Below are 50,083 nucleotides of genomic sequence, written 5' to 3'. Positions count from 1 at the left end.
AGAAGCATATCGCTCTAATTTTTTAATAACTGAATTGTGGACAGATAAATGGTTTGCCATTAAACCGACGTCTACTGTTTTTAACATGAGATTCACTCCACTCCTTAACTTTTTTCACGTACATGTATTAAGATTTGTCTATTTAACCACTTCTATTCATTATAAATAAGTTGAGTACTCATCCCACCAGGCGTATGACCGTTATTTGATTGATGGAAGGTCTTTGTTCCATTAATTGGCCACTTACCAGGATTGTTAGCAATTAATTCGACATAACGATTGGAATCCAAACAAATTTAACTACGATGAAGTTTTTCAATTCAAGTTGAGGTAGGCTAAGCGGTGATTCACAATTAGACGAACAATACCTAAAATGCCCAGCAGCTAAATCCTTCCCAAGTACGGTAAGATGTCGTTTATCGAAAAATCATACAACAGTGGTTTTAATCATTTTATCTTGTTCAAAGATAAGTAAAAGTAACTAATTAATAGTTGGCTCATTTTTCTGCATAATAAAAGTAACAACATATAACTATTATGTATCCCTTTGACAATACTTTTTCTTTATTATTTAAATTATCCCTTTAGTAAAAAACAGGCTGTCGATAGTTTCGACAGCCTGAGATAGAAATAAGAGACTCTGTTTAACAAAATCACCTATGTCCTTATACCTTAATCTACTACAACATACTTTTCGTTCATTTGTTCTAAATAGTTTAGCTGGACCAGCTCGCGCAATTTACTTCTTGTCTTAAACAATGGAAGGCTCAATTTTTCTGAAACTTCCAAATCCGTTAATGGCTTTTCTTTTAACAGATCAATAATCATATTAATTTCGGTAGCTGTCAGTGACGTCTTTCCTTTACCACATGGCATAGAAAGATACCCCCCTATTACTCTTTAGTACTAGCCAATTCTTTCTTTGCAAAGTACCAGTCAACGACTTCTAGTTCTTTATCTGCAACTCTTTCTTCGGCAAGTTGTTGGGAAGCAGGTGGTGGAACAACCACTTTTTCTCCAGGAACCCATCCAGCAGGAGTAGATACCTTATGTACTTCCGTTGTTTGTAGGGCTTTTACCAAGCGTAGAATCTCATCCATATTACGGCCAGTTGTCAATGGATAATAAATGATTGCACGAATCACTTGCTTATCATCTATGACAAAAACTGCTCGATTCGTCTCAGTAGTACTCTCTCCTGGATGAATCATTCCGTATTTAATTGCTACGTCTTTGCTAAGATCTGCGATTACAGGGAATTCGATTTTCACATTTTGTTTTTCCTCGATATTACGAATCCAAGCGATATGTGCTGGTAAGCTATCCACACTCAAACCAAGTAATTCAGTATTTAATTCTCTTAACTGCGGATAAATGCCTTGGAAAGCAACAAATTCTGTTGTACAAACGGGCGTAAAGTCCGCTGGATGAGAAAATAAAATCAGCCAAGAACCTTTATAATCCTCTAATTTGATTGTACCTTGTGTTGTAGTTGCTTCAAACTGTGGCGCCGAGTCCCCTATTCTTGGTAAACTGTAAACTTTTTCACTACTATTTTCCATGTCCATTCCTCCATCAATATAAATTTTTTATCTTGCTAATTATATTTTAAAGAAAGTTTTTGAAGAAATAGTGAAGATTCCAAAAAAACTTATATTATTGACATAGATTAGTAGGATTATCATTTTTGTCCACGGTCTTTATAGGAATTACTTCAGACTAGACTAACCCGAATATTTGAATCATAGAAAAAATCTGTTTTCTAAAACATTTTTGTTATTGCACAGTTTATATATAATGCGCACTAATTTGTTAGGGTTGATTTGCGCTCCGGTCAGTCCCTTATCAGTGATTGGGTGCCGGCCTCATCGACACATTTTGTTAATCTAAATTCAAATCTGTCGATAATCAGGGTCACTATCGACACATTTTGTTAATTTGACCTCAAATCTGTCGATAATTGAGGGCCTCATCAACACATTTTGTTAATTTGACCTCAAATGTGTCGATAATTAGGGTCACTATCGACACATTTTATTAATCCGAATTCAAATGTGTCGATAACCAGGTCCACCATCGACACATTTTATTAATCTGAACTCAAATCTGTCGATAATTGGGTGCTTCATCGACAGATTTTATAAATTTGAACTCAAATCTGTCGATGATTTGGTGCCTCATCGACAGATTTTATTAATTTGAACTCAAATCTGTCGATAATCAGGTCAATCATCAACACTTTTACCAAATCCGAACTCAAAAGTGTCAATAGTGGCACCCATTAGCTCGATGAGGCTCATCAGCCACCCACGGAAAGCAAGTGTATTTCCGGAGCGGTTGATTAACACTGGATTTTTTGTCAAAGGTTAGTGCGCATTACCCATCTACTACGACGTTAAAAGCAATAAACTTTACAAAAGCAAGCTGATAAAAAAATAACCTAAACATCGCTAAATCATTTATTAATCTCGAGTTGACCTTCACTTATTCATTAAACCGAACTTCACCAGGGACAACAATCCGGTAAGGTATTTCCACCAATTCACCGCTCGCTAACGTTACACGAACAGTCATATTAATTGTTCCTGCCGCATGCAGTAAATTTCCGGTCAGTTTATATAAGCCTTCCTCGACTTCAAATGCGTCCACTTCGATTTGCCAATCTGGAGGCATATCCAATTGAACAGTCACGTCTTCAATTGGAACATCTTTTGCAAATTCGAGTGAAATTGTATTTAAGCCCATTTGTATTGGGGCAATGTCGACGATCAATCCCAAATCTTCTTGGTCGGTCGTTTCCGGATAGACACCTCGTTCGGCAGCACTTGGATTTGCAGCAACGAGACTTGCCGCGAAAAAGAGAATACAAATCCCGTAGATAACCTCTGTTCGAATTTTTCGAATAAATGTATTAGCAGCTGCAGCACTAATCCGAATGACTGCTTTACGTTGGAAATAGCCTAGTAAGAGCAGGAAGAGAAAAAAGACAACTTTCATCAATAACATTCTACCCCATTCACTTTCGATTAAAGTAACAAACGTGAAAGATGGCAGAAAGGCAATTGACATCCAAACTCCTGAAATAATAATCGATATAACACTGACAAGTGCCCATTTAGAGAAATTGGGCCCTACCTGTTTGATCCATTCTAGCCCATCTTGGTCCTTTGGTTTAGCTAGTAAAGCAACTAGACCACCCATCCATATCCCAACAGCCAGGATATGAACCGCACTCACTGCCATCGTCAAGTAACCACCATATCGTGGATAGGACGCATGTCCAATCACAAAGGGCCAGAGCAGCAATGCTAGACCGATAAAGAGAAGTCGTAGTTTCCGAACAAACAGACCGAGGGTAATTAGAATAATTTGAACGATTGGAATCCACACGAACTTAACTAGGATGAAGTTTTTTAAATCCAGTTGAGGTAGGTCTAAGCGATGATCCACAATGAGTAAAACAATACCTAAAATGCCCAACGTATAAAACCATGGAATGATTTTCCGCGTTGTCCAAGCTTTATGGATAAAGGAATGAAACCATGATAAACCAAATAACACAGTAAGGCCAATAAACGATAACCAGTAGGCAAGTTGTTTAAGTCCAAAAGAAAAACTAAATGTGTTCGTATCGATTTTTGTCTTATAGCCGCCAACTGGCTCCATGCTAGTAAACTGATCAACCGCAAAATAAAACACGCCTACTCTATCTGCTTGATTGGCTCCTTCAGCTTTACTGACTGGTGCAGCATACCATGTAATTTGGTACGTACCAGAATTAAGTGGTTCTGATATTGGGATAAAAAGGTGATTGGGATCACTTTCATCCACTTCAGCTGTGCCTGTTGCAACGGGCTGATAATTTTCGTTAAATATACCAAACGCGGTAATTTCAGCAGGTTGATTAAACCATAAATCTATTTTGTTTGGTGAACCTTGAAAGATTTCGCCATCTGATACATTAGACTTAACTAATTCCAGTTCTTCTGGCAACGATTCTTGTTTTTCTTGTTCTGCTACAGTAAACGTAAATTGTTCTTCAATCACAAAGCCGTCCTGCGCGATGACATTCATTTTCACCTTATAATCCCCAGCAGCGAGATCATTCCTTAGTACCGTTGTAAGGTGACGTTTATCGTCAGGGTCTACTTTAGTCTGTCCCGTTTGAATAATTTTCTTATTCGAATCAATAATTTGGATAGATTCCTTATGGATAGCTACAGGGTCTTGAAACCATATTTCGACTTTATCGGGTGGAGTTTCTAAAACTGCATTCCCTTCTGGATATGTTTCTTTTAACGAGGAGTGTGCACTTACAACTGAGCTAAACAGGAAGAAACTACATAACAGGACCAAGAAGAATAGAATATCTACCCTTCTTATATAAATGTACATCAGTAAATCAGTCCTCTCTTAAGTGATGCCGTTACCAGAGAAAAAATTGATTAATGGCAAGTACAATCAGGACGAGTCCGTAAAAATAGTAAATAATTTGTTTGTGTCTATTTCTAAAGAGAAATTTATCTAAATTAAATCCATAGGCAAGAATACTAAAAATCAAAATCGGTACAAATTCGGCAGTTGCATACAGAAACGGCATTATCCACCCAATTATAGGTTCTTTTGGAATCCAGGGAACAAATGCTTGGATTAACTGTATCACTTTTGGGTCGACAAATATCGCCAAGACAAGGCTAATATATGTAATAAGAGAGATTCGAATGTTACGATCTGATATGAAAAGAAGTAGCACACCGATAAGCAGGTAAACAGGACTCGCCCAGCCAATCACATAGTTAAAGATTAGTACAACTTCGTTTTCATATCTCATGCTTAAAAAAACAAGAAAATAAGTTACCACCAGTTTTGCAAGAAGAAAAACAGCCGGAATTGTCCACCATTTTCGATTTGCTGTCATTTCTTTTGAAGTGAACACGATGCCACTAAGGTGATAACTTAATTGACTTGGATATGTACTTGCGATTAACCCTAACAGAACTGATCCAGTAAAAGGTGCACCGAATGGGCCGTTATACGTTGAGTTAAACCATTTCCAAAGCGGAATAGTTATCCAATTAAATAGATCAGTAAGTGAATTGTACAAATCAGTATTCATCATCACACCCACCTATTTTAGTGGTGTTTCTTTGAATTTATTAACTGTTTCCACCATAAACTCTTTTGTCATTGGCCCAATATGGTGATAACGAATGACCCCTTGTTCATCTATGAAAAAAGTCTCTGGTTGCCCCGTTACGCCGTAAGGTTTCGCCATCGAATCATTTGGATCAAGTAAATAGGTCGATGTTGAACGAAACTCTTCGATGAATTCTTCGACATTGACTTTAGGTTCTGCTCGCGACAGAATTAACAATTTTGCTTGGTCACCGTACGCTTCTTCAAAAGCTTGTAATTCCGGAGCCTCTTCCCGGCAAGGGGGACACCAAGAGGCAAAGAAATTTAAGACAACAAATTCCCCACTATAATCAGACAAGCTGACCATGTTTTCATCCATATCTTCCAATGTGAAATCAGGTGCTTGGTCGCCTACTTCAGCAGCTTTGGAATTTTTCCCGAGGCTAATGGCAGCCCATCCAAATCCTAATAATATGACAATAAGCGTACTAATTCGAATGATTTTTCGCGTCATTGTTGAATCTCCTCCTTACTTTGGGTAAAAAGAGGGTTAGTCTTTTAGTTCCTTTGCTACTTTTTTCTGAAGGTTGTACAAACGCCCCATATACGTCAAGATACCTATCCACAATGCCATTACCGCAATTACTAAATATGTCACTACGTCTCATCCCTTCCGACTTGATTGTTTTAACTCATACATTTTCTCTTTTTGGCCTTCTAATACATACCGATAGCCAAGCATTGTCACAAATAAAAATAAAAATGCGATAACACTAAAAAATAGCGTTTGGGCCATCTCTGGTGGCATATGTGCGCCTTGTTCATCAATTACTTTCGGGTGAATTGTTCTCCACCATTTAACGGAAAAGTAGACTAAAGGTACATCAAGAAACCCGATAATACCAAATACGGCTGCAAATTTACGAAGACGGTCTTGACCTTTGACCGATGCTCGAATTAACAAGTATGCAATATAGATAAACCAAAGAATTAAGGAAGTGACTAATCTAGGGTCATCCCATACCCACCAGGCATTCCATACCGGCCTTGCCCACAGCGAGCCTGAAAAAAGAACAAACGTTGTAAATAGCACACCAATTTCAGCAGACGCTAGTGCAAGATGGTCCCACTTTTTATTTTTTGTCGTTAAATACATGATTCCTGCCCCAAATACAATCCCAAATGCGGCAAACGAAACGAATGCACTCGGCACGTGAAAATACATAATCCGTTGCACATGCCCCATATATTTTTCTGTTGGCGCATAAAAAAACGCCATATATAATTGGATAAATATGAGGATTCCGGTAATCGCTGTTAATGCTAGTTGTAGCGGACTCATTAATTTATGTAGCATGTTTTACACCTCCAATAATAAATCGAACAAAAATAACGGAATAATGGTAAATAAAATGTTATAAGCAATTAATAATAATAGCCAAATCGATTGTCCCAATCCAATCGAAGGAAATAAAGCCATTTCCGTCAATTGGATACACGCCAGAAACAGCGGTACTGCGAGTGGAAAAATCATGATTGGCACAAGTAACTCTGTAATACTACTAGATTGCGCCAAGGTAGAGAAAAAGACACCAATCGCAACAAATCCCCAGCTTCCTAACAACAACGTTACAATCAACAAACCAATCGAGTTAGGAAAAGGTTGTTTTAGAAATAAAAAGAAAGTAGGTGCTGAGGTTGCAATCACAATCAAAACGAATAAATTATTACCTATCAGTTTCCCTAAGTAAAGAGAACCTTTGTCGATTGGTGAAATGAGTATCCCTGCAAATGCATCATTTTCCTTTTCAACGCTACCGTATTTACTGAAACCAAGCATGGCTGCTAATATAATTGGTAACCACAAAACCCCTGGAGCTAGCTCTTGCATCGCTTCTGTTTTAGCATCAAAGCTAATTTGTAACAGTACTTGAAACAATAATGCAAAAATAACCATCGACAATAGTAGTGATTTATTTCTAAACTCCACCCGTAAATCACGTGTTAAGATCAACAACGTATGTCTAATAAACTGCATGGTTATTCTCCTTTAAGACGGAATGGTACTGTTCAACAAAGGATGGAAATGCTTCTTGTGTACACCTTGATTCAGCAGTGATCTCACCATTATCGATAAGTAACGCTCGCTCACATAGGTGCATGGCATCATCAAGATTATGACTTACTAAAATATAGCCTGTCTTTTGCTCCTTTAATTGCAAAAGCAAGTTCTGGACAATGTCTCTTGACGAAACATCTAGTCCGTCAAACGGTTCGTCTAGAAGTAAATAAGACGGGTAATGGGTTAATGCTCGCGCGATGGATAAGCGCTGCCTCATCCCTTTTGAAAACGTCCCAACCTTCTCTGTCGCAACATCCGCTAGTCTGACTGCTTGTAACAAACTATCTAGTCGTTTCCTATCTGAACCTCCGTATAACTTTTGATAAAATTCCAGGTTCTCAATCGCTGTTAATGCATCATATAAAAAGGAATCCGGAAAGACAACGCCGAGATTTTTTTGCCATTGTTTTATTGTGTTATCCGGATAAATTAACTTGCCCGAACTAGGCTTCCATAGCGTTGCCAATACTTTTAGTAAGGATGATTTACCTGCTCCATTTGCACCAATAAGTGCGATTGTTTCGCCACGTTTCCACTCCATGTTAATGTCATGCAGGACTTGCTTGTCATCTCTCGATAAACTTATCTGGTCTAAACGCATGTTGATACCTCTATTCCAATTCCATCTGAATTCGGACCAGCTGTTCGCGTATTTTTTCTCTCGTTTTCTCATATGTTGAATCAGTCAAAAGCTTTGACCTGTAGTCTTTTTCTAATTGTACGATTTCCTCAAGTAGCATCGCCTTCTCATCTACCAACCATGTTCGTTTAACCTTTCGGTGGTTTCCTGTTGTACGTAACAAATCTCTTTTCAATCCAACTAACGCAGCACTAAATGCAACGATAATAAGGATAATCGTAACAGATGCCTTACCATAGCCAAATCCTTCTCCACCAATAACTTTTAGCCCATCTTCTGTATATTTCGCATCTGGGTCAATAGTTGGTGTTGCTTGCTCCTGTTCCTGACTAGATGGTTTCAGTTTTTGGAACATGAGCGGCCATTTTTCACCGGGGTGTAAATTCAGGCGAGTAAACCTACGGAATTCTCTACCGTTCATTTCAAAAAGGTCTGACTGGGTAACAAGGTTACTTGCATTAAAGGAAAGTATACCAGGTTGGATGACAACTTGAATTTGGTCGGTCACATATGCTTGCTCGATCTCCCATCTCGATTCACCATCAAACATCGGCATTTTATATGTTACTACCAACTGTTTTGTCTCTCCACTAGGAAGACCAGTTGTCTCAATTAGTCCTTTATCTGTCATTGTTGTATTGTCTTTGGAAAGACCATCACCAAGACTTAAATCAGCATAATTTTCCGGAAGAAATATCGACAATTGCTCTTCTGTTTCATCGCCTGTATTTTCAATACTCATGCTTTGCACAATTTGCACTGTTGTTTCATCAACAGGGAAGACAACCATGGTTTGGTCAACAATTCGTACAGACTCGTTTCCTTCAGCTAGCATGTTAATTGGAAAAGCGAGGAGGAGTAATGCAAATAAAGGGATTACTCCAATTTTTTTACCCATTGCTCGTCCCCCCCTTATTCACTAGTAGTCCGTTTTTATTCAAATAAGATTCAATCTCATGATCAACCTTTTTCTCTATTTTTTCCTGTTTTGTATCTGATGGGCGTATAAACGGCTTAGCTTTAGCAGTTAATTCTGCTTTGGTTTGGACATAGTCTTGTTCTGATAACTTTCCCATTTCAAAATCATATTCTAAATCTGCTAAGTGACTAAAAATTTGCTCTTTCTCTTGTCCGTCCTCTACTTTATCTGCAGTCTCATCATGTTCGAACTGTTTTGAGAAAAAGGGAGAAAGAATGCTTACTAGAACAACTATTGCCAATACAATTACGATAACAGCTTCCATTAAGGCCTCTTCCTTTCCTACATCCAATTTTTCAACTCTTCGTCAAGTTTCGCTTGTTCTTCCTTGGTAAGCGAAGACTGGCCGCTCTGTGCTACCGCGGTTTCTTTATTTCCTTTTAGTAACCTAGAAACAAAGAAACCTACTAGAAGGGCGCCTAAAACAATGGCGACAGCAGGTGTTACCCACGGAATGAGGTTGAACCCTTCTGTTGTCGGTGAAGCAAGAATTCTCTCTCCATACTTTTGAACGAGGGCATCAATTACTTCCTGTTTTGTCATGCCCTGCTCTAGTAGGCCACGTATCTCAGCCCGCGTTTCATAGGCTGTTGATAACGTACAATAATCGGCCGTCATTGAATCGGTACAACCAGGAGGATGTAATTCCTTCGCCACATTTAATACATCTCTTCTAGAAACAGAGACTTGTTCGCTTGCAAGTGTTATCCTTGGAGCTATTAAAGTAGTCATAAAGACGAGTAAACCTACATATAATTGTCTATACTTATTAACCATTACGTACCGTCTCCATCTTTAATCTTGGAATTTCTCTCTTTCTTCTCATTCTTTCAGGCCATAAAGAAAGTAACGAACCGAAGATGACAAGATAACCACCAAACCAGACCCAATTAATTAAAGGAAATACTTTGACTTGGATAATAGCTCGTCCCGTTTTCTCTTCAAAGCCATTTAACACAACATAAAGGTCCTCGGATATTGAATTGATGACAGACACTTCCGTTGTTGTTTGACTCCCATTTGTATAGTTAACTTTTTCTGGGCGAATTGCACCAATTACTTTCCCATTCTTCTCAACAGTAAATTCAGCAAAAGTTATTTGTTTTGTTTCAGTGTTTGAAGCTCCTAATCCGTTATATTCTAACGCATAGTCGCCAACGTTTATTGAATCACCAACATTTAAGCCTTGTTGTTCATCAAGGGAAAAGACACTTGCACCAGTAAGGCCAATCACAACAAACACAACTCCTAAGTGGGCAACATAGCCACCATATCTCCGTCTATTTTTGACAAATAACATGAAGAATGACCGAATTGCAGGTTCTTTCGTTGCCTTCATTCGCGCTTGAACAGCCTTAGAGAATTCTAATACGATGGTTAAGAAAACAAATAGCGCACTACTCATCGATAATATCGCTAACCAGTGGTCAACACCTAGTGCAGCTAATAGTAAAAATGCAATAACAGCAACCATTGTTGGGAGAATTAAGTTTTTTCTTAATTCTTTGAAACTCGAACGCTTCCATGCCAACATTGGCCCGATACCCATCATTAATATAAGCGCTAAGTAAATCGGAACATTGACACGATTAAAATAAGGTGCACCGACCATCACCTTTGTACCTGTAACAGCTTCCGACAATACTGGATAAACCGTCCCTAAGAATACTGTAAAGGCAGAGACAACTAATAATAGATTATTAATTAAGAAACTACTTTCCCTAGAAACAGCAGATTCAAAGCCACCTTCTGCTTTTAACAACGACCACCGAGATGATATCAATGCTAGTGATCCTACGATAATCACACCAATAAAACCAAAGAAAAATGCGCCAATTGGTCCGTTCGCAAACGCATGGACAGACCAAAGTAAGCCACTACGCGTTAGGAAGGTTCCAAAGATGGTGAATAAAAACGTTAGGGCAACAAGGGAAATGTTCCACTTCTTCATCATCCCTTTTCGTTCTTGGATAATCGCTGAGTGCAAAAAGGCCGTACCAGTTAGCCAAGGTAGAAAGGAAGCATTTTCAACTGGATCCCATGTCCAGTATCCACCCCAGCCTAGCTCGACATATGCCCACTGCGAACCATACAAAATGCCCATGCTCAAGAATAACCAAGAAACAAGGGTCCAGCGCCTTGTCACTTTAAGCCATGTTGCATCCACTTTTTTCAACATGATAGCAGCCATGCCGTAAGCGAATGGGACAGCAAAGCCGATATACCCTAAATAGAGAGTAACAGGATGGACTGCCATTCCAGGATTTTGTAATAACGGATTTAAGCCATTTCCTTCATTCATATCTTTTGGATTTGGGGCAAATGGCAACTCAATAGTATTTAGGACAAGGACAAAGAATAGGGCAATACCTAGTAAAAAAGTAGATACCCAAGGTAAATATATCTCACTGTCCTTGTGTTTGGACCAGGTGACAAGTGTGGTATAAATACTTAATATCCATAACCACAGCAATAATGAACCAGCATTTCCTCCCCAAAAAGACGTTACTTTATAAAATAACGGCATATCTGTGCTTGAATATTGGGCAACATACTCATAATCAAAATTACCTGTCACTAATAAATAAATTAATGATGCAGATGCAACCGTTGTTAAGGCTACTAACACAAGAACTGATTGTTTAGCGCTTTGGATAAGCCGTCTATTTTTTGTTTTTATTCCTATTAGGTTTGCAACAATCCCATAAATCACAATCGCAAAGGCAAATAATAATGCATAACGCCCTAACTCACCCATTATTAATTCCCCCCTTCGCTAGTTTCCTCTGTTGCAGGATCATCTTTTGGTGGCTCTTCTCCGTCTTCTTCCATCGCTTCATATTTGGAAGGACATTTCACTAGCACTTCCGTAGCAATGAACGTACCATCTTGCGTAAGTTCCCCTTCAACAATTGCTTCCCAACCATCATTCATAGAATCTGGTTTAACACCAGTGTACTCAATCGGAACACGGAAGGTAGGATCATCTTTTCCTCGAATTTCAAAGGTTAAAAGAATTTCATCTGAGTCAAACTCAACCGAGTCACCCACAATTTCCCCACTAATTTTGACTGGTTTTCCCATTGCCTGCTGCTCATTCCCCTTTAGTTCATCGACAGTCATATAGAAAGTCGCAGCACTAGAAATACTCGTGTAAACCAATGTACCAACAACTCCAAAGAAAAGAACAAATGCAACGATTACTTTAACTTTTTTACTCATGTTAATCCCAACCTCTATAGAAAAATCTTTATTCTAATCATTTTATCCTTAAAAAGTATAATCAACAAGTGTGTATATTTTGTGAAGAAACATATTTTATTAAAAGAAAAGCGAAAGCGCCTGGTTAGCCCTGACAGGCATAAGACAAACCCTGACGTGGCGGTCTTTGCCACAGAAGGGGTTGACTTATGACCCGAAGGGCTAGGCGCTGTAGCTAGACAATAAGAAAAGCGAAAGCGCCTGGTTAGCCCTGACAAGCTTAAGTAAACTATCTATACGCATAATAGTAGCGTTTTTTCTCCCTTAACAACTGTGTTTCACTGATGTTTGATTCTTGTTCAGCACATTATCTTCTATCCAAATAATCAAGAAACGACCAAGTGTAACAATTGCTAAACTGATAAACACTGCATTATGGACATTTAGATGGATCATAATTTGTGCTATAACAGCCGTACTAACACCAAATACCAGTTGACTCTTGATTGATTTTGGTGAAGTTTTAGGGTCTGTTATCATATTGAACATAAAAACAAACAATCCCCCCCACATAAAGGCACTAAAGTTAGCATTCCATTGTTCTGGCCAAATTAGATGTCTACTATACTGTATAGCAATAAAACTTAGAAAAAAAGAAAACACTAGTGTCTGTCGATGGACCTTAAATACTAAGTACAGACCACCAATCGACATTAAAGCTAGAATCCAAAGAAAATACCCCCATTGCAGTGGAGCAGTGGCAGTTGATGGTATTAACAACGTAACTGCGACAATTCCACTATTAGAAGGATTGAAGATATGATTTCCTCGGTAACGGACGAAATGCTTTAACCCTATTGCAACGAGGGCAGCAATAATAAAGGGAATGACCGTATCCCCTCTCAAAGCTAATGCTATACCAAGACCAGTAATAACAGCGCTATAAGGCGGCCAAACAAGCGTTCCTTTCTTCCAGTAAACTAACAGTAATTCGAGGATTGTACATAATAGTAACGTTAAACCAATTTGAATCCAAGTAACAGAAAAATCTAATAGAAACACACCCGCAAGTGTATATATCCCAAGAAGTATTATTTGCATAACTCGCGGATCACGTATTATTCCCATAACTTTTGTAACTCCTTGTCCACACTCTTGATCGGCACATTCATTTGTCTTGGGGATATTTCATACCACTGAACCTTCCCCTCTTTGTCAATAATGAACATCGCATGAGTATCAACCGGACCCATATCCATCCCACCTGGTACATCCGTTACTCCATACGGTTTTCCTATTTTTTGATTTTGATCGTATAAAATAGGAACTTCAATGTTATTATCTTGGGCAGTTTGCTTTGAGAAGGAAACTGGGTCTGTAGTAACAGCTAAAATGACTGTATCCTTTTCGGCATATTCAGCTTTTTTATTATTCAGCTCAACTAGCTGATCGACACAAGCCCGTCAGCCATTACCTTCATAAAAATAAAGGACAACGTTTTTACCTTTATAATCAGATAATGCTATATCTCCTTGTGTTGATTCAACTGTGAATTCAGGGGCCGGTTCGCCTATTTCCACGTCTAAAGAGTTGATATTAGCTGTTTGTTTATTTTGAAGGTATGTTAACAATCCTACAGCAAGCACTAGAACAAGAACCCATGATACCCAAATGACCTTGGAACTTCCTTTTCGCTTCTGACCAGAGGGTTTCTTATTATGTTTCATTCTAATTATCTCTCCTAAACTAGTTTCCTAAACCAAGCTATTCGCTTAAGTTTAGCATATTCTTAATCAATAACATTTTTTGGTAGTGGGTCTATTTTATTAACTGTCCCCTTTTCAAATCCCGCCCATTTAAAGAAGAGAATTCCGATAACTATCGCATAGGCTACTTCTTGGACAATTTTCATAATGACTCCACCTAATTGTTGGTCATAAAGTGGTGTTAACCAAGAATATAATAAGGGTGCATCGTTAATAGATGGGTAAAGCACATCCCCTGCGAAAATGATTAACGCACAGGCAGGTGTGATTAGCATGCCATTTGCGAACATATAACCAATTTTTTTCAAATAGGACATTTCATTAAAATAGTCTTCTGGCGCCAACACATGAACCCACATCAAAAATGCAGCAGAATTAATTACGATATGGAGTAGCTCAAGTTGCAGCTCATGAGCTAAGAAATATTCATATATTTGTGGGATGTGATAAAACGACCAAAGAGCATTAAACAACAATAAATTGACGAGTGGATTTTTTAAAATCCTGATAAACGGACGGTCTAATATCGCTTTGTCCAAAATGGTATAAAACTCTTTCGGCATCCCTAACAATATAAGTGCCGGCATGACAATATACATCACCGATTGTTGCATCATATGGGCACTTAAGATTAGATTATTAGCCAAAATGGCAAGTGGCCCAGCTAGAGAAAAATAGGTAACAAGTAACCCTAAAAGAAAGGAAATCACCTTTAGACTCCGAAAGCCTTCCGACGTTTTACGGACAAACATGAGATAGCCACAAAATACTATAACAAGGAGGATGAGTAACAGCGGGTTCCAAATCTCTACCCATGTATAATGTTGGAACAAATCACCACTACCATCCCCTCTTACATCTGATTTGTGTGCAAATGATTTTGAAGGGTAGACAATAGCTATTGCAATAAAAGTTGTAAGCGCACCGAGTATTCGTCTCATTTTAAATTTCTCCTATCATTCCTGATTCACGCATTGTATGGTAAGAAACAAACCTTTATAGTAAGATTTAATTTCGGTCGTTGCTAGATTTGCTTCCTTTATTAATTGTAACGTATCGCGGTTTAAATGACAGCCATCACATAATTTTTTCCACATAGGCGTAAGAATATCTTGTGTTTTCCCGAGGAAACTATTGTCCATTTTTACGTGTTCAAACAATAATATTTTCGCCCCTGGTTTACTAACCCGCTTTATTTCCTGCAACGCTTGTACAGGGTTTGGAATCGTACAGAATACGAGTGTTGCTACGACGGTGTCAAACGAATCGTTAGCAAACGGGAGTGTTTCGGCATTCGCTTGATACGTTTCAACAGGAACTTGAGCATTCTTTTTTCTGCCAATTGACTTCGATTGCATCAAGGGATTCGGTTCAATTGCATCGACACGAATAACGTCTTTGTAAAACGGGAAGTTTATTCCTGTACCTGATCCAATTTCAAGGACTCTTCCTTCTGCTTCGCTAATCAACTGCTGTCTAATCCCTTTAAACTTAGCTCGTTCTAACGGTCTCATAAAAAAATCATAGACAACTGGAAATAATTGTCCCACTTCATTCACCCCTTAAGAAGAAAACAACGCCTTCTTCCTTAAAATAATTTATTTAGGCCCAGCTAGTACTATTAGGCATCCAATCACTTTCCTTTTTTTACGACAAAAAAGAAATAAGTAAGACCAAACAACACAATCGGAATTCCAAGCCATAAGCAAAGCTTTATGAAGGTTGCAAGATAGGTATTTATTGATTTAGCACCCCACATCGCGGAGGCAGAAAAAGTTAAACATATAATCCCCGTAGTGATTAGCGTTAGTGCAACGAACCATTCGTTCTTTTTCATTCTGCACCCCTTTCTACCGGGAAGCTTAACAAAAATGTTGTTCCTTGGCCAACTCGGCTTTCAACGGCAATAGTACCATTATGCAATTCAACTAAATTTTTGACAATAGCTAATCCTAATCCAGTTCCACCAAGTTGCCTTGAGCGTGACTTCTCGACACGATGAAATCTTTCAAAAATATATGGAATTTCCTCCTCAGGAATGCCCATCCCTGTATCTTCTATGTGAACATGAACATGTTGTTTGTTCAAAAAAGCACGAGCAGTAATTTTCCCTTGCTCCGTATATCTGACTGCATTGCTTAATAAATTTGTAAAAATTTGTTCCATCCGGATTGGATCTCCTTTGATCCTTGGTAGGACATTATTGCTTATCACTTCCAGTTCAATCCCTTTTTTTACAGTTTCCACCTTTAATTTAACTATAGCAGATTCTAAAATTCCCCCTATATCGATAAAGCTTAACGATAGATCAATTTTCCCTTCCTCCATTTTAGCTAAATCAAATAAGTCGTTAATTAAATGTACTAACCTATCCGACTCTTGATCGATGATTTCCAAGTACAAGTTTTTTTCCTTTTCTGACTGGTATAGTCCCTGTTTTAATACTTTTGCATAACCTTGCAAATAAGATATGGGAGTGCGTAGTTCATGAGAGATATTAGCGAAGAACTCTCTCCGATTAGAACGGTACCTATTTGTCTCCATGGCAAGGTCATTGATAGCCTTAGCTAAAGTACCAATTTCGTCATTAGAACGAATCGATACCCGGACATCTAATTTTCCTTTCGCAATCTTCCGCGTTGCTTGTTCCATTTCGAGTAGCGGGTCTGACATTTTCTTCGCTAAGACAAACGTAAATCCTAGCGCCAAGAAGAGGGCACCAACTGCCGATAAAATTAATAAGTCTCTAATCTTACGGACAGGCTCTTCAATATCATGAATATCTGCCATGACAAAAAATACACCACTTATCTTGTTCCCCTGATAAATAGGATTACCTGAAGCAAGATAGTTTTTGTTTGTTACTGGGTCTTCTACCCGTTTGGAAATGGATTGCCCATTGGACAGTTGCTCTACTTCCTTTTCTGATAAATGCGGAAGTCCAACACCAGAATTTGCGACCATTTCGCCTTGTTGGTTGATGATGATAATCTCTTTGTTCGTTAAATCAGCGAGATTTACAAACATTTTAATAAACGTACGATCATCTAACGAGGTCATATTACGTGCGTATTTGGCTGATAACTGACTAATCTCTTGCTGCACTTGATTGTAATAGAAGTTGGTGAAAATTTGATTGGCTACAAACCCTAGCGGAAGAAGAACAACTAAGAACAAGGCCATAATAGTTCCACCGAGCTTTAAAACAATTTTATTCATGTGGACCTTTGTCCTCTGGGTCATATAGTCGATAACCTACTCCCCAAACCGTCTTTATTGGATTATAGTGCAGTCCTTTAGCCCTCAGTTTTTCACGCAAATTTTTCACATGGGTATCAATCGCTCGTGCGTCACGATATTCTGATGCATTCCAAACACGATCTAACAAAATGTCTCTAGTAAATACTTGTTTCGGGCTACCTGCTAGACAGAAAAGGATATCAAATTCTTTTGGTGTTAAGTCTACTTGTTTATCATTCACATACACTTCTCGACTATTGCTATAAATTACTAAGTCAGTAAGTTGGATTGTTTCCGTACCTAATCCTTGTGCAGGAGGATTTGTCCGCCGCAAAAGCGCCTTAACACGGGCAATAAATTCTTCTGGTGCAAATGGCTTCGTCAAATAATCATCTGCGCCAATTTCAAACCCGTACACTTTATCCTTCATATCATCCCGTGCAGTTAGCATTAGAATCGGCATTTGTTTTGTTTGACGGATGGTCGTACATACTTCCCACCCGTCGATGTCAGGAAGCATAATGTCTAGCACAACTAAATCATAATTATTTTCCTTTACTAATTGAATCGCATCGACGCCATTACTTGCCTCTTGTGTTTCAAACCTATTGGACAGATAAATTTTCAACAAATTACGCATGTTCCATTCATCATCAACAATCAGAATTTTTACAGGCATCTGTACCCCTCACTTTCCTTAGAAAGTATGTCAGGCACCGATTCTCATTAGTTATGATGAGCACGATGCCTGTTTTAACTTAACACTATTCTAGTGCAACACCTTTATCGGCACTTTGTTCCCACGTTTTTCCACCATCGTAGGAATGATAAATATCCTTCTCCGCTGTCACAAAAGTTAATTCATCTTTGTTTACAGGGTTTTGTTGAATATATAGAATCACGTCTTCAGCTAAGTCCGGAACAACTAACTGGTTCGTTTCGTTGCTTGCGATGTTAAGCTGTACGAGGTCTCCCCCTGCAGTTGCCACTAGTAGATTTCCTTGAAAATCAAAGGAAACAGCTGTTACAGGCCCTTGTATTGCTAAAGCTTGAAAGTCATCACCATAATTATCAGAAAGATAGACACCTTGTTTCGTTCCTAGTGCTACTTTACCAGATTCTGTTGGGTGTGCTGCTAGTGCTGTTGCTTGTCCTTCTAATCCTACTAACTTTGCTTGATTCCATGTCTTCGTTTCGTCCGATGAATAGAAGAAGCCTGGTTGGTCCATTCTAGAATTTTCCGATGGATTAAACACATAAATATCTTCTGTTTCATAGCCAACCGTCATCCCGTGAAAATCGATTTCCTTATAAAGGTCAAGTACTTCCATATTCTCACCCATATCGGTACTTCTAATTATCCCAAGTGGGTTAGCAAGGTCTGAACCAGGCCCAGGATGCCCACTACTGTAGAAGCCATCCTTAAACATAGAAAAACCCATATAGTCGTTCGCTTCACTCGTTGTTGATGGCGCCCATTTACCATCTTTGTATACCTTTAATCCGTCATGTGCCGGTACGTAAATCTCCTCGCCATCATTCGAATACCCTAATCCGTGGACATCAGGAAAATTAACCTTTCCTGTCTGTGCTTGGTCGTTGCTACCAGTACCATTGGTTAAAACTAAGAATACAATTGTTGCAGCTACAGCAGCGATAGCAACCCACAAATAAATAGTCGCTCTCCCTAATAGCACTTTGCGCAACTCTCGATCTTCTTTATTCTTCACACCAATGCTAGATGCCTTTCTCTTTGTCCACACATATAAACCAACACATACAATCAAGATGAGGACAGAAGCAACTAAACCGTACGACCAATAATTGGTTGCTACTTCTTGTGCATGCTCACCTTCACTTCCATCAGCAAAAGCTCGTAACGGTACGATAAATAGTAATATGACTAAAAAAGGTAAATTTTTCATTTGATTGTTCGTATCTCCTATTTTTTATTTTTTTAAAATCCAGTAAAACCACCAAATAGATTACTTGAGAGAAAGGAAATGATTTTGGTCATCCAATCAAAATATAGAAAGATGCCCATCACAATCATCGCCCATCCACCTATTTGCATCATCCGACCACTATGTTTTTTTAACCAACTCATTTTCCCGATGAAAAATGACATCACAAAAAACGGGATCGCAAAGCCCAATACATAAGCAACCATATAGAGGACTGCCTGGTCAGGATTAGTTACGCCTAACGCAATAATCGCTGCTAATATTGGCCCTGTACAAGGCGTCCATCCTGCTGCAAAGGCAAAGCCGATCAAGGTTGAACCAACATACCCTGATGGTCGGTCTTTAAAGGTGTATCTTTTCCCCGTCATTAAGAAGGAAGGCTTGAACACCCCTAGAATAACGAGTCCTAAACCAACAAGCAAGATAGCACCTATTTGTCTAACTAAATCGCCATAATAAATGAATAGTTTTCCTAATAAAGATGTAGAAAAACCTAACGCGATAAAGATAATGGAAAAGCCTATGAAGAAGAAGATCGTATGGAGAAACGCTCTCCTTTTTAAAAGCCCTTCCCCCTTTTCCACCTCGTCCACCGACATCCCTGTAATATACGATAAAAAGGCAGGGTAAAGCGGCAAGCAACAAGGTGAAATAAAGGAAAGGAATCCTGCTGCAAATGCTAATAATATCGATACATCGCCCATAATTGCCCCCAAACAAACATAATCCTATTTAGTTTAACCTTGGACACCATAGTAAAGCAACAACGATACGATGATAAGCGTTAGAACGATAATGGTAGTTTTAACAATATCTTGTTTGCTAACGGGCTGCGTTTTCGTAATGGAACCTGCCTTCTTCCGGTAATTCATTAAAATGATAGCGAAAGCAATACCTATTATACTCATGACATGACTGACACTAAAGGGGCCAATGACCATTGGGTTTATTCGAGCAAATTCAACGATTCCACGGATTGCAAGAAAGCCGATTAAATAATGGATGAAAACTTGACCATGATATTTCTTGCTCTTTAGGCGCAACCATAAGTAACCAAATAATGCGTAATCTAAGATAAACTCATACGCCTGGGCGGGATGGAGGTATTCGCCACCTTTTTCCATCCCCCATGGAAGAGCACTTGAAATTGGTCCACCAAACACATCACAACCAATTCTACTGATTCCTTGTGCCAAAATTAAGGATGGAGCAACAACATCTAGCGTTTCAAAGATTGGTAGTTTATGTTTTTTCATAAACAAATAGCCAACGAGCAATCCTCCCAATATTCCACCATGGATCGATAAGCCGCCATTTTGAATAAAAAATACTTCGACGGGGTTGGCTAGATAGTAGGAGGGGTTGTATACAAAGATAAAAACTAGACGCGCGCCCAAAATCCCACCAATCAGCGCATACATTACTCCGTCCGTTAACAACTTATGGTCCATATTTCTTCGTTTTGCTTCATTAATTAATAGGATTAATCCTGTAATGGCACCTATCGCTATCATTAAGCCAAAAAAATAAAGCGAGAATGGCCCAATACTTATTAATGGTTTCATTCATTATTCCCCATTTCATCACCAAAATTAGTCATCTTATAGAAGTTGCTTGAAAAGCTTAGCAAAAAAAGACTAGCCGTCAGAAAGTCGCCCAATCTTTGAAGATTGTTAGCCACGATTAACCAATTATAAATAATATTTGTGTAGATTTGTTGAAGAACATGAAATTTTTCTCTTCAACGATTGTAGCTAACATCTACAAACCACAAAAAAGCTCTATCCTATTCGGATTAGAGCTTTAAAGTTAAGGTAACAGTCATCAAATTACTTTAATTCATCCATACCCATCTTTGACATTTGTTCCATCTTTTTTTCCATCTGCTTCATCATTAGCTCGATTTTTTCCATTTTTTTCATTTGTTCCTGTGACACTTTGCCAGTTTGTTTCAATTCTTTAAAAAGGCTAGTCATATCATCCTTCATTTCTTTGTGTTTCTGCATCATCGATTTCATTTCGTCTTGCATCATTTCCATTTTGTCACAACCATTTGATTCGTTTGTTTCCTCCGCATTAACCGTGTTTGGTGACTGTGCAAAACTAGATGTTACCGTGGTCACTGAGATAGCCGATGCGAAAAAAAGGATGCTAATCAGTTTAAACACACTAGATTTCATTCGTATAACCTCCATCATATTCTAAATTTACAACAATAGTTTAACTATTATTTTTAAATGTATGTATCAATTCTTATCGAATAACGAAACAAATCATGGGGAAGATAACAATTAAATAAACGAAAAGTGGTGATATGTTAAATGGATTTTGGACTATGGCTCTCAATTGTTCCATCGGTTTTGGCTATTATTTTAGCAACTTGGACAAAACAGGTCGTTCCTTCGCTTTTGATTGGTTTATGGGCAGGAAGCTTTATATTAACAGGCTCATTTCTCGGTTCTATCTCACAAACCGTTGACTATATTGTAGGTGTTTTATCTGATGCAGGTAACTTAGATGTTCTTCTCTTTTTATACGTGTTTAGCGGACTAGTAGCCTTGATACAATTGTCTGGTGGAGTACAAGCCTTTGCAAAGGTAATGGATAATTATATAAATAATGCCAAAAAGACGCTTATTGCCTCATGGCTCCTGCTTCCTTTAACCTTCATCGACTGCGGCTTTCGCGTGGTAGCAACAGGTTCCATTATGAAGCCATTAGCAGACCGTTTTTCGGTTTCGAGAGAGCGTTTAGCCTATATGCTAAACAATTCCGCCAGTCCTGTTATCGTCTTAATCCCAGTTGCAACCACATATATCGGTTATATTATTGGTGTACTAAGAAAAGGAATGGGTGCGGCAGGATTAGAAGGTTCCGCCATGCAAATATTTTTATCAAGTTTACCGTTTCAATTTTTCAGCTTCACCTCTGTTGCGATTGCTTTGTTTTCGGTAATTATAGGTTGGAATTTCGGTAGCATGAAAAAATTAATTAAATCAGCTCAAGGATCAAAACAAGAACTGCATGTATCTCGTCCTGCACATGCGATGGAAATGTCTGAAGAACTTGGCAATACCGATAAGGCAGATACGGCAAAGGATCAAATGGGAGTGACATCAAAAGGAAAGATGGAAAATATGGATATGGATATGGGCATCGGAGAACCCATTTTAAAACCAAGGCTATTTAATCTTTTGGTGCCTATCTTAGTCTTAATTCCTCTTAGTTTTTTCCTAATGTGGTGGAATGGACGAAAAGAAGCTAATGGGCAAAGTATTGTAGAAATATTTTCGGCTGCTGATCCATCTCGTTCCATGTTTTTGGCACTATTTATTACAGTAATGGTCACCTCTGCATTATATCTCTTTCAAGGAATTAAATTAAAGGAAATGACTGATCAGTTTATTAAAGGCGGAAACAAGTTAATGGTAACAATTGTTATTTTAGCAGTTGCTTGGCCAATTTCAGACGTTTCTCAGGATTTAGGATTAATTGACCTAATTCGCACCACATTAGGTGGAGCATTATCCTCCGCTTTAGTCCCTGTACTTATCTTTATTGTAACAGGGGCCGTCACTTACTTTATAGGTTCGTCGTGGGGCGCATGGGCACTAATGATGCCGATCGCCATACCACTCGCTGTCACAACAGGCGGCAGCGTTCCTCTCGCTGTAGCAGCTGTTTTATCAGGAGGAACGTTTGGTGATGTTACGTCGCCTGTTTCTGGTATGACGGCAATGTCTGCTGGTGCTGCACAAGCAGACCATATGAGCTATGTCCGTGCAATGACACCGTACAATTTATTAGCAGCATCCATTGCGGCAGGACTATTTTTAATTGTTCCTTTTGTTATTACTTAAATTGGTAAAGGGTGTGTAATGTAGATGGATGAACTTTTATATATAGTTGCCTTTGTGGTTGCAATAATCGGAGCATTTTCTTTCTTAAATTACGGAAAGAAAAAGCAAGTTAAATTTGCTCGGATCAAAAATGAACAAAATTCAACTAGAAAAAAGGATTAACCAAAAAGGCATTGACTTAAGTCAATGCCTTAAACTTTCTCTTCTATTTTCTTAACTCCGTAACCACTTTCCTTTATCGCATCTGTAAGTTCATCTATGTTAGTCTTCTCAGGATTAAAAATTACATATGCCTGATCCTTCGGCGGTGCTTCTACTTTAAATTCAATCACACCGTCCACAGCCTTTAATGCCTCCTCAACTAGGGGCTTACAGCTGTTAGCTCAGTGCATACCAATCCCTTTCATGAAGACACCCTTCATGTTTGTGGGTACATCGGGATATATGTCTTTTTTTTCCTTTTTGTTTCCTGTTAATTTATCAAACAAACCCAACATTAACATCTCCTTTCCCATCAAGATTTTCATTTAATACTACATCAATAGTATCATAGGAGGATTATATCCGCACAACACAATGCTTGATTCTATGATGGGACTATTGGATAACTATAATCATGTGAAACCATTCAGAGTTATAGGAACCAATATGTAAACGTATCGTTAATACCAGCTAATAAAAATATGATTGCTGCTATCTTTGTCAACCAATTGTTCAATGATTTCGTCTTCTTAAAAAATTTCTGTTTAATCATGTCAGAGCTATCGATTAAGATTAGTACAAAGAAAATCAGTGGCACTGTTGTACCAAGCGCAAAAATGGCAGGCAGTAATATTCCGCCACTAGTTTGAATACCTAATGGCACAAGGAGACCAAAGAAGAGCCATACTAGTGTTGGGCAAAAGGCTAGAGCAAATGCAACACCAAAACCAAAGGAACCAATCGGAGACCCTTCTGGAATTTTACTTTTTAGCATTTCGCTAAAGTTTGTACCAAACGATAGACGCAGTCGGACAAAACCAAGAAAATATAACCCCGCTACAATCATGAGAGGCCCGATAGCCTTCCGTATCCATATAATAAACGAAGCATTCCCATTTACCGTTGTCAGTTGAACACCTAAATAAATTGCCACTCCACCAATTAAGGTATAAATTAATGTTTTTCCTACAATAAAAGCTATCAATTGACTAATTGTCTGTTTCCGGTTCGTTGCATCGCGTGAAACAAATGCAAGCGCACTGGCATTTGTTGTCACTTGGCATGGTGATGTGGTGGCTGCTAATCCGAGTAACAGTGCAGTCAAAATTGGAATGTTCCACTGATCAGTAATATTAAGAATAGGTGCTGCAACCTTTGTTCCCCACTGAGTCAAGATTGTATACCATTGTAAACTTATATCATGAAGTAATTCACGCATTTGTGTCTCCTTTCTTTTTACAATATAAAATTATAAGCATTATAATGTCTAGCCTTTTCAACAGTTTGACATGTAAGGCTATATAGGATAAACCGCAGCCCATCATTCTTTATTGCATTCCTTTTATTGTTAAACCAAGCATACACAGACTTTTTGTAGAAATCGTGAAGTTTAAAAAAAAAATAAAGGGCTGAATTAGGAGGTGGGTGATTTCATTGTAAATGGCCTTGGTAATGGTAGCATAACAATAACTTTAAAAGTCGTTCCTTCACCTTTTGTACATGCTACTCCAATAATCCACCAAACATCTTCATTGGGAAAGATTGAATGAATTGGAATAAATAAGGAAAACACCAAAGTAAAGTGAAACTTCTATCAGTGGGGGTATTACCTCACGTTAATGCGGGATAAATTTTTCTTATTCAATGGGGAATAATAACACTAAATTATAGTTTGGAGGTAAGAATAATGTTTAGAAAAAAAGCAGGCGATGCAATGATGGATCTATTAATCGAATGGGGGGTTGACCATATTTATGGAATGCCGGGCGATTCGATAAATTCTTTAATTTTAAGTTTGAGCAAGAAGTGATGGGGAATGCAGAGTTTGGTACTAATCTACAAAACCCAGACTTTGCTCGTTATGCAGACATTTGTGGTGGGATAGGTTACAGAGTAGAACATCCCGAAGACATTGTACCAACCCTAGAAAAGGCGGTTGCACAGCGTAAACCATGTATCGTCGATGTAATCGTGGATGCAGATGAAGCGCCATTACCGGCAAAAATTACTTTCGCGCAAGCTACAGGCTATGCCCGTCATATGGTAAAGGAATTATTTCAAGAAGGAACCATTCATAAGCCGCCATTTTAAAAAATGGGACTGACCCAACATCAATGTATCGATGTTTTTGGTCAGTCCCATTTTTACTATATTAGATTCTTTTTATACAGCCGTTTGAACAGGTTTCCATCTTCGTAAAAATAAGGTGTTAGTAACAACCGACACAGAACTAAACGCCATCGCCGCACCTGCAAGAACTGGATTGAGTAAACCGATTGCAGCTACAGGGATTAGTATTATATTGTATGCAAATGCCCAGAAAAGATTTTGCCTAATCTTCCTCATTGTCGATTTAGATAAACGAATCGTGTCAACAATACCCATCAGGTCACCACGCATCAGGGTAACATCCGCTGCTTCAATTGCAACATCTGTCCCTGTACCGATGGCTATACCGATATCAGCCGCTGCCAATGCCGGTGCATCATTAATACCATCGCCTACCATCGCTACCACTTTTCCTTCCTTCTTCAGCTTATCTACTTCTGCAGATTTATCTTCAGGAAGTACTTCGGCTAATACACGGTCAACCCCGACTTGTTTTGCGATCGCTTCTGCTGTTCGCTGGTTATCACCAGTAATCATCGCAACTTCTATTCCCATTTCTTTTAGTTTGGAAATAGCTTCTGCTGAGGATTCCTTTACTGTATCTGCAACGGCAATAATACCGGCTAGTTGACCGTCTACTGCCATTAGCATCGCTGTTTTTCCTTGGCCTTCTAACTCTTCCATTTGTTTAATCAGCGATTCAAAAGCAACATTTTGTTTTTGCATTAACTTTTTATTTCCAATATAGATTTTCTTATCATCTACTTTTACTTCTATACCATGACCTGGAATCGCGTTAAATTCAGTAACATCACTTAAAGTAAGTCCCTTTGCTTTTGCACCATTTACAATTGATTCACCTAACGGATGCTCAGACCCTCTTTCTGCTGAACCTGCTAAACGAAGTACGTCATCCTCGTGAAAGCTATCAGTCGTGATGATATCCGTTACTTCTGGTTCACCTTTTGTGATTGTACCCGTTTTATCTAACACAATCGTTGTTACTCGGTGTGCACTTTCTAAGTGTTCTGCACCTTTTATAAGCACACCACTTTCAGCACCTTTACCAGTACCAACCATAACAGCAGTTGGTGTCGCTAAACCTAGCGCACAAGGACATGCGATAACTAAAACCGCTACAGCACTAATAAGGGCTGGCGCAAAGCCAACGATGAAATAGGTTATAATAAATGTTAATAAGGCTATTCCGATAACAATCGGTACAAACACACCAGAAATTTTATCGGCTAACTTTTGAATTGGTGCTTTCGAACCTTGGGCCTCTTCCACAAGTTTAATAATCTGAGCTAATGCTGTATCTTTTCCGACTTTAGTTGCCTTAAATTTAAAAGAACCATGTTTATTTACGGTAGCTCCAATAACCGAATCACCAACATTTTTACTTACTGGTAAACTTTCTCCAGTTAGCATCGATTCATCGATGGAACTACTTCCTTCAAGAATTTCCCCATCCACGGGAATCTTTTCTCCTGCTCGAACAAAAATGACATCGCCTGTTACCACTTCTTCAATCGGAATATCTTTTTCTTCTCCATCACGAATAATTCGTGCTGTTTTTGCTTGTAAACCCATCATTTTTTTTATAGCCTCTGATGTCTGTCCTTTTGCACGTACCTCTAAAAGCTTTCCAAGAAGAATTAGTGTAATAACAAGAGCTGCCGCTTCATAATAAAGTCCTGCGTCTGTTCCTGTAATTGTCACTACTAAGCTGTAAAAATAAGCTGCTGAGGTTCCTAAAGCCACGAGCGTAGCCATATTTGCACTACCACCTCTAAGTGCATTATAAGCATCCCGATAGAAGTGACCACCGATATAAAACTGTACAGGTGTGGCTAATAGTAATTGAATCCATGGATTGATGTGAAATTGAAATCCTACATTAAATCCATACTCCATTCCTAAATCAGATATCATTTGCGGTAAAAACCATATAGAAAACAAAACTCCTAACCAAAACTTATTCCTCTGCTTTTTATATTCTGCTTCACGAGCTTCTTTTTCTGTATCCGCGTTTGAATCACCTGCCACTTTTGCACTATACCCTGCCTTTTTTACAGCTGCAAGCAGTTGGTCGATGTTTGTCTTACCTGAAACAAATTCCACATTTGCTTTTTCGTTCGCAAGGTTTACGTTGGCTTTTACTACACCATCAACCTTATTAAGTCCTTTTTCAATACGTGTAGCACATGCAGCACACGTCATTCCGGTTATTGCTAATGTCGTCTTTTCTTCACGAACACCATAACCAGTTTTTTTCACTGTTTCCATTAATTGATCAACAGAAGTTTGACTTGGATTGTAACTGACAATGGCTTTTTCATTTGCTGGGTTTACACTTGCCTTACTGACGCCTTCTACTTTTGATAAGTTTTTTTCGACTCGATTTGCACATGCTGCACATGTCATCCCAGTTATACCTAACGTGACCTGCTCTTCTGCTGAATCAAGAACTTTAGCCTCAGAACTCATTATTAATCTCCCTCCTTCAAGATGCAATATGTCTATATAAAATCATTTTAGGTTTAATTTATCAAGGGGGTAGAGCCGGATACAACCGGCTCATTTTTCTTTTATGCTACTTCATAACCAGCTTCTTCTATCGCCTCATGCACAGCGGTTAATTGTACTTTTGAGTCATCAAAGGAAACAGTAACTTTATTACTAGCAAGGTCAACACTTACCGTTTCAATACCTTCCAACTCTTTAACAGAACTTTCAACTGCACTTACACAGTGTCCACATGACATTCCCTTTACATCAATTACTTTTGTTTCTACTGCCATAATAAATTCCTCCTTTTATTTTGCAAATGTGCGGAAAACTTCCATTAATTCCTGAATTTGACTTTCACCGTCATCATCTTTCTCTTTCACAGCTCTTGCTACACAACCTCGTGTATGATCTTCAATAAGCTCAAGACCGATTTTATTAGTAGCAGCTTTTATAGCAGCTAACTGATATAGGACATCCACACAATAACGGTCTTCCTCAATCATTCGATGGACCCCACGAACTTGACCTTCCATTCTTCTTAGTCTTTTCAATAGTTTATCTTTATGATCGTGGTATTTGTAAGTTTCCATGTCTTCTTTCATTATACTTATACCCCCTATACGTATAATATAAACACAATTATTCTTATTTCACAACTATTTTCTCCATATTTTCATGAAATTATTTACTGGAATACCTAATGCATGGATTGCTTGTACTTAAGTTATAAGAAATAAAAAACCCGTAAAAAACTGTGAACTAAGGAAAATGAATTTACTTACAAGGTGATAAACAACCGTAGGGAAAGTCAAGGAAGGGTATAGGAAGTGGGTTAGACAAATAGTTAGCTTTCAAACTCATTGCTAGCGCCATTACAATTGTAATGGCGCTAGCCTAAGTCCCGTTCTAATGACACAGTAATTAAAAAAAGCATCATCATAAGACTTTGATTAAACCTATTCGAACCATAAAAACCCCTCCATTTAGTTTCTTGTATAAGTCTATTATGGAAAGAAACTAAAATGATCAAATTCTTTCATTCATCCTTTATTTCTAAGGTAGATGAGGTCATTAAGTAATTGTTAGTATAGATATATTGATGTCCTCTTTTATGCTTCTTTTCTTTGTTTACTATCGTCTATTTTGATGACATTTTCATCTTTAGCTTGTCCTTTAGCATCAGATGATTTAAGTGCATTAACTTCTTCCATTAACTTATGATTTTGCTCCATTAATTCAGCCATCTTAAGCTGAACAGATTGTAACTCATCTTGTTGAGGTCCTTTTACAACATTACTGGATTTCGAATCCTTATCCTTATTCCCAGTAAACATTCCTTTCATACAAAACAGCATCATTAGGGGACAAGCTAGTAATAAGAGTAATGTCCAACTCATTTAATACACCTCCAAGGTTATTTTAAGTTTAGTATAAACAACAACTATGTAGAAATTGTGAACATTTAATACTTAGTTAAAAATCTAGATCACTTTCTGGAAATACCACATTGCGGGGCCTTCATCTACACTTTTTATGAGTCCAAACCTAATTCTGTCGATAAGCGGTTCCTCCATTGTTCTCATTCGTATAAACAAGCACTTTTTTGAATTTCTAATTAAAAACCCCTCCTAACCACCCCCTTCCATTGACTTACTGCCTCAAATCACTTAAGCTAAACGTTGATTACGTTTTTTTGGAGGAATTATATATATATGTTACAAGCTACTAATGTAAGTTTACGATATGGTGACAAAAAGTTATTTGAAGACGTGAATATAAAGTTTACTGCAGGCAATTGTTATGGACTTATCGGTGCAAATGGTGCTGGTAAATCAACTTTTTTGAAAATTTTATCCGGTGAAATTGAACCACAAACCGGCAATGTTGCGTTAGGTAAAGATGAGCGCCTAACTATTCTTAAGCAGGATCACTTCGAATATGAAGAATATGAAGTATTGCAAACGGTTATTATGGGACACCAACGTTTGTATGAAGTGATGCAGGAAAAAGATGCCATCTATGCTAAAGGTGACTTCACCGAAGAAGACGGAATGAAAGCAGCAGAACTAGAGGGTGAGTTTGCCGAAATGAACGGTTGGGAAGCAGAATCAAATGCTGCTGTTTTATTAAAGGGTTTAGGGATTGATGAAGACCTACACACGAAAAAAATGGCTGACCTGTCAGGTTCTGACAAAGTGAAAGTCTTGCTTGCCCAAGCGCTATTTGGTAACCCAGATATTCTATTATTGGACGAGCCGACCAACCACTTGGACATTCAAGCCATTCAATGGTTAGAAGAGTTCTTAATTAACTTTGACAACACCGTGATTGTCGTTTCCCACGACCGTCACTTCTTAAATAAAGTTTGTACACATATCGCTGATGTTGATTTTGGAAAAATTGAAATCTATGTTGGAAACTATGATTTCTGGTATGAGTCGAGCCAATTAGCACTGCGTATGGCACAAGAACATAACAAGAAAAAAGAAGAAAAAATGAAAGAACTTCAAAACTTTATCGCGCGCTTTAGTGCGAATGCATCGAAATCAAAGCAAGCAACATCTAGAAAGAAAATGCTTGAAAATATTTCTTTAGATGATATTAAACCATCATCCCGTAAATATCCGTACATCGCTTTTACACCTGAGCGCGAAGTTGGTAATGACTTACTGCGCGTCGAAGGAATATCTAAAACAATAGACGGTGAAAAAGTGTTGGATAATGTTAGTTTCACAATGAATAAGGATGACAAGATTGCGCTTGTTGGAAGGAATGAATTTGCGAAAACGACACTGCTTCGTATTTTAATGGGTGAAATTGAGCCTGACGAGGGAAGCTATAAGTGGGGTGTCACAACTTCGCAATCCTATTTTCCAAAAGACAACTCAAAATTCTTTGAAAATAGTGACCTTACGCTAGTTGATTGGTTACGTCAGTTCTCACCAGATGACCAAACGGAAACTTTCTTACGTGGTTTCTTAGGAAGAATGCTATTCTCTGGTGAACAAGCATTGAAAAAAGCAAGCGTTCTGTCTGGTGGCGAAAAGGTTCGTTGTATGCTTTCTAAGATGATGTTAAGCAATGCGAACGTATTGTTATTAGATGAGCCGACGAACCACTTAGACCTAGAATCAATTCAGTCGCTTAACAATGGATTAATTAAGTTCAAAGGATCGATTCTATTTACATCCCATGACCATCAGTTCGTTAATAGTATTGCAAACCGCTTAATTGAAATTACTCCAAGCGGAATCATTGATAAAGAAATGAGCTACGATGAATACGTAGCAGATAAGAAGTTACAAAAAACAATCACTGAAATGTATGCAAGCTAAAAAATCAGGTGGTGCCAGGCACCACCTGATTTTTTAGCCTTTTTTGTCCGAACTTGGCCTGGGTTCGGACTTTTTCCCATTGTTACTAAGTTATCTTGTTCGAACGGACACGGGCGCTTACACTTTCCTACAAAAAAATGCCAGAGATTATACAATCCCTAGCACTCTTTCTTTATCCCCGTACAACCGTCCATAAGACTCCCACTTTATAGCCCTGCTTTTTCCGTTGTTAGTTTCGCAGACTGGATTAATTCACGAATTGTTGCTTCATCGCCTTGATGGAGTAAGTCGACGATTCTACTTCCAACGACAACACCATCACAATTTTCGGTCAGTGCCCTCACATGCTCAGGAGTTGAGACACCGAATCCTGCAAGGACTGGAACCGGGCAAATTTCTTTTAAATCACGAAGATGCACACCCAAATTCTCCTTAAATGTTGCTCTTGCCCCAGTTGTCCCAGTAACTGTTACAGCGTATAGAAATCCTTCTGTACGTTTAGCTAGCTCAACAAGGCGTTCCTTAGGGCTTGTTAATGCGGCTAACCGAATCAACGCTATCCCACTGGTAGAAAGCGCATCAGACACAAGTGGCTCTTCTTCCATTGGTAAGTCAGGAATGATTATCCCGTCTACTCCTGCTGCCTTACAATCATCAGCAAAAGCGTCCACACCATAGGCATAAATCGGATTAATGTATGTCATCAGCACAATCGGTAACGTCCTGTCTGCTGCACCTTCTTTTAACTTAGCTAAAACAGCACGTAAACTGACACCATTTTGGAGCGCGCGAAGCCCAGCTGCTTGAATCGTCGGACCATCAGCAACAGGGTCAGAGAACGGAATCCCAAGCTCAACAACAGTTGCGCCGCTCTCCTCTAAAAAACGCAAACGATCCTCTAATATATCAAGTCCGCCGTCACCAGCCATAATATACGGGACAAACGCTTTATCACCTCGCGCTAAAACAGTCTGAAACGCTTGATCTAACTTTTGTTTACCCATTTGCTCCACCCCCAAGTGCCTCTCTCACTGTATTGACATCTTTGTCACCACGGCCCGACAAGCAGACAACAATTGTTTCGTCTTTATTCATCTTTTTAGCAAGCTTCATCGTGTAAGCAATGGCATGCGCGCTTTCTAACGCCGGGATAATCCCCTCTGTTTTCGATAAATATTGCAAGCCCTCTAATGCTTCGGCATCGGTAATCGAATCATAAATGACACGGCCGATTTCTTTAAAATGGCTATGCTCAGGTCCTACACCTGGGTAGTCAAGCCCCGCCGAAATTGAATGTGCTTCTTGGATTTGACCATTCTCATCCTGAAGTAAATACGTTTTTGTTCCGTGCAAAATTCCTTCTTGCCCATATGTGAGCGTGGCAGCGTGTTTACCAGTGTCTACACCAACTCCACCCGCTTCGACACCATGCAGTTCCACTTCTTTATCATCGACAAACGGATAAAACATTCCCATCGAATTACTTCCGCCACCGATACAAGCAACAACCGCTTCTGGAAGCTTTCCTTCCTGGTCGATAATTTGCTTTTTCGTTTCTTCCCCGATGCAGCTTTGGAAGTCACGCACAATTTGCGGAAATGGATGTGGTCCAACTACAGACCCAATAATATAATGGGTATCTTCAACATTGCTAACCCAGTAACGGAGTGCTTCATTTACCGCATCCTTTAGCGTTCCACTACCTTGGTCGACACTTTCTACTCTCGCACCAAGTAGCTCCATGCGAAACACATTCAATTGTTGCCTGCGAATATCTTCTTTTCCCATAAAAATGACACATTCAAGTCCAAGTAGTGCACAAACCGTTGCCGTTGCGACACCGTGCTGGCCGGCACCTGTTTCAGCGACGACTTTTTTCTTACCCATTCGTACCGTTAATAACGCTTGTCCAATCGCATTATTAATTTTATGGGCACCCGTATGGTTTAAGTCTTCGCGCTTTAAGTAAACCTTTGCCCCGCCTAATGCTTCTGAAAAACGCTCGGCGTAATAAAGTGGTGTTTCCCGCCCGACATATTGTTTCAAATAATAATCCAACTCTTTTACAAATTCCGGGTCATTTTTTGCTTCATTATATGCTTTTTCTAGTTCAATTACCGCCGGCATCAGCGTCTCTGGTACAAACCTACCACCAAATGAGCCGAATTGTCCTAGGTTATTCGGTTGCTTATAGCTTTGCATTAGTATCACCTTTCTTCGCCTCTGTGACAAAGGCTGTCATTTTCTCTAAATCTTTTACACCGTCTGTTTCGACCCCACTAGAGACGTCGACACCGATTGGGTTCACTTCAGCAATTGCCGTTTGCACGTTTTTAGCATGAAGTCCACCAGCTAAAATTACTTTTCCATCAATGTCTGATAGGTGTTTCGTCAAGCTCCAATCAAACGTTTCCCCATTTCCGCCCCGGTACTTCCCGGCCGGGCTATCGAGCAAAAAGTAGTCAACTTGATAGTCACTAAGTCGGTCTAAATCTTCCTTTGAGCGAATTTGAAACGCCTTTATGATTGGCAATCCTACTTCCGTACAGAAATCTGGTGTCTCATCGCCATGGAGCTGTATATAATCGAGGCCAACCTCTCTGGCTATTGCTTTGATCGTAGCAAGATCTTCATTGACAAACACGCCTACCTTTTTCACCGAATCAGGAATAACGCCAGCTAGTGCTTTAGCCTTTTCTACACTAATCTTCCGCTTACTTTCGGCAAAAACAAACCCAATAAAATCTGCACCCTCATTCGCAGCATGCCGAGCTGCTTCTTCCGTCAATATCCCACAAATTTTCACCTTCATGATAACGGCACTCGCAACTCATCAAATGTTTTTTTCAAATCATCAGAACGCATCATCGTTTCCCCAACGAGGATGCCTCTAACACCTGATTGTTTAATCCGCTCCACTTCTTCTTTCGTACTAAATCCACTCTCACTAATGACTAGCGTTCTTGTTGTATCGATATCCTTCGCAAGTCTTTCTGTCGTTGCGAGGTCAACCTCAAATGTTTTCAAATTTCGATTGTTGATACCAATGATATTTGCACCAATTTCTTTCGCAACAGCAAGCTCTTTTTCATTATGAATCTCGAATAAGACATCCAGGTCATAGCTGCGAGTATAATTAAACAGCTGTTGAAGCCGCTCTTTTGGCAAGGCTGCTGCAATTAATAATATCACACTAGCACCATAATCTTTTGCCCGGTCAATTTGGATTTCATCGATGATAAAGTCTTTGTTCAATATCGGCAGTTTCACAGCTTTTCTAACTGCTTTTAGGTCAGCCATCGTTCCTTTAAAAAACGGTGTATCGGTAAGAACGGAAATCACCCCTGCACCGTTTTCTTCATAGTGCTTTGCTTGTTCTGCCGGGTTTACAGCTTCGTTAATCGTCCCTTTTGACGGGGATGCCCGCTTAATTTCAGCGATGATTCCCATTTTATCTGCGTGCATAAAAGAATCATAGAGCGATCTTCTTTCGAAACCTACTTGATGTTGACCCTGCTGGTAGGTTGCTTTTAACTGTGCCACTTCTTTTTCTTTCTCTGCTAAAATTTTATCTAAAATTGTCATGCTTACACCTCTTGTTTCGTGCGGTTACTATAGTCTACCAAATAGTTTAGTTTTTCTAAAGCTGCACCGGAATCTATACTCTCTTCTGCTAGTTTAACACCTTCTTGAACGGTTTGCGCTTTTCCATTTGCAAAAATGCCAAGGCCAGCGTTCATTAACACGGTGTCACGATGGGCACCTTTCTCCCCTTCAAGTACTCTACGTAAAATCTCAGCATTTTCCTTTGAGTCGCCGCCTTTTATTTCCTCGTTGTCATAAACCGGTAGGCCAACCTCTTCTGGATGAAGCTTAAACTGCATCAACTCACCTCGTTCGAGTAGGATGAGATGATTTTCTCCGGCTAAAGATGCTTCATCCATATGTCCAGCACCATTAAGAATGATAGCGCGGTTTCTACCAAGTCTGTGCAAGACATTCGCCATCGTCTCTAACTTATCACGACGATATATCCCTAGTAATTGTGTCGTTAAGTTAACCGGATTTGTTAACGGTCCAATCAGGTTAAAGATTGTCGGGATCTTCAATTCTTTTCGTACTTTCATGACACGCTTCATTGCCGGATGAACGTACGGTGCAAACAAGAAAGCAATTCCGTTTTCCTTTAACAGCTGATGGGTTTGCTCGCTAGATAACGATAACGAAACTCCTAAGTGCTCAAGTACATCAGCACTTCCTGTTTTACTAGAAATACTACGGTTGCCGTGCTTTGCTACTGTAATTCCTGCACCAGCAATAACAAATGCCGACGTAGTACTAATGTTGAAGCTTTGTGATCCGTCACCGCCTGTGCCACAGTTATCCATCACACCGACCATATCTTTTGGTAATGGTAAAGCTTTTTCCCGAATAACATTTACTAAACCAGCAATTTCATCCGCGCTTTCTCCTTTAGCCTTTAACACTGTCAAAAATGCACCGATCTCGGTATCACTCGTTTCCTCTTCAAAAATAAGGCGTGCGGCAGCCTCCATTTCTTCGATTGTTAAATTCTTTTGATTAGTCAGTTTATTTAGATATTCTTTCATAAGAATTCTCCTTTTCGATTAACGTAAAGAAATTATTTAAAAGCGCCTTCCCCTTTTCTGTTCCAATCGACTCTGGGTGAAACTGTAATCCATAAATAGGTAAGCCAGTGTGTTTAACCGCCATAATCTCATCGTCATCCGTTGCTGTCGCTGTCACAATCAACTGTTCTGGTACGTCATCCTTTTTAATGACTAATGAGTGGTAGCGCATAACTTCAAGTGCTTCTTCTAAACCTTCAAACACCCCATTTGCCGGATGATTCAACAAGGATGTTTTGCCGTGTTTAATTTGTTTGGCATGAACAATGTTAGCTCCGTACGCTTCGCCAATTGCTTGGTGTCCTAAGCAAATCCCTAATATTGGAAATTCTTCTTCGAGCTGTTTTACGACTTCAATACAAATCCCTGCTTCTTTCGGTGTCCCGGGGCCTGGGGATAGAATAATTGCTTCTGGCTTTAGTTCTCTTATTTCATCTATCGTAATTTTATCATTTCGAATAACGGTTACTTCCTTACCGAGCTCTGATACATATTGATATAAGTTATACGTAAACGAATCATAGTTATCAATTAACAAGATCATGTTTATTTACCTCCAATAACGATTTCGCTTTATTTAACGTCTCTTGATATTCGGATGCTGGGTCAGAATCATATACGATACCAGCGCCAGCTTGTACATAGGCATTATTCCCTTTAATGACCATTGTTCTGATCGCTAGTGCTAAGTCGAGGTCACCATTCATATTAATATAACCAACTGCCCCTGCATAGACGCCACGCTTTTTCGTTTCTAAACCATTAATGATTTGCATTGCTCTTATTTTTGGTGCACCTGATACTGTACCAGCTGGCAATGTAGAAATCAGTGCATCTAAGCCATTGTAGTCTTTCGTTAACGTTCCTTGTACTTCTGAGACAATGTGCATCACATGTTGATAACGTTCAATCGTCATATATTTCGGAATTGTAATACTGCCAATCTCACAAACACGGCCAAGGTCATTCCGGCTTAGGTCAACGAGCATTTTGTGTTCAGCCAGTTCTTTTTCATCCGCAAGTAAGTCTTCTGCAAGGCTTATATCTTCCTCATCTGTTTTTCCACGAGGTCTTGTTCCTGCAATCGGATTTGTTACGACATTTGTCCCCTTCGTTTTAATCAGGCTTTCCGGTGATGCGCCAAGGACGATATACGAATCAAAATCGATATAAAACATGTATGGTGATGGGTTTGCTCTTCGTAAGCTTCGGTAAAAAGTAAATGGATCAGCGTCGAAGCTTGCTTTCATCCGTTGCGATAACACCACTTGAAAAATATCCCCGTCGGTAATATGCTGTTTTGCTACTTCGACCATTTCCATGAACGTTTCTTTGTTGATGGACGGTTGGAACGATACGTTAACTGGTTCGTTTGCTTTCTCGGTTTTTTCAGTTAAAATATCATCTCTCATTTGTTCCACTCTTTGTTGTAACTGTTCATCTGTCTTTTGGCCATCTAAATTAGATGAAATAATCGTTACCGTCTGACGAACATGGTCAAACACAATCACATCCTGGTAGAACATTAAATGAATATCAGGCATGTCAATCTCATCTTCTAGCATTGGCCCGATGTCTTCCACTTGACGAATGGCATCGTAGCCAATGTAACCAATTGCGCCCCCATAAAAAGCAAATGGTAAAGGTAAGTCTTCATTTGGAATGTGGCGCTTGATCACTTCTAACGGCTTCCCTGTTTCAATATGGAACTTGTCATTTGCGATGTTATGAACAGTTGTTGTTTCCCCGTCGCCAATAATCTCTTTAAATGGGTCTAATCCGATAAAAGAATATCGACCTTTTTCACCGTGATTGGATGAACTCTCTAGTAAAAATTTCTTCTGGCCATTAAGACGATTAAATACAGAAATGGGCGTTAATACGTCACCGTTCACTTTTAACGTTTTGTACTTCATTGTCATTCTCCTTTATTGTGGATTCCATTTAAGGGTTGAATTATTTCTGGAAACTAAGAAAAGCGCAAGCGCCTTGCTAGACAGCTCTTGGATCTTTTTATACTTTCTTTTCTATTAAAAAATCCCTCATAAAATCCTTGTTGGATTTTATAAGGGACGATTATATGTAACCGCGGTGCCACCACTTATTGAAGGCAAGTTGATGCCTTCCTCTTCATTCCCATAACGGAGGGTAAACCGTCTCTCCATACTACTATTTCCGGAGAGCTCTCGTAAGTCCATTCGATTAGTCAGTCATACCGGTTCCCACCATACCCGGCTCTCTTTAGAGAATATACTAAGAAAAGCGTATGCGCCTTGCTAAACCGACAGGCATAAGTCAAGCCCTGACGTGGCGGTCTTTGCCACAGAAGGGCTTGACTTACGACCAGCTAGGCGCTTGCGCTAGACAGCCCTTAGATTTTTTATACTTTCTTATCTTGTTAAATAAGCGTACCTCTGTACGTCATTTACCAACGGCTCTACTCATCTCTTATGACTCAACTAACTTACTACTCTTACTCAGGCGATTATGCTATTCTCTTCTACTTCTAGGTTATTTAAAAATGCCTAACACGTGCATCTAAAAAATATAATAAAAAAAGCCCCTACATCCGACAAAGGACGAGGAAACCCGTGGTACCACCTTAATTAACTGATTAACAGTTCACTTTACCTATCTTGTATTCGTTGATAGGTGTCTCAGGTAACGACGAGACGATTTCGCCAAAGCCTACTTTTCGATTTGAAGTTCGGTTTGGAGCTCGGAAGTCCATTCGCTAAGGAATTCACACTGGTTTGCACCTACCACCAGTTCTCTTAAAGTGATCCACAGAGCTACTACTCTTCTTCAATGCTAATTATTAGATTGGTTATAATCATAGTATGTGAACAATAATTTGTCAATGCCATTTACCCATTTATTAAAATTTTCCAACTTCTTTCTTTCTGTTCATCATTTTCTAACGGAGTTTTTCTAAAAGTTGTCTGATGCGCACTAACCGCTAAGTTGATTTGTGCTCCAGGCAGTCGCTTATCAAGAAAAGCGTAAGCGCCTTGTAAGAACCGACAGGCATAAGACAAGCCCTGACGTGGCGGTCTCTGCCACAGAAGTGCTTGTCTTATGACTCGAGGGGGTGGGCGGTGAGCCTCATCGACACTTTTTATTAATCTGAACTCTATTCTGTCGATGATTGGGTGTTTCATCGACACTTTTTATTAATCTGAACTCAAATTTGTCGATGATTGGGTGCTTCATCGACACTTTTTATTAATCTGAACTCTATTCTGTCGATGATCGGGTGCTTCATCGACACTTTTTATTAATCTGAACTCTATTCTGTCGATGATCGGGTGCCTCATCGACACTTTTTATTAATCTGAACTCAAATTTGTCGATGTTCGGGTGCCTCATCGACACTTTTTATTAATCTGAACTCTATTCTGTCGATGATTGGGTGCTTCATCGACACTTTTTATTAATCTGAACTCTATTCTGTCGATGATCGGGTGCCTCATCGACACTTTTTATTAATCTGAACTCTATTCTGTCGAATCTTCCGCGTCAATAAAAATAGAAACCCTACAATCTCAATAATCAGCTTGATTTTTGTTCAATCGATACTAACAGGATTGGTTCAAGACTGCTCGAATTTTTCACTTGGAACGGAAAGATCCAATGTTTCTGCGTGTTAGCCAACCTCCACCCGGTAATATCACCAACATCTGTAGCAAAAAACGCTTGCCAAATAAACTTGGAGCAATAGTTTGCCCCTATGTTATCTAATGCGGGATGAAAAATATACTTTTCAACCATCTTAATGTTCTCCCTTGCCCAGACAGCGGCAGCCAACCCGCCTTGTTTCGGACGAAGTAGTGTCAAAGCACCACCAAACTTATGCCTTGAAATATAACTAGGGAGCGAATCAGCAAATGCGCCACGTGGGTGGGAGTGATAAATACGCAAATCCTCACCGACAATTCCAACATGCCCAACGAGGAAAGTGGACCACCCTTTCGATGAGTAAAGAATATCCCCAGGTTGAACAACACGATTAAGAATCACCGCTACTTGTCTAAACCGCTCTTGCATAACATCTCTCCCAATCTATACATAACCCCTCACCTAGGACCAAAGTTTAATCAAGTTCTTTCCGGTTGATTTGTTGCTTAATGCCCCGTTCAATAATTTTCAAATATTGTTTATCCTTTGTAGCAACAAAGGTAATCGCTAGTCCATCGCCACCAGCACGGCCAGTTCGACCAATTCGGTGGATATAGCTTTCAACATCTTCTGGTATATCATAATTAATGACATGGGTTACACCTTCGACATCTAGCCCACGAGCAGCCACGTCTGTTGCAACAAGATATTGAATTTTCATATCACGAAAGCGTTGCATGACTTTCTCTCGTTTTGCTTGTGACAAATCACCATGCAACTCGTCAGCCAAGTAACCATTTTGCTGTAGAGCAGCGTTTAATTTCATCGCTCTCCTTTTTGTCCGACAAAAAATAATTGCCAAAAATGGCCGAAACTGATCCAACACGCGCATTAGCTTAGCCTGCTTTTCCCTATCCGTTGTTTCCATTACGATTTGTTTGATATCCTTTATGGTCACTTGCTTACTTTTAATTGTAATATCTTCTGGTTGATGTAAATATTGATTCGCCAGTTTTTTTACTTGCTGTGGCATTGTAGCAGAAAATAACAATGTCTGTTTTTCCGTTGGTAATGCCTCGATAATCGTTTCAACCTCTGGTAAAAAACCCATATGGAGCATTTGGTCTGCTTCATCAAGGACAAACATAGAGACAGTCGATAAATCAATTGTTCCCCGGCGAATATGGTCAAGCAGCCGCCCTGGTGTTGCAACGACAATATGTATATTTCCTCTTAATTTCTTAAGCTGACCTTCGATATCTTGGCCACCATAAACGGCAAGACCTTTAATATTACCAAGCTCATTTGTTAATTTAGTCAATTCAGATGAAATTTGTAAAGCTAACTCACGCGTTGGTGAAACAATTAACGCTTGAACTTCTTCTTTACTTGGGTCTATCCTTGTCAAAATGGGTAAGAGAAAGGCCAATGTTTTGCCAGTTCCTGTCTGTGCCTGGCCAATGATATCCTTTTTGTTTAAAATACTTGGAATTGCTTGTGCTTGAATCGGTGTAGGTTGATCGATCCCATTATTTTTCAATATGGAAGAAAGTTGTTCACTAATTCCTACGTCTAAAAATGTTGTCATCTGTGCCACCTCCATTTAATAGCTTCTCCAGTTCATTTAAATTTCTTCAATATCTTCGTTTATTTTTTCACCTAAATGGCGTCCTGGATTGTCTAGTCTACATATAATTTTATCGCCAACCTGTAAGTCCACAATTGACTTCTCCAAACCATCTTCCGTTTCTAGATGAACACTATCTGATTGCTGGAGCGTGGCTGAAATCGTTACCCCGTCCACCTGACAGACGACTCGGACAAATTCCCTTTTTTCCATTTTAACCCTACCGACAGCAACGTTTCGTATGTCGGTTTGATGAAAAATCGGAAGTTCTACTCCAGGCTTAACCTCCGACAAGTAAGTAGTCTTATCCCCAAATAACAGGATGTACTGGTGGATTGCTCCAGCGTTTATCCGAAATACTCTAGCAGGGTATGTATCAGTTTGCCGGTTTTCAGACAACACTTTAACATAACCGTGTCCAGTATTTCCTACAAATATACCTTCCCTCGGCCCGAGCCTGTCAATCATATCTATACAAACACGCTCGCCTGTACCAATCGGTGTAATCGAAACAACCCCTGCTACTTTTGCTTGATGCTCCACTTTAGCACTCCCCCCGAAAAAAAGTCATCATTTTGTTAAAAATTACTATGGTTTTTTATCATGCCTATCATATACAATGAATGATAGATTTACAAACAGGAGGCAAGGCGCCGATGAAGAAATGGTTGATTGCATTTTTTCTATTATTGATTACTAGCTTTAGTATTATAGGTTTGATAAACGGAAATGATGTCAGTGGTGTAAAAGTAGAACAAAACATGCCGGATAATAGTAATACCGGAGTCGTACAATAATGCGCGCTTCTATTTTATAGCTCGTAAAGGGAAATGTAACAAACGTTTAGCAGTCCATGATAAAGCCGGACTGCTAAACGTTTAAAGATAATTTGCTTTAATTTAATATTGTTACCTCAACCGTTCGAACGCCCCAATCAAATGCAACTGTTTTAGTTGGGACATGGACGTCGATTCGGTTGCCTTTAATTGCACTCCCGACATCGGCTGCAATTGCTCTTCCATATCCTTCTACATAAACCTCTGAACCTAGCGGAATTACATCCGGGTCAACAGCAATCACCTTTTTATCTCGATCCTTCGTTAAATCGATGCCTGTGTAAGTAATCCCTGAACACCCATCACAGTATGCAGTATAGGCAGTAGCTTTAACGGTCAGCTTACGTTTTGCACTACTTCCCGTCGTTTTACTAGCAGCAACTGTTTTAGTTGTTCCATCCATCCCTTTAATTATAAGTCGTTGCCCAATCAAAATTAAATCGGAGGATAAACTATTCCACTCTTTTAGCTGAGATACAGTAACCCGGTAATCATATGCAATTTCACTTAATGTATCTCCACTTTTAACAATGTACTGTTTCTGCTTTGTTCTAGTATTTCGATTCGGTTTTCTTTCATTTATTTGTAATAGTTGGTTTGGAAAAATAAGATCTGATGTTAAGTTATTTTTCTGTTTTAAGTCAGCAACAGTAGTATCATAGTTTTGAGCAATGGTCCATAGGTTATCCCCTTTCACCACACGGTAGGATTGTGCAAATGCTGGAATTGTACTGACAAACAGTACGCAAAAGACAACCAATACCGAAAAAACTATCTTCTTCATGTTTTCCCTCCTTATATTGACTTAGTCTTTGCTAGACTGTCTATTTGCATTGTCGGAAAAAGTTAATAGATTTATACCTAAGAAATAAAAATAGGATAAACTAACCAGGTAGAAAGAAAAGCGAAAGCGCCTGGACACCCCCGACAAGCTTAAGTCAAGCCTCGACGTGGCGGTCTTTGCCACATAGAGGATTGACTTAAGACCTCAGGCGGGGTAGGCGCTGTAGCTAGACAGAAAGAAAAGCGAAAGCGCCTGGTCATCCCCGACAAGCTTATACTTTCTTTCTTATCTTTTTAAAAAGGTATAACAGGCTACCAAAACCTGTTATACCTTTACCAGCCATTAATATGGGTCTGCTTCGTTGCTTTTCTTTACTGCTTCATTTGTTGCTTCATTTTCGGCTAATGAACCTTGTCCATACCTAGATTGTCCTGATTCTCGACCAGGTACATCGCCTGTACCCATCTCCTTCATTTCTTTCATTTTCTGTTCAAGGCTTTCCTTTACCAATCGACCATAATCTTCATCCGCTTGTGTAAAATGGTCGATCATTGCATCTTGAATCTTCTTATCACAAACGGCTAATGCATCGGATAAGTTTTTAATCAACTCATCTCGCTCCCAGTCTTCAAAGCTTCTATACGTATCACCAGCTTGTCCGTAGTTATTCGGGCGATCAATTGGTGCACTCATTACCGCAGCATTGTACGTTGGTTGATGCGGGGCACGACCCTTTCTGTCTGCTTCTTTAAACCCACCGAGCATGGAAGGTTCATAGTTAATGTGTGGGTTCTCACCAGACTCTTTCGGATCACGTACATCCATTTGCCCGCGTTGCTGATTGGTGTGAACAGTTGTTTTCGGCTGATTAACAGGTACTTTCAAATAATTCGCCCCAACCCGATAGCGTTGTGTATCGGAATAGGAGAAGGTCCGTCCTTGCAGCATTTTATCATCGGAAAAATCCATCCCATCGACAAGTACCCCAGTACCAAAAGCAGCCTGCTCAATCTCTGCATGGAAGTCTTTCGGATTGTGATCTAGCACCATCCGACCTACTGGCAACCACGGGAATTGGTCATTTGGCCACAGCTTTGTATCATCGAGTGGATCAAAATCTAGCTCTTCATGGTAATCATCTTCCATTATTTGCACAAACAGCTCCCACTCTGGATACTCACCACGCTCAATTGCTTGATAAAGATCCTGTGTTGCATGACCAACATTTTTCGCTTGAATCATGTTCGCTTCTTCTTGGGTTAAGTTTCTAATCCCTTGCTTCGGCTCCCAGTGATATTTGACTAGGACCGCTTTACCATCCTTATTTACCCATTTATATGTGTTTACACCAGACCCTTGCATATGGCGATATGTAGCTGGTATGCCCCATGGTGAAAAAAGGAATGTAATCATATGGATTGCCTCGGGTGTACGGGAGACGAAATCAAACATCCGTTCAGGGTTTGGCACATTGGAAGCAGGGTCTGCTTTAAACGCATGAATCATATCGGGAAATTTCATTGCATCACGAATAAAGAAAATCTTCAGATTGTTTCCAACGAGATCCCAATTCCCGTCTTCTGTATACATTTTGACTGCAAAGCCACGAGGGTCGCGTGCTGTTTCCGGGGAATCCTTCGCACCTGCAACAGTGGAGAAGCGCACCATTAACGGCGTCTTCTTTCCGGCACCGGAAAATACTTTGGCGCGCGTATATTTTTCGACCGGCTCATCGCCAACTTTGCCATACGTTTCAAAATAACCGAATGCCCCAGAACCACGCGCGTGTACAACTCGTTCAGGCACTTCTTCTCGGTCAAAGTGTGAAATCTTTTCAATGAAATGATAATTTTCTAGAGTGGCTGGACCTCGATTGCCGATTGTTCGAATGTTCTGGTTATCGTAAACAGGATGTCCTTGACGTGTTGTCAATGAATCTCTCATTTGATTCTGTATATCACTCGAATTCCTATCCTTGTTATTTTCCACTCTTTTTACCTCCTCAAATATAATACAATTTCATTTTTGCCCTCAAATAGGTAAATTTATACAATTACCAACTTAAATTTACTTTTACTTCCTAAATTGGTGTGGTTCCGCTTATTTAAGAGGTTGTTCAAAAAATCACCAAATAGCTACGCATCTCTTCGTTGTCTTTTTGAACATGCACTTTAATTATTTCCACCCGACTTATCAACATCATCGGCATCAATTTCCTAACACCAAAATAAAGTCAAATTGCCTTTACGTTTTTATTGAAATTTCTCTTGTATAAGAGTATGATGTAGTTAGTAAATTAATTTAATTAAGTATGTTAAATGTAATTGCTCTCTTAGCATAAAGGAGGAACCTCGGATGAACAAGACAGAGTTATTTGATCGCTTTCAATCCGTATTTGAAACGAAGCAGCAGCCACGCTGTTTTTTTGCACCAGGACGGATCAACTTAATCGGTGAACACACGGACTATAATGGCGGACATGTGTTTCCAGCATCGATTTCGTTTGGCACCTATGCCTTGAGTGTAAAACGTAATGACAACAAATTACGCTTTTATACTGTTAACTTTGAAGAAAAAGGGATTATCGAGTGCTCGCTTGACGATTTATCCTACGACAAGGCTGACGATTGGGCGAATTACCCGAAAGGAATGTTCGATCAATTAAAGAAACAAGGCTATTCGATTGAGTCTGGAGCTGATATTTTATTTTACGGGAACATTCCAAATGGTGCCGGGTTATCGTCATCTGCATCGATTGAGCTTGCAACAGGTGTTTTAATTGAAGGCCTGTATGACCTTAAAATTGACCGGATCAAGCTGATTCAAATAGGTCAAAAGGTTGAGAATCAATACATTGGTGTCAACAGTGGTATTATGGATCAGTTTGCGATTGGCAAAGGCAAGAAAGACCACGCCATTCTACTAGATTGTCAAACCTTAAACTATCACTACGCACCAATTAAACTTGATAACCATGATATTATTATTATTAATACGAATAAACGTAGAGAATTAGCTGCTTCCAAATATAACGAACGACGTGCCGAATGCGAAAGGGCTCTCAGCGACTTGCAAACTGGACTATCGATTCAAAGTTTAGGAGAATTAAGCTCCGACCAATTCGAAAAATCCAAGCATCTGATTAAAAATGATACGGATCGTAAACGCGCAAAGCATGCTGTCTATGAAAACGAGCGCACGCTACTTGCTTTAGAAAAGTTAAAAGCGAATGACTTAGAAGCATTTGGTCAGTTAATCAACAATTCGCATACGTCGCTGCAACATGACTATGAAGTGACTGGCATCGAGCTTGATACCATTGCAGAAACGGCATGGAGCCAACCTGGTGTCCTTGGTGCACGAATGACCGGGGCGGGTTTTGGTGGCTGTGCAATTGCAATTGTTGAAAAAGACAAAGTTGGTCTATTTAAGCAAAACGTTCAAGCTACCTATGTCGAGAAAATTGGTTACGCGCCAACTTTTTACGTTGCAGCAATTGGTGATGGTGCGAAAGAATTAAACCGTGAAGGAGTGCTATAAATGAGCGTATTAGTATTAGGTGGAGCGGGATATATCGGTTCTCATGCCGTTTATCAGTTAATTGATCAAAAACAAGATGTTGTCGTCATCGATAATTTGGAAACAGGGCACCTCGAGGCCGTCCACAACGACGCAACCTTTTACCAAGGAGATATTCGTGATCTTGATTTTTTACGTGAAGTGTTTAGTCACGAAGAGATTGATTCCGTTGTTCACTTTGCGGCAAACTCATTAGTTGGTGAATCGATGGAGGACCCGTTAAAGTATTTTGACAACAACGTCTACGGGACACAAGTATTACTTCGCGCGATGCAGGAGTATGGGGTAAAACATATCGTTTTCTCTTCTACAGCGGCAACATACGGTGAGCCTACACAGGTGCCAATTACAGAAGCTATGCCAACCAACCCAACGAGTACCTACGGGGAAACGAAGCTTACGATGGAAAAATTAATGAAGTGGTGCGAGGCTGCTTATGGAATAAAATACGTGTCACTCCGATATTTTAACGTGGCCGGCGCACGTGAAACGGCTGAAATTGGCGAAGACCATCAACCAGAGTCACACCTTATCCCAATCGTCTTACAGGTGGCATTAGGTCAAAGGCAACACATTAGCATCTTTGGCGAAGACTATGACACAGAAGACGGTACATGTATTCGTGATTACATCCACGTCGAAGATCTAATTGATGCCCACTTACTCGCCCTTACCTACTTGAAAAATGGAGGCGAAAGTGACATGTTCAACCTTGGCAGCAGTCAGGGCTTCTCTGTTCGCGAAATTATCGACACTTCCCGCAAGGTGACTGGCCATGAAATACCTGCTGTTGTGGCAGAACGGCGTGCCGGAGACCCTAGCACACTAATTGCATCGTCAGACAAGGCGAAACGTGTGCTTGGTTGGAATCCAACGCGTACTGATATAACTAAAATTATTCAAGATGCATGGAATTGGCATCAAAAGAGTCCAAACGGCTATCGAGAGGATGTGTAAGGTTACGTCATGACTATTTTCCAAACAGTCTCACAGTTAGTAGCTAAAGGGGTCGAGGCTGAATTCATTCAACCTCGTGACACCGCGTATGTTCGTAATCAACTATTAGGTTTACTAGAACTAGATTCCTTTGAAGAAGAACCGTCTACTAGTACAAGTAAAGACATTCCGGACCTAGTCGAAGTGCTTGTTGATTATGCAGTATCGAAGCAGGTGATTGAAGACATTTTAGATGAAAAAGAAAAATTATCGGCTAACCTCATGAATTGTTTTTTACCACAACCATCGGTAGTTCAGGATAAATTTTATCAACTGTATCAAGAAGCATCGGAGAAAGCAACCAACTATTTCTACGAGTTTAGTAAAAATAGTAACTACATTCAAATGAAGCGAATCGCGAAAAATATTCATTACAAAACAAAAACAGAATATGGTGAGTTGGATATTACAATTAACTTATCCAAGCCTGAAAAAGACCCTGAGCAGATTAAACGCGAGCGTGAGACGAAGCAAACAAGCATTCCTTACCCTAAATGTTTACTTTGCGCCGAAAACGAAGGATATGCCGGGCGAATTGGTCATCCAGCTCGTTCTAACCATAGAATTATTGAGGTTCCATTAGAGGGAGAATCATGGTTTTTACAATATTCGCCTTACGTGTATTATAACGAACATAGTATTTTGCTTGCAGAAGAGCATCGCGATATGAAGATTGACCGTGCTGCCTTTGCTCGCCTATTAGCGTTTGTCGAGAAGTTTCCACATTACTTTATTGGGTCGAATGCTGACTTACCAATCGTTGGAGGCAGTATTTTGAGCCATGATCACTATCAAGGTGGCCGCTATCCATTTGCAATGACGAAAGCAAAAGATGCATTCACTTTTGCTTTAAAAGCCTATCCAGACATAAAAGCTAGTGTTGTCAAATGGCCATTATCAGTCATTCGTTTGCAAAGCACTGACAAGAATTCACTAATTAAGGCAGCCAGTGACATTTTAGCCAAATGGAAAAAGTATAGTGATCCAACGGTTGATATTTTATCCGATACAGACGGGACACCACATAATACGATTACACCGATTGCGAGAATTCGCGATAGTAAGTTTGAGCTTGATTTAGTTTTGCGTAATAATCGTACAACCGAGGAGCATCCACTTGGAATTTTCCACCCACACGAGGATGTTCATCATATCAAAAAGGAAAATATCGGATTAATTGAAGTAATGGGGCTCGCTGTCTTGCCTGCTCGGTTAAAAGATGAGTTAGCAGAAATTAAAAAGTTCCTGCTTGGTGAAGCTAATAAGGTGGAGGATTATCACAAGGAATGGGCGAAGCAAATCAACCAGACACATCAAGCTAGATTAACTCGTGAAAACGTTGATCAAATCCTTGAAGACGAACTTGGCGCAAAATTCTCGAAAGTTTTAGAGGATTCTGGTGTATTTAAAACGAATCAAATAGGAAGAGAAGCATTTCAAACTTTTTTACACACATTGAACGAATAACTAGGAGGACAATTTGCATGCAAGTAAAAACAGAAGCAATCAAGGTTAGTGACCAACAGTGGCAAGAGTTCACGTTATCGAATGATTTAGGTATGGAAGTGAGCATTTTAAATTATGGTGGCATCATTACAAAAATTTTAGCACCTGATCGTCATAAAAGCTTTGAAAACGTTGTCGTAAGCTATAAAAATTATGAGGATTATATAGCTAACCCGAACTTCTTTGGCGCGTTAATTGGTCGCGTTGCTGGTAGAATTCAAGATGCATCGTTTGAATTAGATGGTCATACGTATACCCTTCTCGCCAATGACAATGACAACCATCTCCACGGTGGGGCAAAAGGCTTCCATAATGCCATATGGGATGCTGAGGCTTTTGAAGGAACAGATGAGGTTGGTGTAAAGCTAACTCACCAAAGTCCTGACGGGGAAGGTGGTTATCCAGGTAACATAACAATGGAAGTTACCTATACACTGAATAACAAAAACCAATTGTCGATTAGCTATCAGGGTACTACTGACAAGAAAACAGCCTTAACGGCAACAAACCACTCTTATTTTAACTTAAGCGGGGACTTAAAAGACACAATGTTAAAGCATAACGTAACAATCGATAGCAGTAAGTTTGTTGAACTAGACGAGGAACTAATTCCGACTGGTGAACAACTTGATGTCGACGGGACTGTGTATGATTTTCGTAATGGGCGTACTATTGAAGATGGCACAACGTCTGATTTCAAACAAAATCTCGTTGCAGGAAATGGATATGACCACTACTTCTTGTTTGACAATACGAAAGAGGAAAAAATTGTTGTCAAAGAGTCAGACAGCGGGCGTAAGTTGACCGTAACAACAGACCAACCGGGCTTTGTCATGTACACTTCCAATATGATGGCTGAGACGCTTTCGTTACGTGAAGGGAAATCACGTAAATATTTAGGCCTTTGCTTAGAAACGCAAGCATCACCTGCATCCTTGCACCACGAAGGCTTTCCTTCTGTTGTGTTAGAAAAAGGGGAAAGATATACTGCGAAGACAACCTTTGAATTTGGCTTAGTGTAACTAAGAAAAGCGCAAGGCGCGCCTTCGAAACAAGAAAACCACTTGTTTCTGCGATGTCTATTCTTAGAAGTGTTCCTTAGTGCCTAGACTAAGGCAAGCTACGAAGTGGAGCACAATTGACTACCGTTTGATCGCTGGAAGGGGGCGATCGGCGTTAATAGCGTTCTTTGACTACCGTTTCACCTTTGGCAGGGGGCGACCGGGCGTTATTAGCGGTCTTTGACTACCGTTTCACCGTTGGAAGGGGGCGATCGGCGTTAATAGCGTTCTTTGACTACCGTTTGATTGCTGGAAGGGGGCGATCGGGCGTTAATAGCGGTCTTTGACTACCGTTTCACCGCTGGCAGGGGGCGACCGGGCGTTATTAGCGGTCTTTGACTACCGTTTCACCGCTGGAAG

The 50,083-nt window shown here is 39.6% G+C and carries 53 protein-coding genes, 1 pseudogene and 1 other annotated feature; of the genes and pseudogenes, 10 read left to right on the top strand and 44 right to left on the bottom strand.

All coding sequences use genetic code 11. From position 1 onward, the window contains the following. Positions 1-152 precede the first annotated feature (152 nt). The 26 genes from NC799_RS14850 to NC799_RS14725 all read right to left on the bottom strand — a co-directional run bounded on the left by NC799_RS14850 (position 153) and on the right by NC799_RS14725 (position 21,228). Positions 153-290, bottom strand: a complete 138-nt coding sequence (locus NC799_RS14850) for a cupredoxin domain-containing protein (protein ID WP_272447226.1) — start codon at positions 288-290, stop codon at positions 153-155. A 382-nt stretch (positions 291-672) separates the two neighbouring features. After that, on the bottom strand, positions 673-876 hold the full coding sequence (locus tag NC799_RS14845; RefSeq protein WP_272447225.1) for a hypothetical protein: 204 nt from the start codon (positions 874-876) through the stop codon (positions 673-675). Positions 877-893: 17 nt separating this feature from the next. Beyond that, the gene (locus NC799_RS14840; protein ID WP_272447224.1) at positions 894-1,562 is read right to left on the bottom strand and encodes a peroxiredoxin; all 669 of its coding nucleotides are present in this window, start codon (positions 1,560-1,562) and stop codon (positions 894-896) included. 922 nt (positions 1,563-2,484) lie between these two features. Next, on the bottom strand, positions 2,485-4,395 hold the full coding sequence (locus NC799_RS14835) for a copper resistance protein CopC (protein WP_272447223.1): 1,911 nt from the start codon (positions 4,393-4,395) through the stop codon (positions 2,485-2,487). Positions 4,396-4,426: 31 nt separating this feature from the next. Further along, positions 4,427-5,116 carry a hypothetical protein gene (locus NC799_RS14830; protein ID WP_272447222.1) on the bottom strand — a complete coding sequence of 230 codons (690 nt, stop codon included), beginning with the start codon at positions 5,114-5,116 and terminating at the stop codon, positions 4,427-4,429. A 12-nt stretch (positions 5,117-5,128) separates the two neighbouring features. Beyond that, entirely contained in the window at positions 5,129-5,650 is a 522-nt protein-coding gene (locus NC799_RS14825) for a TlpA family protein disulfide reductase (RefSeq protein ID WP_272447221.1), read from the bottom strand. 36 nt (positions 5,651-5,686) lie between these two features. Next, entirely contained in the window at positions 5,687-5,794 is a 108-nt protein-coding gene (locus tag NC799_RS14820; protein ID WP_272447220.1) for a CcmD family protein, read from the bottom strand. A gap of 6 nt (positions 5,795-5,800) precedes the next feature. Then, positions 5,801-6,493 carry a cytochrome c biogenesis protein gene (locus NC799_RS14815; RefSeq protein WP_272447219.1) on the bottom strand — a complete coding sequence of 231 codons (693 nt, stop codon included), beginning with the start codon at positions 6,491-6,493 and terminating at the stop codon, positions 5,801-5,803. A gap of 3 nt (positions 6,494-6,496) precedes the next feature. Next, entirely contained in the window at positions 6,497-7,174 is a 678-nt protein-coding gene (locus NC799_RS14810; RefSeq protein ID WP_272447218.1) for a heme exporter protein CcmB, read from the bottom strand. Further along, positions 7,161-7,859, bottom strand: a complete 699-nt coding sequence (locus NC799_RS14805) for an ABC transporter ATP-binding protein (RefSeq protein ID WP_272447217.1) — start codon at positions 7,857-7,859, stop codon at positions 7,161-7,163. Before NC799_RS14805 ends, NC799_RS14810 begins: the two co-directional genes overlap by 14 nt. Positions 7,860-7,869: 10 nt before the next feature. After that, positions 7,870-8,796: a hypothetical protein gene (locus tag NC799_RS14800; protein WP_272447216.1), complete on the bottom strand. Its 927-nt coding sequence runs from the start codon at positions 8,794-8,796 to the stop codon at positions 7,870-7,872. Then, positions 8,789-9,169, bottom strand: a complete 381-nt coding sequence (locus NC799_RS14795) for a hypothetical protein (RefSeq protein WP_272447215.1) — start codon at positions 9,167-9,169, stop codon at positions 8,789-8,791. Before NC799_RS14795 ends, NC799_RS14800 begins: the two co-directional genes overlap by 8 nt. Beyond that, on the bottom strand, positions 9,160-9,654 hold the full coding sequence (locus tag NC799_RS14790; RefSeq protein ID WP_272447214.1) for a cytochrome c-type biogenesis protein: 495 nt from the start codon (positions 9,652-9,654) through the stop codon (positions 9,160-9,162). Before NC799_RS14790 ends, NC799_RS14795 begins: the two co-directional genes overlap by 10 nt. Continuing rightward, on the bottom strand, positions 9,647-11,635 hold the full coding sequence (locus NC799_RS14785; RefSeq protein ID WP_272447213.1) for a heme lyase CcmF/NrfE family subunit: 1,989 nt from the start codon (positions 11,633-11,635) through the stop codon (positions 9,647-9,649). Before NC799_RS14785 ends, NC799_RS14790 begins: the two co-directional genes overlap by 8 nt. A 2-nt stretch (positions 11,636-11,637) precedes the next feature. Beyond that, positions 11,638-12,099: a cytochrome c maturation protein CcmE gene (locus NC799_RS14780; protein ID WP_272447212.1), complete on the bottom strand. Its 462-nt coding sequence runs from the start codon at positions 12,097-12,099 to the stop codon at positions 11,638-11,640. Between the two features lie 303 nt (positions 12,100-12,402). Beyond that, complete coding sequence (locus NC799_RS14775; protein ID WP_272447211.1) at positions 12,403-13,206, bottom strand: RnfABCDGE type electron transport complex subunit D; 804 nt, start codon at positions 13,204-13,206, stop codon at positions 12,403-12,405. Continuing rightward, complete coding sequence (locus NC799_RS14770; RefSeq protein WP_272447210.1) at positions 13,197-13,805, bottom strand: peroxiredoxin family protein; 609 nt, start codon at positions 13,803-13,805, stop codon at positions 13,197-13,199. Before NC799_RS14770 ends, NC799_RS14775 begins: the two co-directional genes overlap by 10 nt. A 62-nt stretch (positions 13,806-13,867) precedes the next feature. Further along, positions 13,868-14,785 carry a cytochrome c oxidase assembly protein gene (locus tag NC799_RS14765; protein ID WP_272447209.1) on the bottom strand — a complete coding sequence of 306 codons (918 nt, stop codon included), beginning with the start codon at positions 14,783-14,785 and terminating at the stop codon, positions 13,868-13,870. 15 nt (positions 14,786-14,800) lie between these two features. After that, positions 14,801-15,394, bottom strand: a complete 594-nt coding sequence (locus NC799_RS14760) for a class I SAM-dependent methyltransferase (protein WP_272447208.1) — start codon at positions 15,392-15,394, stop codon at positions 14,801-14,803. A gap of 83 nt (positions 15,395-15,477) precedes the next feature. After that, a complete protein-coding gene (locus NC799_RS14755) occupies positions 15,478-15,681 on the bottom strand; it encodes a hypothetical protein (RefSeq protein ID WP_272447207.1) in 204 nt (67 codons plus the stop codon). Beyond that, positions 15,678-17,063, bottom strand: coding sequence for a sensor histidine kinase (locus tag NC799_RS14750; RefSeq protein ID WP_272447206.1), 1,386 nt, complete (start codon positions 17,061-17,063; stop codon positions 15,678-15,680). The genes NC799_RS14755 and NC799_RS14750 overlap by 4 nt, the downstream gene beginning before the upstream one ends. Then, the gene (locus NC799_RS14745) at positions 17,056-17,763 is read right to left on the bottom strand and encodes a response regulator transcription factor (protein ID WP_272447205.1); all 708 of its coding nucleotides are present in this window, start codon (positions 17,761-17,763) and stop codon (positions 17,056-17,058) included. Before NC799_RS14745 ends, NC799_RS14750 begins: the two co-directional genes overlap by 8 nt. Positions 17,764-17,848: 85 nt before the next feature. Then, on the bottom strand, positions 17,849-19,009 hold the full coding sequence (locus NC799_RS14740; RefSeq protein ID WP_272447204.1) for a F510_1955 family glycosylhydrolase: 1,161 nt from the start codon (positions 19,007-19,009) through the stop codon (positions 17,849-17,851). Positions 19,010-19,041: 32 nt separating this feature from the next. After that, positions 19,042-19,752, bottom strand: coding sequence for a cytochrome c biogenesis protein CcdA (locus NC799_RS14735; RefSeq protein WP_272447227.1), 711 nt, complete (start codon positions 19,750-19,752; stop codon positions 19,042-19,044). Positions 19,753-19,785: 33 nt separating this feature from the next. Further along, on the bottom strand, positions 19,786-20,613 hold the full coding sequence (gene lgt / locus NC799_RS14730) for a prolipoprotein diacylglyceryl transferase (protein WP_272447203.1): 828 nt from the start codon (positions 20,611-20,613) through the stop codon (positions 19,786-19,788). A 264-nt stretch (positions 20,614-20,877) separates the two neighbouring features. Then, on the bottom strand, positions 20,878-21,228 hold the full coding sequence (locus NC799_RS14725; RefSeq protein WP_272447202.1) for an EMC3/TMCO1 family protein: 351 nt from the start codon (positions 21,226-21,228) through the stop codon (positions 20,878-20,880). Between the two features lie 141 nt (positions 21,229-21,369). Between NC799_RS14725 and NC799_RS14720 the strand changes: the two genes are divergently transcribed. Both NC799_RS14720 and NC799_RS14715 read left to right on the top strand, forming a co-directional pair. Continuing rightward, the gene (locus NC799_RS14720; protein ID WP_272447201.1) at positions 21,370-22,908 is read left to right on the top strand and encodes a Na+/H+ antiporter NhaC family protein; all 1,539 of its coding nucleotides are present in this window, start codon (positions 21,370-21,372) and stop codon (positions 22,906-22,908) included. Between the two features lie 24 nt (positions 22,909-22,932). Continuing rightward, positions 22,933-23,070, top strand: coding sequence for a hypothetical protein (locus tag NC799_RS14715; RefSeq protein WP_272447200.1), 138 nt, complete (start codon positions 22,933-22,935; stop codon positions 23,068-23,070). A 29-nt stretch (positions 23,071-23,099) separates the two neighbouring features. Here NC799_RS14715 and NC799_RS14710 read toward each other — a convergent pair whose 3' ends face one another. Together NC799_RS14710 and NC799_RS14705 are read right to left on the bottom strand one after the other, a co-directional pair. Continuing rightward, positions 23,100-23,249 (bottom strand): hypothetical protein, encoded by a 150-nt coding sequence (locus NC799_RS14710; RefSeq protein ID WP_272447199.1) that lies wholly within the window; start codon positions 23,247-23,249, stop codon positions 23,100-23,102. A gap of 293 nt (positions 23,250-23,542) precedes the next feature. Further along, positions 23,543-24,328: an urease accessory protein UreH domain-containing protein gene (locus NC799_RS14705; RefSeq protein ID WP_272447198.1), complete on the bottom strand. Its 786-nt coding sequence runs from the start codon at positions 24,326-24,328 to the stop codon at positions 23,543-23,545. Positions 24,329-24,796: 468 nt separating this feature from the next. Here NC799_RS14705 and NC799_RS14700 point away from each other — a divergent pair, with 468 nt between their 5' ends. Together NC799_RS14700 and NC799_RS14695 are read left to right on the top strand one after the other, a co-directional pair. Further along, entirely contained in the window at positions 24,797-24,919 is a 123-nt protein-coding gene (locus NC799_RS14700) for a thiamine pyrophosphate-binding protein (protein WP_272447197.1), read from the top strand. Beyond that, positions 24,895-25,200: pseudogene (locus tag NC799_RS14695) on the top strand (thiamine pyrophosphate-dependent enzyme); the annotation flags it as partial. The gene NC799_RS14700 and the pseudogene NC799_RS14695, both read left to right, overlap by 25 nt. 72 nt (positions 25,201-25,272) lie before the next feature. Here NC799_RS14695 and NC799_RS14690 read toward each other — a convergent pair. From NC799_RS14690 to NC799_RS14675, 4 genes are all read right to left on the bottom strand, one after another. Continuing rightward, positions 25,273-27,708: a heavy metal translocating P-type ATPase gene (locus NC799_RS14690; protein WP_272447196.1), complete on the bottom strand. Its 2,436-nt coding sequence runs from the start codon at positions 27,706-27,708 to the stop codon at positions 25,273-25,275. A 101-nt stretch (positions 27,709-27,809) separates the two neighbouring features. Next, positions 27,810-28,022 (bottom strand): copper chaperone CopZ, encoded by a 213-nt coding sequence (gene copZ, locus NC799_RS14685; RefSeq protein WP_272447195.1) that lies wholly within the window; start codon positions 28,020-28,022, stop codon positions 27,810-27,812. A 15-nt stretch (positions 28,023-28,037) separates the two neighbouring features. Then, the gene (locus NC799_RS14680) at positions 28,038-28,334 is read right to left on the bottom strand and encodes a metal-sensitive transcriptional regulator (protein WP_272447194.1); all 297 of its coding nucleotides are present in this window, start codon (positions 28,332-28,334) and stop codon (positions 28,038-28,040) included. A gap of 507 nt (positions 28,335-28,841) precedes the next feature. Continuing rightward, positions 28,842-29,129: a DUF2933 domain-containing protein gene (locus NC799_RS14675; protein WP_272447193.1), complete on the bottom strand. Its 288-nt coding sequence runs from the start codon at positions 29,127-29,129 to the stop codon at positions 28,842-28,844. A 315-nt stretch (positions 29,130-29,444) separates the two neighbouring features. Here NC799_RS14675 and NC799_RS14670 point away from each other — a divergent pair, with 315 nt between their 5' ends. Then, complete coding sequence (locus NC799_RS14670; protein ID WP_272447192.1) at positions 29,445-31,067, top strand: ABC-F family ATP-binding cassette domain-containing protein; 1,623 nt, start codon at positions 29,445-29,447, stop codon at positions 31,065-31,067. A gap of 206 nt (positions 31,068-31,273) precedes the next feature. Here the strand turns inward: NC799_RS14670 and trpA are convergent, their stop codons facing one another. The 10 genes from trpA to NC799_RS14620 form a co-directional block, all read right to left on the bottom strand. Continuing rightward, positions 31,274-32,071, bottom strand: coding sequence for a tryptophan synthase subunit alpha (gene trpA / locus NC799_RS14665; RefSeq protein ID WP_272447191.1), 798 nt, complete (start codon positions 32,069-32,071; stop codon positions 31,274-31,276). After that, positions 32,064-33,269 (bottom strand): tryptophan synthase subunit beta, encoded by a 1,206-nt coding sequence (gene trpB / locus NC799_RS14660; protein ID WP_272447190.1) that lies wholly within the window; start codon positions 33,267-33,269, stop codon positions 32,064-32,066. The genes trpA and trpB overlap by 8 nt, the downstream gene beginning before the upstream one ends. After that, on the bottom strand, positions 33,256-33,879 hold the full coding sequence (locus tag NC799_RS14655; protein ID WP_272447189.1) for a phosphoribosylanthranilate isomerase: 624 nt from the start codon (positions 33,877-33,879) through the stop codon (positions 33,256-33,258). Before NC799_RS14655 ends, trpB begins: the two co-directional genes overlap by 14 nt. Then, positions 33,876-34,652: an indole-3-glycerol phosphate synthase TrpC gene (trpC, locus tag NC799_RS14650; protein WP_272447188.1), complete on the bottom strand. Its 777-nt coding sequence runs from the start codon at positions 34,650-34,652 to the stop codon at positions 33,876-33,878. Before trpC ends, NC799_RS14655 begins: the two co-directional genes overlap by 4 nt. Before the next feature lie 2 nt (positions 34,653-34,654). After that, a complete protein-coding gene (gene trpD, locus NC799_RS14645) occupies positions 34,655-35,677 on the bottom strand; it encodes an anthranilate phosphoribosyltransferase (RefSeq protein WP_272447187.1) in 1,023 nt (340 codons plus the stop codon). Then, positions 35,658-36,260, bottom strand: a complete 603-nt coding sequence (locus NC799_RS14640; protein WP_272447186.1) for an anthranilate synthase component II — start codon at positions 36,258-36,260, stop codon at positions 35,658-35,660. Before NC799_RS14640 ends, trpD begins: the two co-directional genes overlap by 20 nt. Continuing rightward, on the bottom strand, positions 36,244-37,632 hold the full coding sequence (gene trpE, locus NC799_RS14635; protein WP_272447185.1) for an anthranilate synthase component I: 1,389 nt from the start codon (positions 37,630-37,632) through the stop codon (positions 36,244-36,246). Before trpE ends, NC799_RS14640 begins: the two co-directional genes overlap by 17 nt. Positions 37,633-38,288: 656 nt before the next feature. After that, positions 38,289-38,534, bottom strand: a binding site (T-box leader). Positions 38,535-39,268: 734 nt separating this feature from the next. Next, positions 39,269-39,763, bottom strand: coding sequence for a hypothetical protein (locus NC799_RS14630; RefSeq protein ID WP_272447184.1), 495 nt, complete (start codon positions 39,761-39,763; stop codon positions 39,269-39,271). A 46-nt stretch (positions 39,764-39,809) separates the two neighbouring features. Then, on the bottom strand, positions 39,810-40,922 hold the full coding sequence (locus tag NC799_RS14625; RefSeq protein WP_272447183.1) for a DEAD/DEAH box helicase: 1,113 nt from the start codon (positions 40,920-40,922) through the stop codon (positions 39,810-39,812). Positions 40,923-40,958: 36 nt separating this feature from the next. Then, a complete protein-coding gene (locus NC799_RS14620; protein WP_272447182.1) occupies positions 40,959-41,504 on the bottom strand; it encodes a 3-dehydroquinate synthase II domain-containing protein in 546 nt (181 codons plus the stop codon). 113 nt (positions 41,505-41,617) lie between these two features. Here NC799_RS14620 and NC799_RS14615 point away from each other — a divergent pair, with 113 nt between their 5' ends. Then, on the top strand, positions 41,618-41,758 hold the full coding sequence (locus NC799_RS14615; RefSeq protein WP_272447181.1) for a hypothetical protein: 141 nt from the start codon (positions 41,618-41,620) through the stop codon (positions 41,756-41,758). Between the two features lie 97 nt (positions 41,759-41,855). Here the strand turns inward: NC799_RS14615 and NC799_RS14610 are convergent, their stop codons facing one another. After that, the gene (locus NC799_RS14610) at positions 41,856-42,581 is read right to left on the bottom strand and encodes a LysM peptidoglycan-binding and 3D domain-containing protein (protein WP_272447180.1); all 726 of its coding nucleotides are present in this window, start codon (positions 42,579-42,581) and stop codon (positions 41,856-41,858) included. A gap of 342 nt (positions 42,582-42,923) precedes the next feature. Continuing rightward, a complete protein-coding gene (locus NC799_RS14605; protein ID WP_417006692.1) occupies positions 42,924-44,525 on the bottom strand; it encodes a catalase in 1,602 nt (533 codons plus the stop codon). Positions 44,526-44,936: 411 nt separating this feature from the next. Between NC799_RS14605 and NC799_RS14600 the strand changes: the two genes are divergently transcribed. Genes NC799_RS14600 through NC799_RS14585 form a run of 4 tightly spaced genes read left to right on the top strand, consistent with a single transcriptional unit; the run spans position 44,937 to position 49,684 of the window. Then, a complete protein-coding gene (locus NC799_RS14600; RefSeq protein WP_272447178.1) occupies positions 44,937-46,121 on the top strand; it encodes a galactokinase in 1,185 nt (394 codons plus the stop codon). After that, a complete protein-coding gene (gene galE / locus NC799_RS14595; RefSeq protein WP_272447177.1) occupies positions 46,122-47,117 on the top strand; it encodes a UDP-glucose 4-epimerase GalE in 996 nt (331 codons plus the stop codon). A 9-nt stretch (positions 47,118-47,126) separates the two neighbouring features. Continuing rightward, the gene (gene galT, locus NC799_RS14590; protein ID WP_272447176.1) at positions 47,127-48,623 is read left to right on the top strand and encodes a UDP-glucose--hexose-1-phosphate uridylyltransferase; all 1,497 of its coding nucleotides are present in this window, start codon (positions 47,127-47,129) and stop codon (positions 48,621-48,623) included. Between the two features lie 17 nt (positions 48,624-48,640). Further along, positions 48,641-49,684 (top strand): aldose epimerase family protein, encoded by a 1,044-nt coding sequence (locus tag NC799_RS14585; RefSeq protein WP_272447175.1) that lies wholly within the window; start codon positions 48,641-48,643, stop codon positions 49,682-49,684. Positions 49,685-50,083: the final 399 nt, after the last annotated feature.

It is taken from the genome of Aquibacillus salsiterrae (assembly GCF_028416595.1).
In the GTDB taxonomy this organism is placed as follows: domain Bacteria; phylum Bacillota; class Bacilli; order Bacillales; family Amphibacillaceae; genus Aquibacillus_A; species Aquibacillus_A salsiterrae.
This window is presented reverse-complemented; position numbering and strand designations above follow the sequence as displayed.

Bases quoted from the DNA above. Each gene is read 5' to 3' on its own strand.
- NC799_RS14845 (WP_272447225.1), bottom strand. From the start codon at position 876: ATGCCATGTGGTAAAGGAAAGACGTCACTGACAGCTACCGAAATTAAT.
- NC799_RS14840 (WP_272447224.1), bottom strand. From the start codon at position 1,562: ATGGAAAATAGTAGTGAAAAAGTTTACAGTTTACCAAGAATAGGGGAC.
- NC799_RS14835 (WP_272447223.1), bottom strand. From the start codon at position 4,395: ATGTACATTTATATAAGAAGGGTAGATATTCTATTCTTCTTGGTCCTG.
- NC799_RS14830 (WP_272447222.1), bottom strand. From the start codon at position 5,116: ATGAATACTGATTTGTACAATTCACTTACTGATCTATTTAATTGGATA.
- NC799_RS14825 (WP_272447221.1), bottom strand. From the start codon at position 5,650: ATGACGCGAAAAATCATTCGAATTAGTACGCTTATTGTCATATTATTA.
- NC799_RS14815 (WP_272447219.1), bottom strand. From the start codon at position 6,493: ATGCTACATAAATTAATGAGTCCGCTACAACTAGCATTAACAGCGATT.
- NC799_RS14810 (WP_272447218.1), bottom strand. From the start codon at position 7,174: ATGCAGTTTATTAGACATACGTTGTTGATCTTAACACGTGATTTACGG.
- NC799_RS14805 (WP_272447217.1), bottom strand. From the start codon at position 7,859: ATGCGTTTAGACCAGATAAGTTTATCGAGAGATGACAAGCAAGTCCTG.
- NC799_RS14800 (WP_272447216.1), bottom strand. From the start codon at position 8,796: ATGGGTAAAAAAATTGGAGTAATCCCTTTATTTGCATTACTCCTCCTC.
- NC799_RS14790 (WP_272447214.1), bottom strand. From the start codon at position 9,654: ATGGTTAATAAGTATAGACAATTATATGTAGGTTTACTCGTCTTTATG.
- NC799_RS14785 (WP_272447213.1), bottom strand. From the start codon at position 11,635: ATGGGTGAGTTAGGGCGTTATGCATTATTATTTGCCTTTGCGATTGTG.
- NC799_RS14780 (WP_272447212.1), bottom strand. From the start codon at position 12,099: ATGAGTAAAAAAGTTAAAGTAATCGTTGCATTTGTTCTTTTCTTTGGA.
- NC799_RS14775 (WP_272447211.1), bottom strand. From the start codon at position 13,206: ATGGGAATAATACGTGATCCGCGAGTTATGCAAATAATACTTCTTGGG.
- NC799_RS14765 (WP_272447209.1), bottom strand. From the start codon at position 14,785: ATGAGACGAATACTCGGTGCGCTTACAACTTTTATTGCAATAGCTATT.
- NC799_RS14755 (WP_272447207.1), bottom strand. From the start codon at position 15,681: ATGAAAAAGAACGAATGGTTCGTTGCACTAACGCTAATCACTACGGGG.
- NC799_RS14750 (WP_272447206.1), bottom strand. From the start codon at position 17,063: ATGAATAAAATTGTTTTAAAGCTCGGTGGAACTATTATGGCCTTGTTC.
- NC799_RS14745 (WP_272447205.1), bottom strand. From the start codon at position 17,763: ATGCCTGTAAAAATTCTGATTGTTGATGATGAATGGAACATGCGTAAT.
- NC799_RS14740 (WP_272447204.1), bottom strand. From the start codon at position 19,009: ATGAAAAATTTACCTTTTTTAGTCATATTACTATTTATCGTACCGTTA.
- NC799_RS14735 (WP_272447227.1), bottom strand. From the start codon at position 19,752: ATGGGCGATGTATCGATATTATTAGCATTTGCAGCAGGATTCCTTTCC.
- lgt (WP_272447203.1), bottom strand. From the start codon at position 20,613: ATGAAACCATTAATAAGTATTGGGCCATTCTCGCTTTATTTTTTTGGC.
- NC799_RS14725 (WP_272447202.1), bottom strand. From the start codon at position 21,228: ATGAAATCTAGTGTGTTTAAACTGATTAGCATCCTTTTTTTCGCATCG.
- NC799_RS14720 (WP_272447201.1), top strand. From the start codon at position 21,370: ATGGATTTTGGACTATGGCTCTCAATTGTTCCATCGGTTTTGGCTATT.
- NC799_RS14715 (WP_272447200.1), top strand. From the start codon at position 22,933: ATGGATGAACTTTTATATATAGTTGCCTTTGTGGTTGCAATAATCGGA.
- NC799_RS14705 (WP_272447198.1), bottom strand. From the start codon at position 24,328: ATGCGTGAATTACTTCATGATATAAGTTTACAATGGTATACAATCTTG.
- NC799_RS14700 (WP_272447197.1), top strand. From the start codon at position 24,797: ATGTTTAGAAAAAAAGCAGGCGATGCAATGATGGATCTATTAATCGAA.
- NC799_RS14690 (WP_272447196.1), bottom strand. From the start codon at position 27,708: ATGAGTTCTGAGGCTAAAGTTCTTGATTCAGCAGAAGAGCAGGTCACG.
- copZ (WP_272447195.1), bottom strand. From the start codon at position 28,022: ATGGCAGTAGAAACAAAAGTAATTGATGTAAAGGGAATGTCATGTGGA.
- NC799_RS14680 (WP_272447194.1), bottom strand. From the start codon at position 28,334: ATGAAAGAAGACATGGAAACTTACAAATACCACGATCATAAAGATAAA.
- NC799_RS14675 (WP_272447193.1), bottom strand. From the start codon at position 29,129: ATGAGTTGGACATTACTCTTATTACTAGCTTGTCCCCTAATGATGCTG.
- NC799_RS14670 (WP_272447192.1), top strand. From the start codon at position 29,445: ATGTTACAAGCTACTAATGTAAGTTTACGATATGGTGACAAAAAGTTA.
- trpA (WP_272447191.1), bottom strand. From the start codon at position 32,071: ATGGGTAAACAAAAGTTAGATCAAGCGTTTCAGACTGTTTTAGCGCGA.
- trpB (WP_272447190.1), bottom strand. From the start codon at position 33,269: ATGCAAAGCTATAAGCAACCGAATAACCTAGGACAATTCGGCTCATTT.
- NC799_RS14655 (WP_272447189.1), bottom strand. From the start codon at position 33,879: ATGAAGGTGAAAATTTGTGGGATATTGACGGAAGAAGCAGCTCGGCAT.
- trpC (WP_272447188.1), bottom strand. From the start codon at position 34,652: ATGACAATTTTAGATAAAATTTTAGCAGAGAAAGAAAAAGAAGTGGCA.
- trpD (WP_272447187.1), bottom strand. From the start codon at position 35,677: ATGAAAGAATATCTAAATAAACTGACTAATCAAAAGAATTTAACAATC.
- NC799_RS14640 (WP_272447186.1), bottom strand. From the start codon at position 36,260: ATGATCTTGTTAATTGATAACTATGATTCGTTTACGTATAACTTATAT.
- trpE (WP_272447185.1), bottom strand. From the start codon at position 37,632: ATGAAGTACAAAACGTTAAAAGTGAACGGTGACGTATTAACGCCCATT.
- NC799_RS14630 (WP_272447184.1), bottom strand. From the start codon at position 39,763: ATGCAAGAGCGGTTTAGACAAGTAGCGGTGATTCTTAATCGTGTTGTT.
- NC799_RS14625 (WP_272447183.1), bottom strand. From the start codon at position 40,922: ATGACAACATTTTTAGACGTAGGAATTAGTGAACAACTTTCTTCCATA.
- NC799_RS14615 (WP_272447181.1), top strand. From the start codon at position 41,618: ATGAAGAAATGGTTGATTGCATTTTTTCTATTATTGATTACTAGCTTT.
- NC799_RS14610 (WP_272447180.1), bottom strand. From the start codon at position 42,581: ATGAAGAAGATAGTTTTTTCGGTATTGGTTGTCTTTTGCGTACTGTTT.
- NC799_RS14605 (WP_417006692.1), bottom strand. From the start codon at position 44,525: ATGAGAGATTCATTGACAACACGTCAAGGACATCCTGTTTACGATAAC.
- NC799_RS14600 (WP_272447178.1), top strand. From the start codon at position 44,937: ATGAACAAGACAGAGTTATTTGATCGCTTTCAATCCGTATTTGAAACG.
- galE (WP_272447177.1), top strand. From the start codon at position 46,122: ATGAGCGTATTAGTATTAGGTGGAGCGGGATATATCGGTTCTCATGCC.
- galT (WP_272447176.1), top strand. From the start codon at position 47,127: ATGACTATTTTCCAAACAGTCTCACAGTTAGTAGCTAAAGGGGTCGAG.
- NC799_RS14585 (WP_272447175.1), top strand. From the start codon at position 48,641: ATGCAAGTAAAAACAGAAGCAATCAAGGTTAGTGACCAACAGTGGCAA.